This is a genomic window from Desulfotomaculum sp. OF05-3 (assembly GCF_003435535.1).
GTDB classification, from domain to species: Bacteria; Bacillota; Clostridia; order Lachnospirales; family Lachnospiraceae; genus Pilosibacter; species Pilosibacter fragilis.
Genome location: NZ_QWGO01000017.1, coordinates 23,014 through 75,954 on the forward strand (window position 1 = coordinate 23,014; position 52,941 = coordinate 75,954).

45 protein-coding genes, 5 tRNA genes and 1 pseudogene are annotated in these 52,941 nt (G+C 49.6%); 8 read left to right on the plus strand and 43 right to left on the minus strand.

Translation table 11 applies throughout. From position 1 onward, the window contains the following. Positions 1–11 precede the first annotated feature (11 nt). From DXA87_RS10305 to DXA87_RS10325, 5 genes are all read right to left on the minus strand, one after another. Complete coding sequence (locus DXA87_RS10305) at positions 12–1,787, minus strand: Na/Pi cotransporter family protein (protein ID WP_117483444.1); 1,776 nt, start codon at positions 1,785–1,787, stop codon at positions 12–14. Between the two features lie 513 nt (positions 1,788–2,300). Continuing rightward, on the minus strand, positions 2,301–3,194 hold the full coding sequence (locus tag DXA87_RS10310) for a S8 family peptidase (RefSeq protein WP_242998035.1): 894 nt from the start codon (positions 3,192–3,194) through the stop codon (positions 2,301–2,303). Between the two features lie 550 nt (positions 3,195–3,744). Further along, complete coding sequence (locus DXA87_RS10315; protein ID WP_117504257.1) at positions 3,745–5,019, minus strand: diaminopimelate decarboxylase; 1,275 nt, start codon at positions 5,017–5,019, stop codon at positions 3,745–3,747. Between the two features lie 27 nt (positions 5,020–5,046). Next, positions 5,047–6,483 (minus strand): pyruvate kinase, encoded by a 1,437-nt coding sequence (pyk, locus tag DXA87_RS10320; protein ID WP_117504259.1) that lies wholly within the window; start codon positions 6,481–6,483, stop codon positions 5,047–5,049. Between the two features lies 1 nt (position 6,484). Continuing rightward, positions 6,485–7,348, minus strand: coding sequence for a hypothetical protein (locus tag DXA87_RS10325; protein ID WP_117504261.1), 864 nt, complete (start codon positions 7,346–7,348; stop codon positions 6,485–6,487). A 397-nt stretch (positions 7,349–7,745) separates the two neighbouring features. On the opposite strand from DXA87_RS10325, the gene DXA87_RS10330 reads away from it, so the two are divergent. Continuing rightward, positions 7,746–12,068 carry a 2-hydroxyacyl-CoA dehydratase gene (locus tag DXA87_RS10330; protein ID WP_117504264.1) on the plus strand — a complete coding sequence of 1,441 codons (4,323 nt, stop codon included), beginning with the start codon at positions 7,746–7,748 and terminating at the stop codon, positions 12,066–12,068. A 168-nt stretch (positions 12,069–12,236) separates the two neighbouring features. Here DXA87_RS10330 and DXA87_RS10335 read toward each other — a convergent pair. The 3 genes and pseudogenes from DXA87_RS10335 to DXA87_RS18630 form a co-directional block, all read right to left on the minus strand. Beyond that, positions 12,237–12,449 (minus strand): annotated as a pseudogene (locus tag DXA87_RS10335) (N-acetylmuramoyl-L-alanine amidase family protein); the annotation flags it as partial. Positions 12,450–12,631: 182 nt separating this feature from the next. Next, positions 12,632–14,104 (minus strand): 4Fe-4S dicluster domain-containing protein, encoded by a 1,473-nt coding sequence (locus DXA87_RS10340; RefSeq protein ID WP_117504266.1) that lies wholly within the window; start codon positions 14,102–14,104, stop codon positions 12,632–12,634. A 268-nt stretch (positions 14,105–14,372) separates the two neighbouring features. Then, a complete protein-coding gene (locus DXA87_RS18630; RefSeq protein ID WP_015552358.1) occupies positions 14,373–14,495 on the minus strand; it encodes a hypothetical protein in 123 nt (40 codons plus the stop codon). 218 nt (positions 14,496–14,713) lie between these two features. Between DXA87_RS18630 and DXA87_RS10345 the strand changes: the two genes are divergently transcribed. The 3 genes from DXA87_RS10345 to DXA87_RS10355 all read left to right on the plus strand — a co-directional run bounded on the left by DXA87_RS10345 (position 14,714) and on the right by DXA87_RS10355 (position 17,631). Then, positions 14,714–15,793 (plus strand): ABC transporter substrate-binding protein, encoded by a 1,080-nt coding sequence (locus DXA87_RS10345; protein ID WP_117504268.1) that lies wholly within the window; start codon positions 14,714–14,716, stop codon positions 15,791–15,793. Between the two features lie 397 nt (positions 15,794–16,190). Then, the gene (locus DXA87_RS10350; protein WP_117504270.1) at positions 16,191–16,964 is read left to right on the plus strand and encodes an ABC transporter permease subunit; all 774 of its coding nucleotides are present in this window, start codon (positions 16,191–16,193) and stop codon (positions 16,962–16,964) included. Further along, on the plus strand, positions 16,948–17,631 hold the full coding sequence (locus tag DXA87_RS10355; protein ID WP_117504272.1) for an ATP-binding cassette domain-containing protein: 684 nt from the start codon (positions 16,948–16,950) through the stop codon (positions 17,629–17,631). Before DXA87_RS10350 ends, DXA87_RS10355 begins: the two co-directional genes overlap by 17 nt. A gap of 105 nt (positions 17,632–17,736) precedes the next feature. Here DXA87_RS10355 and DXA87_RS10360 read toward each other — a convergent pair whose 3' ends face one another. The 6 genes from DXA87_RS10360 to DXA87_RS10390 form a co-directional block, all read right to left on the minus strand. Further along, entirely contained in the window at positions 17,737–19,104 is a 1,368-nt protein-coding gene (locus tag DXA87_RS10360; RefSeq protein ID WP_348982219.1) for an MATE family efflux transporter, read from the minus strand. A gap of 313 nt (positions 19,105–19,417) precedes the next feature. Further along, positions 19,418–19,648, minus strand: coding sequence for an antibiotic biosynthesis monooxygenase family protein (locus DXA87_RS10370; protein WP_117483455.1), 231 nt, complete (start codon positions 19,646–19,648; stop codon positions 19,418–19,420). Positions 19,649–19,796: 148 nt separating this feature from the next. Then, positions 19,797–20,345, minus strand: coding sequence for a flavodoxin family protein (locus tag DXA87_RS10375; protein ID WP_117483456.1), 549 nt, complete (start codon positions 20,343–20,345; stop codon positions 19,797–19,799). Positions 20,346–20,365: 20 nt separating this feature from the next. Then, positions 20,366–20,911, minus strand: a complete 546-nt coding sequence (locus tag DXA87_RS10380; protein WP_117470855.1) for a flavodoxin family protein — start codon at positions 20,909–20,911, stop codon at positions 20,366–20,368. 284 nt (positions 20,912–21,195) lie between these two features. Beyond that, on the minus strand, positions 21,196–22,533 hold the full coding sequence (locus DXA87_RS10385) for an amino acid carrier protein (RefSeq protein WP_117504274.1): 1,338 nt from the start codon (positions 22,531–22,533) through the stop codon (positions 21,196–21,198). A 15-nt stretch (positions 22,534–22,548) separates the two neighbouring features. Next, entirely contained in the window at positions 22,549–23,295 is a 747-nt protein-coding gene (locus DXA87_RS10390; RefSeq protein WP_117483458.1) for a gamma-glutamyl-gamma-aminobutyrate hydrolase family protein, read from the minus strand. 198 nt (positions 23,296–23,493) lie between these two features. Between DXA87_RS10390 and DXA87_RS10395 the strand changes: the two genes are divergently transcribed. Then, positions 23,494–23,565 (plus strand) — tRNA-Gly (locus tag DXA87_RS10395). A 79-nt stretch (positions 23,566–23,644) separates the two neighbouring features. On the opposite strand, the gene DXA87_RS10400 is transcribed toward DXA87_RS10395, so the two are convergent. The 23 genes from DXA87_RS10400 to DXA87_RS10510 all read right to left on the minus strand — a co-directional run bounded on the left by DXA87_RS10400 (position 23,645) and on the right by DXA87_RS10510 (position 45,941). Next, complete coding sequence (locus tag DXA87_RS10400; protein ID WP_117483459.1) at positions 23,645–24,829, minus strand: pyridoxal phosphate-dependent aminotransferase; 1,185 nt, start codon at positions 24,827–24,829, stop codon at positions 23,645–23,647. Positions 24,830–24,948: 119 nt separating this feature from the next. Beyond that, entirely contained in the window at positions 24,949–25,743 is a 795-nt protein-coding gene (locus tag DXA87_RS10405; protein ID WP_117470859.1) for an SDR family oxidoreductase, read from the minus strand. Positions 25,744–25,868: 125 nt separating this feature from the next. Then, positions 25,869–26,792 (minus strand): fumarylacetoacetate hydrolase family protein, encoded by a 924-nt coding sequence (locus tag DXA87_RS10410; protein WP_117470860.1) that lies wholly within the window; start codon positions 26,790–26,792, stop codon positions 25,869–25,871. A gap of 284 nt (positions 26,793–27,076) precedes the next feature. Then, on the minus strand, positions 27,077–28,033 hold the full coding sequence (locus DXA87_RS10415; RefSeq protein WP_117504295.1) for a LysR family transcriptional regulator: 957 nt from the start codon (positions 28,031–28,033) through the stop codon (positions 27,077–27,079). 77 nt (positions 28,034–28,110) lie between these two features. Beyond that, the gene (locus DXA87_RS10420; RefSeq protein ID WP_117504276.1) at positions 28,111–29,901 is read right to left on the minus strand and encodes a VanW family protein; all 1,791 of its coding nucleotides are present in this window, start codon (positions 29,899–29,901) and stop codon (positions 28,111–28,113) included. A gap of 198 nt (positions 29,902–30,099) precedes the next feature. Beyond that, on the minus strand, positions 30,100–30,663 hold the full coding sequence (locus DXA87_RS10425; protein ID WP_117504278.1) for a manganese efflux pump MntP family protein: 564 nt from the start codon (positions 30,661–30,663) through the stop codon (positions 30,100–30,102). A 219-nt stretch (positions 30,664–30,882) separates the two neighbouring features. Further along, a tRNA-Leu gene (locus tag DXA87_RS10430) sits at positions 30,883–30,962 on the minus strand. 249 nt (positions 30,963–31,211) lie between these two features. Continuing rightward, positions 31,212–32,468, minus strand: coding sequence for an ATP-binding protein (locus DXA87_RS10435; RefSeq protein ID WP_117504280.1), 1,257 nt, complete (start codon positions 32,466–32,468; stop codon positions 31,212–31,214). Positions 32,469–32,631: 163 nt separating this feature from the next. Continuing rightward, complete coding sequence (locus tag DXA87_RS10440) at positions 32,632–34,404, minus strand: bifunctional homocysteine S-methyltransferase/methylenetetrahydrofolate reductase (RefSeq protein WP_117504282.1); 1,773 nt, start codon at positions 34,402–34,404, stop codon at positions 32,632–32,634. Between the two features lie 113 nt (positions 34,405–34,517). Continuing rightward, positions 34,518–34,588 (minus strand) — tRNA-Gly (locus DXA87_RS10445). 38 nt (positions 34,589–34,626) lie between these two features. Continuing rightward, positions 34,627–34,699 (minus strand) — tRNA-Phe (locus tag DXA87_RS10450). 225 nt (positions 34,700–34,924) lie between these two features. Further along, a tRNA-Tyr gene (locus DXA87_RS10455) sits at positions 34,925–35,006 on the minus strand. A 46-nt stretch (positions 35,007–35,052) separates the two neighbouring features. Beyond that, a complete protein-coding gene (locus tag DXA87_RS10460; RefSeq protein ID WP_199537922.1) occupies positions 35,053–37,134 on the minus strand; it encodes a glycoside hydrolase family 13 protein in 2,082 nt (693 codons plus the stop codon). Positions 37,135–37,720: 586 nt separating this feature from the next. Then, on the minus strand, positions 37,721–39,565 hold the full coding sequence (gene ftsH, locus DXA87_RS10465) for an ATP-dependent zinc metalloprotease FtsH (RefSeq protein WP_199537923.1): 1,845 nt from the start codon (positions 39,563–39,565) through the stop codon (positions 37,721–37,723). 14 nt (positions 39,566–39,579) lie between these two features. Next, on the minus strand, positions 39,580–40,107 hold the full coding sequence (gene hpt / locus DXA87_RS10470) for a hypoxanthine phosphoribosyltransferase (protein WP_015552347.1): 528 nt from the start codon (positions 40,105–40,107) through the stop codon (positions 39,580–39,582). Then, a complete protein-coding gene (gene tilS, locus DXA87_RS10475; RefSeq protein WP_117504286.1) occupies positions 40,100–41,725 on the minus strand; it encodes a tRNA lysidine(34) synthetase TilS in 1,626 nt (541 codons plus the stop codon). The genes hpt and tilS overlap by 8 nt, the downstream gene beginning before the upstream one ends. Positions 41,726–41,786: 61 nt before the next feature. Continuing rightward, positions 41,787–43,211: a SpoIIE family protein phosphatase gene (locus tag DXA87_RS10480; protein WP_117504289.1), complete on the minus strand. Its 1,425-nt coding sequence runs from the start codon at positions 43,209–43,211 to the stop codon at positions 41,787–41,789. 161 nt (positions 43,212–43,372) lie between these two features. Next, positions 43,373–43,702, minus strand: coding sequence for a septum formation initiator family protein (locus DXA87_RS10485; RefSeq protein ID WP_015552345.1), 330 nt, complete (start codon positions 43,700–43,702; stop codon positions 43,373–43,375). A 53-nt stretch (positions 43,703–43,755) separates the two neighbouring features. Then, positions 43,756–44,082, minus strand: coding sequence for a spore cortex biosynthesis protein YabQ (gene yabQ / locus DXA87_RS10490; RefSeq protein WP_242990631.1), 327 nt, complete (start codon positions 44,080–44,082; stop codon positions 43,756–43,758). Positions 44,083–44,207: 125 nt separating this feature from the next. Further along, entirely contained in the window at positions 44,208–44,486 is a 279-nt protein-coding gene (yabP, locus tag DXA87_RS10495) for a sporulation protein YabP (protein WP_021905775.1), read from the minus strand. Between the two features lie 235 nt (positions 44,487–44,721). Then, positions 44,722–44,961, minus strand: coding sequence for an RNA-binding S4 domain-containing protein (locus DXA87_RS10500; protein ID WP_015552343.1), 240 nt, complete (start codon positions 44,959–44,961; stop codon positions 44,722–44,724). A 159-nt stretch (positions 44,962–45,120) separates the two neighbouring features. Further along, complete coding sequence (locus tag DXA87_RS10505; RefSeq protein ID WP_015552342.1) at positions 45,121–45,396, minus strand: HU family DNA-binding protein; 276 nt, start codon at positions 45,394–45,396, stop codon at positions 45,121–45,123. A 149-nt stretch (positions 45,397–45,545) separates the two neighbouring features. Continuing rightward, positions 45,546–45,941: a MazG nucleotide pyrophosphohydrolase domain-containing protein gene (locus tag DXA87_RS10510; RefSeq protein WP_015552341.1), complete on the minus strand. Its 396-nt coding sequence runs from the start codon at positions 45,939–45,941 to the stop codon at positions 45,546–45,548. A gap of 384 nt (positions 45,942–46,325) precedes the next feature. On the opposite strand from DXA87_RS10510, the gene DXA87_RS10515 reads away from it, so the two are divergent. Further along, positions 46,326–47,195 (plus strand): DMT family transporter, encoded by an 870-nt coding sequence (locus DXA87_RS10515; protein ID WP_015552340.1) that lies wholly within the window; start codon positions 46,326–46,328, stop codon positions 47,193–47,195. Between the two features lie 491 nt (positions 47,196–47,686). Here DXA87_RS10515 and spoVT read toward each other — a convergent pair whose 3' ends face one another. From spoVT to DXA87_RS10530, 3 genes are all read right to left on the minus strand, one after another. Next, positions 47,687–48,235 carry a stage V sporulation protein T gene (gene spoVT, locus DXA87_RS10520; protein WP_015552339.1) on the minus strand — a complete coding sequence of 183 codons (549 nt, stop codon included), beginning with the start codon at positions 48,233–48,235 and terminating at the stop codon, positions 47,687–47,689. An 80-nt stretch (positions 48,236–48,315) separates the two neighbouring features. After that, the gene (locus DXA87_RS10525; RefSeq protein ID WP_015552338.1) at positions 48,316–48,747 is read right to left on the minus strand and encodes a peptidylprolyl isomerase; all 432 of its coding nucleotides are present in this window, start codon (positions 48,745–48,747) and stop codon (positions 48,316–48,318) included. A gap of 296 nt (positions 48,748–49,043) precedes the next feature. Next, positions 49,044–49,334, minus strand: a complete 291-nt coding sequence (locus DXA87_RS10530) for a helix-turn-helix transcriptional regulator (RefSeq protein WP_015552337.1) — start codon at positions 49,332–49,334, stop codon at positions 49,044–49,046. Positions 49,335–49,623: 289 nt separating this feature from the next. Here DXA87_RS10530 and DXA87_RS10535 point away from each other — a divergent pair, with 289 nt between their 5' ends. Next, positions 49,624–49,842 (plus strand): helix-turn-helix transcriptional regulator, encoded by a 219-nt coding sequence (locus DXA87_RS10535; protein WP_015552336.1) that lies wholly within the window; start codon positions 49,624–49,626, stop codon positions 49,840–49,842. Between the two features lie 45 nt (positions 49,843–49,887). Here DXA87_RS10535 and DXA87_RS10540 read toward each other — a convergent pair whose 3' ends face one another. The 3 genes from DXA87_RS10540 to DXA87_RS10555 form a co-directional block, all read right to left on the minus strand. Continuing rightward, complete coding sequence (locus DXA87_RS10540) at positions 49,888–50,115, minus strand: helix-turn-helix transcriptional regulator (RefSeq protein WP_117470870.1); 228 nt, start codon at positions 50,113–50,115, stop codon at positions 49,888–49,890. A gap of 485 nt (positions 50,116–50,600) precedes the next feature. Then, positions 50,601–51,023: a DUF6431 domain-containing protein gene (locus DXA87_RS10545; RefSeq protein ID WP_117483470.1), complete on the minus strand. Its 423-nt coding sequence runs from the start codon at positions 51,021–51,023 to the stop codon at positions 50,601–50,603. Positions 51,024–52,006: 983 nt separating this feature from the next. Continuing rightward, on the minus strand, positions 52,007–52,444 hold the full coding sequence (locus DXA87_RS10555; RefSeq protein WP_147326525.1) for a hypothetical protein: 438 nt from the start codon (positions 52,442–52,444) through the stop codon (positions 52,007–52,009). Positions 52,445–52,495: 51 nt separating this feature from the next. Between DXA87_RS10555 and DXA87_RS10560 the strand changes: the two genes are divergently transcribed. Beyond that, on the plus strand, positions 52,496–52,941 hold a 446-nt coding region (locus DXA87_RS10560; protein WP_147326526.1), incomplete at its 3' end, for a hypothetical protein.

The window sequence follows — 52,941 nt, forward strand, 5'->3', positions numbered from 1 at the left end:
TACATATCTGCCTATACCGGAAGCATATATTTGCCGCGGTACTGCTCTACCATCGCCGCGAAATGCGGATCTCCGTCACGCTTCAGGTTGTCAAGGTAACCGTGGGTATCAAAACCGTCACGGTCGATCTCAATGACGCTGACTGCGATGTTGGAGCAATGGTCGGAAACACGCTCCAGATTCATGGAAATATCAGAAAGCACAAATCCCTGCTCGATCGTACATTTTCCCTTCTGGAGTCTTCGGATATGGTTTGCCTTTACGACGGTATTAATATCGTCGATAACCTCCTCAAGGGGCTCCACTCTGGCTGCCTCATCCGTATTGTTCGTCTCAAAGGCATCGATGGACAGGTTCAGGATCTCCTTTACCGCGTCGAAGAATATGCCAAGTTCCTTCTCTGCCTTGCTGGAGAACTGCATTTCTTTTTCCTTCATCTCTTTTGCGGAATCTTTCAGGTTCATGCCGTGATCGGAAATACGCTCAAAATCTCCGATACAGTGTAAAAGCAGGGATACGGTATGGCTGTCTGATTTGGAAAGATTCTTTCCGCCAAGCTTTACCATGTAAGTTCCAAGCTCATCCTCATACCGGTCCACAAGGTTTTCCAGGGCCTCCACACGGGCTGCCTTTTCGTCATCATAGCCGTGAAGCAGATCCACCGCCGTGAAGAAGCATTCCCGTGCAAGCTTCGCCATCTGGATCGTCGTCTGACGGCACTGTTCAACCGCAAAAGCCGGCGTGTCGAGGAAACGCTGGTCGAGAAGACGGAACGCATCTTTTTCCTGATTCTGGACCGGAGCTTCCTTCTTCTCTTCCGGGATCGTGAGACATGCAAGTTTTACAAGGCCACTGCCGAACGGAAGAAGCATGATCGTTGCCGCTATATTAAAGCTGCTGTGGATCACGGCAATTCCCATAGCGCTTGCCGCTGTGTCCAGAAAGGAAAAATGAACGACCGCATTGATCGTATAAAAGACGATCATAAAAATAACGGTCCCAATAATATTAAAGTAAAGATGGACCAGTGCCGCGCGCTTTGCGTTCTTTGAGGCACCGATACCGGAGAGCATCGCTGTCACACAGGTTCCGATATTCTGTCCCATAATGATCGGGAGCGCAGTACTGAAATTTACCGCCCCTGTGGCGCATAACGCCTGAAGAATACCGACGGACGCGGAGGAGCTCTGGATGATCGCTGTGAGGACAGCGCCTGCGATCATTCCGAGGACCGGGTTTGAGAACATTGTCAGGATTCCGGTAAATTCCGGGACATTTGCCAGCGGTTTGACGGCACCGCTCATTGTCTCCATTCCGGTCATTAAAATCGCGAAACCGATCATGATGGTTCCGGCATCTTTTTTCTTCTCCTTCTTGGAGAACATGATAAAACAGACGCCGATGAGTGCCAGAACCGGTGAAAATGATGTCGGCTTTAACAGCTGTACAAAGAAATTTCCACTCTCAATTCCGGTAAGGCTTAAGAGCCAGGACGTCACCGTCGTTCCGATATTCGCGCCCATGATGATGCCGACCGCCTGGGTCAGCTTCATGATACCGGAGTTTACGAAACCTACGACCATGACGGTGGTTGCGGATGACGACTGGATGATCGCCGTAACTCCCGCTCCTAAAAGGACCGCCTTGATCGGATTTGATGTCAGTTTTTCAAGAATTCTTTCCAGTCTTCCACCGGAAAGCTTTTCGAGACCTTTTCCCATAGTCTCCATTCCGTAAAGGAACAGCGCGAGCCCGCCAAGCATCGTCAATACACCAAAAAAATCCATAAATTTCCCCTCTTCAAATTCATTAACATTTTGTTTATCTCTTTCTTACCATGTATCAGAATATCAGGGGAATGTAAAATGCTTTGTAGGCAGTATGTAAAATCTGTGTAAAATATCAAAGCCCAGAACGGCCTTAAATTTCTTTTAGAATTTGTTCTGTTTTATACTGGAGTCGATTGATGGAATATCTTAGATATGTTAGAATTTTGTGGAAAAGATACTGTAAATGCAAAAAAATAACCGCCCCGACCTAAGAAATCGAACGGTTATTTTTTTGATACCTATGGACCAGCCGTCTATCGGTGGCACTCTTTGTTTTTAATATAGCATACTTTATAAGGGATTTTAATATACTCCAGTTTATTATAATTTCGTAACTATTCAGTCCCTTCATAGTTACATGCAAAAATCCATTCCAGATCAGCTTCGCTGATGGGATTTTTGCCCTCCAGCCTATGTTTTCTTACGGTCAGCGCAGCAAGTGCGCAGACCTACTGAACAGTTACATGATTTCTACTTACTCACCAGTTTCTCCACATCCAGCAGCCCCCACCCCTGCTGATTTCTCGGAAGCCCGATATCCCTACAGCTTTCCCGAAGCTTCAGCTTCACATCCTTATTCGTCATATCCGGGTACCGTTCCAGAAGGAGCGCTGTGGCACCGGAGACGATGGGAGTGCTCATGGAGGTGCCGCTTTTGATGGTGTATTTATCCGCCCGGCCAGCACAGCTGACGACGCTGCAGCCTGGGGCCACGAGGTCGGGCTTACAGATACAGGCGGCTGTAGGACCGCGGCCGGAGTAGTCCACCATCCGGTTTCCGCCCACCAGGACCTCCCTGTCGTCATCTGAGCACCCCACCGTGATCACCTTTCTGCTGATCCCCGGTGTCGTGATGCTCATGTTCCTGGGACCATTGTTTCCCGCCGCCACCACAACAACAAGCCCGGCATCCCATGCCCGGTTCACGCCTTTCACCAGAGCGGAATTTTCGCTCGTCCCCCGCTTCGAGCAGGCACCCACCGATATATTTAAGATCCGGATGCCAAGCTTTTCCTTTCTCTCTAAGATCCAGGAGATTCCCGCCAGGACATCCGAAGAATATCCATTTCCTTTCCGGTCCAGGACCTTCACCATAACGAGGTCACAGCCCGGCGCGATCCCGCTGTACCGCCCGCCGGACATACGCCCACTGCCTCCGATGATCCCACAGATATGGGTCCCATGCCCGCAGTCATCGTAGGCGAAGGTCTTCCCGTTTACCATGTCTGCGAACCCGGTGACCCGGCTGTCAAAATCCCGGTGAAGAAAGATCCCGGTATCCAAAACCGCCACGCCGATGCCTTTTCCAGTGAGTCCCAGGCGGTAAGCCGCGCCGCAGCGGATCTGATCTTTAATATGGTTCACATGTAAGATTCCTCTATTCTATTCCTCTTACTTACAGGATATTCATAATCACTTCGTCTTGCGCTGCTGCCCAAAATATACATCTGTGCATATCCCCACCCACAATTTGCAGTATTTCCGACACTTTTCCACATTCTTCGAAAACAGCTTCCGAATCTTAAAGAAATCTTAATAATTCATTCAAAGAATATACAATCATTTTCCGGGGTGATGTGCTATACTTTAACCATAAGAAATGCACGAGATATTTTAAATCCTTTATCCTAAACCTTTTTGAAATTGAAATCCTAAATGATGAATCCCTGTACAATATGTACAGGGTTTTTTCATGCCATTTTTCCAGAAAGATCTCCCACTTCCCATGCTTAAACCTTGTTCCCGGCCACCATCGGCGCCTCGCGCGGTCACTTGCGGCAATCTGCATCTTCGCACGAGTGTGCATCTTTAGCACATAAAAAAGAGACGGCACTCAACTCGTTCCAGGGCTAAGTACCGTCTCTCTGTTTTTAACTGCTGTCCGCCACGCCGGTCCAGATCAGCCGTCTGTTTCTTACACGTTTCTGACATTCTTAAGAATATCGCAGAAATCAAATGTAGCAAAGTAATCCTTCGGAGTCTCTGCACGGCGGATCATCTGGACACTGCCGTCTTCCTTGAGAAGAAGCTCCGCGCTCTTTAACTTTCCGTTGTAGTTATATCCCATCGCAAATCCGTGTGCGCCTGCGTCATGGATGAAGAGCAGGTCGCCCTTATCGATCTTCGGAAGCATGCGGTCGATTGCAAACTTATCGTTGTTTTCGCAGAGGGAACCTGTCACATCGTACTTGTGGTCGCAGGGCTCGTTCTCTTTTCCCATAACCGTGATATGATGGTAAGCGCCGTACATAGCCGGACGCATCAGGTTTACCGCGCATGCGTCAACACCGATGTACTCCTTGTAGGTATGCTTCTCGTGGATCGCTCTTGTCACGAGAGCGCCGTACGGAGCCAGCATGAAGCGGCCAAGCTCTGTGAAGAGCGCCACATCGCCCATTCCTGCCGGAACAAGAACTTCCTCGTAAACCTTTCTTACGCCCTCGCCGATGACCTTGATGTCGTTCGGCTCCTGATCCGGTCTGTACGGGATACCGATTCCGCCGGAGAGGTTGATGAACTTGATATCAGCGCCGGTCTCCTTCTTTAACTTCACAGCAAGCTCAAAGAGGAGCTTCGCGAGAATCGGATAGTACTCGTTCGTTACTGTGTTGCTTGCCAGGAACGCGTGGATACCGAAGTTCTTCGCGCCCTTTGCCTTTAAGATCTTATAAGCCTCAGTGATCTGGGCCTCCGTCATGCCATACTTCGCGTCACCCGGGTTATCCATGATATCGGTCGCTACCTTAAATAATCCGCCCGGATTGAAGCGGCAACAAATCGTCTCCGGAATCGTTCCGATGGTCTTCTCGAGGCACTCGATGTGAGTGAAATCATCTAAGTTGATGATCGCGCCGAGATCATACGCAAGCTTGAACTCTTCCGGCGGTGTATCGTTTGAGGAGAACATGATGTCATGTCCGGAAAAACCGCAGGCGTCAGACATTAAAAGTTCTGTCTTAGAAGAGCAGTCTGTTCCGCATCCAAGCTCCTGAAGTGTTTTTAAAATGAACGGATTCGGTGTCGCTTTTACTGCAAAGTATTCCCTGAATCCCTTGTTCCAGGAAAATGCCTCTTTTAATTTCAGGGCATTCTCGCGGATCCCCTTCTCATCGTAAAGATAAAACGGAGTCGGGTATGTCTTCGCGATCTCCTCCAGCTGTTCCTTCGTTACAAACGGTTTCTTCTCCATGTACGTTCTCTCCTTCGTTAGTCAGTGTTAGTCGATATTTACAACACGCATGATGTTTGTAGAAGCAGCCGGCTCATGTCTTCTCGCATAATCCACAACTCCCGCAGTCACGACCGCGATATCGCCTGCTTTTACAATACCATTCTCTTTTAAAATGTCAATACTGTTCTCAATTAAAGTGTCAGTGGATTCCGCTCTCTTTGCCTGGAACGGAGTAACTCCCCAGTAGAGCATCATCTTGCGGACTGCGGAGATACTCGGGGACATTCCGACAAGTTTTGTGGACGGATGCCACTTGGAAAGCATTCTCGCTGTGTAGCCGCTGATACTCGGCGCGATGATGACAGCCGCATCAAGAGACTGTGCAGTCGCAACGGATGCGTAGCTCACTGCATTGGAAATATTGTGGCGGTTATCGTCGGATACGGTTCTCTTCTCATAGAAGTCACCGTTCATGTGGGACTCGGTCTCCTCAACGATATGAGCCATCATCTTTAATGCCTCGACCGGATACTTGCCGTTTGCAGTCTCACCGGATAACATAACGACATCTGTTCCGTCATATACAGCGTTCGCAACATCGGAAACCTCCGCGCGGGTCGGTCTCGGGTTGCGGATCATGGAATCCAGCATCTGGGTCGCTGTGATAACGACCTTACATGCAGCGCTGCACTTTTTGATCATCATTTTCTGAAGGTGCGGAAGCTTCTCCGGTGCGATCTCAACGCCCAGATCTCCGCGGGCTACCATGATTCCGTCGCTGGCCTCGATGATCTCGTCAAGGTTCTCAAGTCCCTCAGCGTTCTCGATCTTCGCGATGATTCCCATTGAGGAACCGCCCTCATCCAACATCTGGCGGATCTCACGGATCGCATCTGCGGAACGGATAAAAGAAGCCGCGATATAGTCGAACCCAAGCTCGATACCGAAACGGATATCTTCCTTATCTTTATCTGTTAATGCCGGAAGCTTGATCTTTACATTCGGGACGTTGACGCCCTTTCTCTCTCCAAGCTCGCCGCCGTTCATGATCCTGCAGTAGATCTCGGTTCCCTCGACACGTTCAACATGGAGCTCGATCAGACCGTCATCGATCAGGATCACGTTGCCCTCTGTTACATCCTCATTTAAACCGTTATAGTTGATGTGGACTCTCTTTGCGTCACCGACGATATCCTCTGTTGTAAGGATGATCTCCTCGCCTGCTGTCAGAGTTACCTTCTTTCCGTCCTTTAAAACACCGGTACGGATCTCCGGGCCCTTTGTATCAAGAAGAGCCGCTACCGGTTTTCCAACCTCTTCCGCAACCTCGCGAAGCTGTTTGTAGCGGGCTCTCTGCTCATCGTGTGTTCCGTGGGAGAAGTTGAAACGGGCAACATCCATTCCGTTTAAGAGCAGCTGTTTCATGACCTCTCTGTCATCGCTGTTCGGTCCCATGGTACAGATAATTTTTGTTTTTTTCATGTTATGCCTCCTGATTGCTGTTTGCCTGTCTTGGATCCATCCCACCTTTTGTTACATGCCTGTGGGTATACAGGTGATCCTGACAGTATTCATAGTCGCCTTCGCACTTGGAGCAGTAGCGGAATACAAGATTCGGGTCATCCTCCTCGGTACGTCCGCAGACAGCACAGCGATGGCGTCCGATCTTCGCTGCTGTTTTCTGCGCCTCGCGCATCTGTGAGTGAAAGACCTGCTTTCTTCTGATCTCTTTCGGATTCAGACGGCTCCCCCTGGACATGAAGAGGTATACGATAAAATTAAGTAAAGACATAACGACCGCAATTCTCTGCGACATGCCGCCGAAAAGGAATCCATAGACGAAGTAAAGTCCATCAAAAAGTGCCAGATACTTCGCCTTGATCGGAAGTACAAAAAACAGGTAAAACTGCATTTCCGGGAATGTGGCCGCAAATGCAAAAAACAGGGAAAAGTTCAGATAATCTGTGGTGAGAATATAGACCTGCCCTGTAATGATGTAGATCAGCAGCGCCGCAAGGACATGACCGATCACACCCATAAAAAAGTACACGTTAAACCGGAAGGTTCCCCAAACCCGCTCCAGAGTCATTCCCAGATTGTAGTAAAGGTAGATCGCTATCAGGTTAAAGAAAAGACTGCCGGACGGCGGCCAGATCATAAATGTAACGACTCGCCAGATCTGTCCGTGAAGGATCGCCCTCGCATCCAGCATCAGGTACTGGATGTAAAATGCCGGTGCCATCATCTGGACCAGCACGCCCACCGCATACAGGATCACGATATAATACATGAGATTCGGAATCGCGTACCGTCCGAATTTCCGCTCCATCTTGTTCATAAAATTCATTGAAGCTTTCCTTTCCTAATAGAAATATCTATTTCTCCTACGTCCCGTATTATAATTCCCAACCGTTTCTTTTGTCAAACGCTTTATGATATCGTTACTGGAATGTCTATCCATCCCCGCAACGCTTTCTTCTAAAATCTTTACACATTCTTTACAGAATTTTAACCGTTTTTAGCCTCAAGATGCCAGTTCCGTCAATTGTATTTCCTTTTTTAATGTGTTATACTATGTGCGGAATTTTGACATAACAGTTCAGCTATGTGCCGATTCCGGCAGAAAATTGTATGGCTGAACGGTTCGGCATGTTGATGCCTGCATTCCGGCTGGCTGCCTGCTTTTTGCGGACGGCTCGTTTTTTTCTGTTGAAAAGGAGGTATGGGGAGAACTCCCCGCTCGTATGAATCAATGCTATCGTCTTGGAATCGATATCGGTTCCACTACAGTAAAAGTTGCCGTGATCGACGACAACAACAAAATTTTATTCGCGGATTATGAGCGGCATTACGCCAATATCCAGGAAACCCTGGCCTCGCTTCTGAAAAAGTGTAAGGGAGAACTCGGTGAACTCTCTTTACGGCCCAATATTACAGGTTCCGGCGGACTCACTCTGTCGGGTTACTTACATATTCCATTTGTCCAGGAGGTTGTAGCGGTTGCGACCGCACTTCAGGACTACGCTCCGCGGACGGATGTCGCCATCGAGCTTGGCGGCGAGGACGCGAAAATCATCTACTTTACAGGCGGAATCGACCAGCGTATGAACGGGATCTGCGCCGGAGGTACCGGTTCCTTTATCGACCAGATGGCTTCCTTATTACAGACGGATGCTGCCGGTCTGAATGAATATGCAAAGAATTATAAGGCGATCTACCCGATCGCTGCCCGCTGCGGCGTATTCGCAAAGTCTGATATCCAGCCGCTGATCAACGACGGTGCGACCCGTGAGGATCTTGCAGCCTCTATTTTCCAGGCGGTTGTGAACCAGACCATCAGCGGTCTTGCCTGCGGAAAACCGATCCGCGGAAACGTAGCGTTCCTCGGCGGTCCGCTGCACTTTTTACCGGAGCTTCGAAACGCCTTTATCCGCACCTTAAATTTAACCGGTGATGCGATCATCGCCCCGGACCACTCCCATCTTTTCGCCGCCGTCGGCGCTGCCATGAATGCGAAGGAGCACGCGGAGATCTTCTCTCTTGATAAGCTGATCGCAGATCTTTCCGGCGGCATCAAGATGAAATTTGAAGTAAAGAGAATGCAGCCTTTATTTAAGGATGAGGCAGATTATAAGGAATTCACCGACCGCCATGACCAGTACAAGGTCCGCCGCGGCAACCTCGCCACCTATGAGGGAAATGTATTCTTAGGAATCGATGCCGGTTCCACCACAACGAAGGTGGCACTCGTCGGCGAGGATGGTTCCCTGCTCTACAGCTTTTACAGCAGCAACAACGGAAGCCCGTTGGCGACCGCGATCTCTTCCATAAAGGAGATTAAGTCCCTGCTTCCGGACAGCGCGAAGATCGCCTACTCCTGCTCCACCGGCTACGGCGAGGCCCTCTTAAAGGCGGCCTTCATGCTGGATGAGGGCGAGGTCGAGACGATCTCCCACTACTACGCGGCGGCATTCTTCGATCCGTCCGTAGACTGCATCCTCGATATCGGTGGTCAGGATATGAAATGTATCCGCATCAAGGACGGCACCGTGGACAGTGTCCAGCTCAACGAGGCATGTTCCTCCGGCTGCGGTTCCTTCATCGAGACCTTCGCAAAATCCTTAAACTACAGCGTTCAGGATTTCGCGAAGGCGGCACTTTTTGCCCAGAACCCGGTGGATCTCGGAACGAGATGTACCGTATTCATGAACTCCAACGTAAAACAGGCGCAGAAAGAAGGCGCTTCTGTTGCGGATATCTCCGCCGGCCTCGCTTACTCGGTGATCAAGAACGCCCTGTTTAAGGTCATCAAGATCACTTCCGCCGGCGACCTCGGAAAGAACGTCGTTGTACAGGGCGGAACCTTCTACAATGACGCAGTCCTACGAAGCTTCGAGCGGATCTCCGGCTGCAATGCCGTCCGCCCGGATATCGCAGGTATCATGGGTGCCTTCGGTGCGGCACTGATCGCCCGTGAGCGTTACATGCACCGTCCCCATGAGACGACGATGCTCTCTCTGGACGATATGATCAATTTGACCTACACGACAACCATGAGCCGCTGCCGCGGATGCGTAAACCACTGTGTCCTGACAATCAACCGGTTCGAGGGTGGACGTCAGTATATTTCCGGAAACCGCTGTGAGCGCGGTCTCGGCGTGGAAAAGGCAAAACGTGACATCCCGAACCTCTTTACATGGAAGTATCACAGACTCTTCGACTATGAGCCGTTGACAGCCGACAAGGCGACCCACGGCGTTGTGGGAATCCCGCGGGTCCTCAACATGTACGAGAACTTCCCGTACTGGGCAACCTTCTTTAAGGAGCTCGGCTTCCGCGTGATGCTGTCCCCACAGTCCAGCCACCAGATCTACGAGCTGGGCATCGAGACGATCCCGAGTGAGTCTGAATGTTACCCGGCAAAGCTTGCCCACGGACACATTTCCTGGCTCATCAAACGCGATGTGCCGTTTATCTTCTATCCGTGTATTCCTTACGAGCGGAAAGAGGTTCCGGGAGCCGGAAACCACTACAACTGCCCGATGGTCACCTCCTACTCGGAGAACATCAAGAACAACATGGAGGAATTAAAGGAAAAGAACGTGAAGTTCTTAAATCCGTTCATGGCGTTCACAAGCGAGGCGGTCCTTTCAAAGCAGCTTCAGGAAGTCTTTAAGAAGGAATTCGATATTCCGGAATCCGAGACGAAGAAGGCTGCTAAAAAGGCCTGGGATGAACTCGCCCAGGCGAGAACCGATGTGGAGAAGAAAGGCGAGGAAGTCTTACAGTACTTAAAAGACACCGGAAAACACGGCATCGTCCTTGCGGGACGTCCGTACCACATCGATCCGGAGATCAACCACGGCATCGCCGATATGATCACCTCCTACGGTTTCGCTGTCCTCACGGAGGACTCCGTATCCCATTTAGGAAAGGTGGAGCGCCCGCTCGTCGTTACCGACCAGTGGATGTACCACTCCCGCCTCTATGCGGCGGCGGCCTTTGTAAAGACACAGGATAACCTGGATCTCGTCCAGTTAAACTCCTTCGGCTGCGGTCTCGACGCCGTGACCACCGATCAGGTCAGTGATATTCTCACCCGATCCGGGAAGATCTATACGGTCTTAAAGATCGATGAGGTCAACAACCTCGGAGCCGCAAGGATCCGTATCCGTTCTTTGATCTCCGCTCTCCGCGTCCGCGAGGAGCGCCGCTACACGAGAACCATCGTGTCCAGCGCCTACAACCGTGTGATGTTCACGAAGGACATGAAGAAAAACTACACGCTGCTCTGCCCGCAGATGTCCCCGATCCACTTCGAGCTCATCGAGCCGGCGATCCGCAGCTTCGGCTACAACCTCGTCGTTCTCCAGAACGATGACAAGACAGCCGTCGATACGGGATTAAAATATGTAAACAACGACGCCTGCTATCCGTCCCTGATCGTTATCGGACAGATCATGGATGCCCTGCTGTCCGGAAAGTATGATCTCGACCACACGGCTGTCCTTATGAGCCAGACCGGAGGCGGCTGCCGTGCGTCAAACTATATCGGATTTATCCGCCGTGCCCTTGAAAAGGCCGGAATGGCGCAGATCCCGGTCATCTCCATCAACGCAAATGGCATGGAGACAAACCCAGGATTCAAGTATACACCGGCTATGCTTGTGAAGGCTCTTCAGGCTGTTGTATACGGTGATGTATTTATGCGTGTTCTCTACGCTACAAGACCTTATGAGGCCGTTCCAGGCTCCGCAAATGCGCTCCACGAGAAATGGAAGAAGATCTGTATCAAAGCACTCTCCACAAAGAGCGCCGGAATGATGACCTTTGTGAAGAATATCCGCGGCATCATCCATGACTTCGATAACTTAGAGCGCACGAATGTCCACAAGCCGAAGGTCGGCATCGTCGGAGAGATCCTCGTCAAATTCTCCCCGACCGCCAACAACCACATCGTGGAGCTCCTGGAGTCGGAAGGTGCGGAAGCTGTTATGCCGGATCTCATGGATTTCCTGCTTTACTGCTTCTACAACAGCAACTTCAAGGCAGATAATCTGGGAATGAAGCGCTCCACGGCGCATCTCTGCAACATGGCGATCTCCCTTTTAGAGTACATGAGAAAGGCCGCAAGGATCGCTCTCGAAAAGAGCACCCACTTCACTCCGCCGTCAAGGATCAAGGATCTGGCAGTGATGGCAAACGGCTTTGTCTCCCTCGGAAACCAGACCGGTGAAGGCTGGTTCCTGACCGGTGAGATGCTGGAGCTCATCAAGAGCGGTGTCAACAACATCGTCTGCGTTCAGCCTTTCGGCTGCCTGCCGAACCATATCGTCGGAAAAGGTGTCATCAAGGAGCTTCGCTACGCGAACCCCAAGGCAAACATCATCGCCGTCGACTATGATCCGGGGGCCAGTGAGGTAAACCAGTTAAACCGTATCAAGCTGATGCTTTCCACAGCTCAGAAAAACCTTGAAAAAGAGGAATATGTGGATCCGAATCTGGCGAAGACGTTAAAAAAGGTGGAAGAGCTTTCTTCCAAGCGTGTCAATAAGTGTCGGTTGTAATCTACATACCATAAGCTTCTAAATACAAATTCGTCTCAGTCGAAAACTGACTTCCACTGAGACAAATTTGCTGTTACTACCACCTGAAAAAGGTGGGATTCTTATCGAACCTGGATAAAGCACATAAAAACAGCGGCAGATATCATTTTCGATACCTGCCGCTGTCTGTTATCTTCCGATCAGCGCCCCGGATACTCCGACATGATAGCCATCCGGCGTCACAGCACTTACGTACATTGCGCCCTCCGGTATCGGATTTCCACCCGGATCAAGGACTCCTGCCATCGGATTCAGGTAATACCAGACTCCGTTCACAAGGATCCAGCCGATCGCCATATCTCCGTCCGCGTTCAGATAGTACCATCTTCCGTTCACCCAGACATGAGCACTTGCTGCAGGTCACATTTTTCCGCTGTTAAGCCGACACCCCCCGAATCCATGACATCAAAACAGCATATACCTTCCAGAAATTCTCCAGAAAATATATGCTGTTCTTTTGTTCACAGGTGTCCGCCAGCCCCAGCCGGACACCCTGCCATATTCATATGTTATGTAAACCTACATTAAGCCTCCGGCTTCTCGTAGCTGCGATGCATAGAGAAGGAATCCATATCGTAATTCTTTAAGTTCTCCCATACTCCGCGGCCGTCTGCCTTCGCAATCACAGCGTCGCGGTCTTTCTTGAATGCCATCTCCTGTTTCATGTTGCTCGGTCCGCCTACGCAACCGCCCTGGCACATCATACCCTCAATGAAGTCTTCCGGAAGTCTGCCGACCTTGAGAAGAAGAAGGGCTTTCTTAACCTCAGCCGCACCGCTGCAGCGCGCAACCTTAACATCTGCGCTCTCGCCTCTTTCCTTGAAGCACTCGATCACTGCGTTTGTCACGCCGCCGCCATTGCCAAAGCGTTTTCCGAAGACACTGCCTTCCTGCTTTGTCTCCTCAGCCGGCTCAAGCTCAACTTCTTTTCCGCGCAGCATTTCGATGGCCTCACCGAAGGTCAGAACATAATCCGCATTGTTCTCGATGGACTTGTCAGCCGCCTCAGACTTCTTTGCCATACACGGTCCGATAAATACGGTAACTGTCTCCGGATCGATCGCTTTTAACATTCTGGATACCGCGCACATCGGGGATACCGTTGTGGACATATTATCGATCAGAGTCGGGTAGTGTTTCTTGATCATATTTACAAATGCCGGACAGCAGGAGGTCGTCATCTTCTTGCCTTCCTTAAATGCCTCTGCCCATTCCATTGCCTCGTAAGCTGCTGTCATATCAGCACCGGCAGCAACCTCTACCATATCGGCAAAGCCAACCTTCTTTAATGCAGTACGCCAGCTCTCCATTGTGATATCCTGGCCGAACTCACCTTCAGCAGCCGGAGCAACCATGGCAACGACCTTCTTGCCAGCCTTGATCGCCTCGATCACCTGTACAACATATACCTTGGAGGAAATTGCACCGAACGGGCAGCTTCTTACGCAGGCACCGCACTGGATACATTTCTTTTCATCGATCTGACAGATTCCGGTCTCCGGATCCATTGTGATCGCATCTACCGGACATGCACGGCGGCACGGACGGATCAGCTCAGCGATCGCATTGTACGGACATGCCTGAGCACAGCGTCCGCACTCTTTACAGACACTCGGATCGATATGGGCACGGTCGCGGCCGATCGAGATCGCACCAAAGTTACATGCGTTCTGACAGGCTTTACCCATACATTTCTGACAGTTATCGGTTACAACGAATCTTGTGATCGGACACTCCTCACATGCAGAAGAGATGACCTGAATGATATTGTCGCTCTGTTTGTCACTCGGACATTTTCCCTCCACGAGACGGATTCTCTGACGGATGATCTCTCTCTCCTTGTATACACAGCAGCGGAACTGTGCCTTTGGACCCGGGATCAGTTTGAACGGGATATTGTCTCTCTCTTCCTCGAGTCTGCCCTCAAAAGCCAGCCTGGAAACTGTGCGCAGCACGTTATACTTGATCTTAAGCAGTGCCTCATCGTTGGTTTTCATACCATTTCCTCCTAAATTTGAATCCTCTATCTTACCTTAATTTTTAATGTTTTCGCATCATATTATCGCATATCCCCCTTTGCAAAGCAAGTCGGAAATTGTATATAATCCAACGCATTCCGGGGAAAAACCTTATTTTCTTAAATTGTATACAATAAAGTACAGGCAGCGAAATTTCTTGTATTTTCCTGGGTTTTTCTGTCTTTCTGTGTCGGATATTTGTTCGCAGTATGCGGCTGTCCAGCACCACTTTCTTTGTCTCTTTTTTTCACAAAGTCAGGTTCCGGTTCCGCCTCTTTCCCGCCACTCCGTTTCCGATTATTTTCGGTTTGGCATATGCAGCCTTCGCCTTTAAAACATGTTTTTCCCCAGTCTCATGTTGGATTGACATTCCTAACTCTCCATGATATATTCTATTTAGTTCGGTCGTGCTAACCCCAAAGGTCAACTGTCCTGAGGGAAAAGACGAAAAGAATCTGATACGGGAATATCTGTCATATTCAGGATCCCCGGTATGCTCTTTTCGTGTGCATACCGGGGATTTATCATTCACGCAGACAGTGGGACAAGACCCGTGTCTGTCAGATTTTTTTCAGGAGGAACTAAGTTATGAGAAAAATGTTATCCGTCATGATGGCTGCCGCGATCGCGGGATCTCTCCTTGCAGGCTGCTCATCATCCAAAACCGAAACAACTACTGCCGCTTCTTCCGCGGAGGAAACAACGACTGCCGCTGAGGAAACCACAACGGAAGCTGCTTCCGAGTCCGCCGCTGAAAACACCGGTGATGGGACCGTTGTCCGTGTCGGCGGTTTAAAGGGACCGACAACCATGGGACTTGTAAAGCTTATGGACGAGGCCGCAAACGGGGAGTCCGAGAACAGCTATGAATTCACTATGGTCACCGCAGCTGATGAGATGACCGCCATGGTCGCAGGCGGAAAAGTCGATATCGCCCTGCTTCCGGCGAACGTCGCAAGCGTTCTCTACAATAAGACAAACAAAAATATCTCCGTGATCGATATCAACACTCTCGGCGTTCTCTACTTCGTATCTGCCGACAGCTCCGTGACTACGATCGATCAGCTAAAGGGAAAGACCGTATATCTTCCGGGAAAGGGAACTACTCCGGAATACGCACTCCGCTATGTGCTCTCCGCCGCAGGACTCGGAGAGGATGATGTAACTCTTGAATTCAAGTCCGAGGCATCTGAGGTGGCTTCCGTCCTCGCTGAGGATCCGAACGCCATCGGTCTTCTTCCGCAGCCATTCGTAACTGCCGCTCTCGCCCAGAACGAAAAGCTCTCCATCATCATGGACCTCACAAAAGAGTGGGATAATGTCCAGAGCGAAGGTTCCGGAAGCCGTCTTGTAACAGGTGTTACCATTGTAAACAATGATTTCTTAAAGGAGCACGAGGATCTCGTTGATACGTTCTTACAGGAACATGAGGCATCCATCGCCTTCACCGCGGAGGATCCGGATGCCGCAGCCGAGCTCATCGCAAAGGCTGAGATCGTCGCAAAGGCTCCGGTCGCGAAAAAAGCACTTCCGTACTGCAACATCACCTTTATCTCCGGTGATGAGATGAAAACAGCACTTTCCGGTTACCTTCAGGCTCTGTATGACCAGAACCCGGCCTCCGTCGGCGGTGAACTGCCGGATGACGGCTTCTACTATGTAAAGTAATTGTGACTGCGAAAGTTCTCAACAGTTACAAGCATTCATGCCGACTGTGAAAAACGAGGTATGGCTGGCAAAACAGTCATACCTCATTTCTATATCTCCGTTTATTCTCACGGAATTTAGTTTACATAAGTCAGTTTAATAGCTTGAGCCATGAGAAATATCTGTTATAATTTGTAACTGTTCAGTAGGTCTGCGCACTTGCTGCGCTGACCGTAAGAAAACATAGGCTGGAAGGCAAAAATCCCATCAGCGAAGCTGATCTGGAATGGATTTTTGCACGTAACTATGAAGGCACTGAATAGTTACTATAATTTTATTATTACGATTACATGTAGAAATTCAACCGCTGGAAAACAGCATTGATTTTTATTACACTTTATGGAAGGAGACAGCCGCCATGGATCATCGTTTTTCCGGATTTCTCCGCAGGCTCTCGATCATCCTTTTCTGGATCGTTCTCTGGCAGACCGCTGCCTCCCTGATCCGGAATCATATTTTCCTTGTGGGGCCTGCCGATACGCTGCGGGCGCTCTGTGAGCAGATCCTCATCCCGGATTTCTGGTCCGCCATCGCGTTTTCTTTCTGGCGGATCAGCATCGGATTCTTTCTGGCGTTTTTTCTGGGACTTTTCACCGGATCTCTGGCGTACCATTTTCCCATCGTGGACGAATTCTTAGAACCGCCGGTGCAGCTCATGAAGACGGTTCCCGTCGCGTCCTTCGTGATCCTGGCGCTGATCTGGACCGGCTCTAAAAACCTCTCCGTCTTTATCTCGTTCCTCGTGGTCTATCCCATGATCCATGTGAACACGAAAGCCGGGCTGATATCTGCGGACCGGGAGCTTTTAGAGATGGCGGAAGTCTTCCACATCCCGTTTATCCGCCGGGCGCTCTATATCTACCGTACAGCACTCTACCCGTACTTAAAAAGCGCCTGCCGCACCGCTCTCGGCATGGGATTTAAGTCCGGGATCGCCGCCGAAGTCATCGGTGTACCGGACGGTTCCATCGGCGAGGGACTGTATCTCGCGAAGATCTATCTGAGCACCGCGGAGCTCTTCGCGTGGACGGTTGTCATCATTCTTGTGAGCAGTCTGTTTGAGAAAGGTTTTCTGTGGATTCTGAAGAAATGTGCCGGAAAGGGGGCTGATGTGAATGAGTCCGATAAATAAAAAAAATGACACTGCTCTCGCGCTCCGCTCCGTCACCAAATCCTACGACGGACAGCCGGTTCTCTCCGATCTCTCCCTGGAATTTTCCGCCGGGACTTTCTACTGTCTGATGGCACCATCCGGAAACGGAAAGACTACAATGTTCCGTCTGATCCTCGGACTTGAAAAGCCGGATTCCGGTGTGATCCTGTTCGGCACACCGACAGAGAATCCCGGCAATAACGATATAAAAGCATCTTCCGGCACGGTATCAAAATCTGATCCTTGCAGGATCCGTGGGATGCGTCCCCTGATCTCCGCAGTTTTTCAGGAAAACCGTCTTCTGGAAGGCTATACCGCCATTGAAAACCTCCGCTTCGCTCTTGGAAAGCGATATTCCAACGAAGCTCTGACCGCATACCTGCTCCGTCTTCTTCCGGAAGATGCCCTGAATAAGCCCGTCTGTGAATTCTCCGGCGGCATGAAGAGGCGTGTCGCGATCCTGCGCGCGATCCTCGCACCGACCGATATCATTCTCATGGATGAGCCGTTTACCGGACTGGACGCCGATACAAGGCAGCTCACGATCGACATGGTCAAAGAGCTCTGCGCCGGAAAGCTCCTGATCGCCGCTACCCATTCGGAGGACGACGCAGAACTTCTGGGGGCGAAGATCATTCACTTATAAGTCAGGAAAAGCGTTCTCCTGTCCGGTCGTCTCATAAACGGATATCCCTCGGGAAAACGCTTTTTATTATTTACGCAAGGTGAAGACAGTAACAGATTTTTCTCTCTATCTTGTCGCAAACCGCTTATCCAGCTTCCTCATATGGAAGAAGTAGACCACAAACATCAGACCTCCCGTAAACAGCCAGGACGCCACATACACGTTCATCAACATATCAAAGGTTGTCACCATCCGGAATATTGTTGTGAGCCAGATCAGACGGAACACCACCGTTCCGAGGATCGTGATCACAGAGGGCTCCAGAGATTTTCCGGTTCCCCGCAGACAGGAGCTTGTAACCTCATATGTCGCGGTCAGTCCCTCTAACGAGCACACACGATCCATCCGGATGATCCCGTACGCCGCCACTGCCGCACTCGTCGTGTAAATGCTGACAAAGAAATCCTTTCCAACGATAAAAATCACGCTGAGGATCTCCGTGAATCCAAATCCGAAAAGCAGACAGAGCCAGAAGATCTTTCTGCACCGCTTCATATTGCCCGCGCCGAAGTTCTGACTTGTAAATGTCACCGCCGCCTGGGCAAAAGCATTGGCAATGTCGTATGTAAAATACTCAAAGTTCAGCGCAAGAGATGAACCCGCGATAGCCGCCTCTCCGAACATGTTGATCCCACTCTGGATAAACACGTTGGAGACAGAGAAGATCGCACCCTGAATCCCCGCCGGAATTCCGATCATAAGGACTCTTTTCAGTTCATTTTTATCAATCCGTATGCGATGGGGCCGGAAGCAGAACTCGTCATCCCTGTTGTACAGATGGGAAAGGATCAGGAATGCGCTGACCATATTGGAAATCAGCGTGGCGATCGCGACTCCCTCAACTCCCATATGGAACCCGATGACAAGCATTAGGTTTAAAATCACATTCAGGACTCCGGAAACAATCAGATAATACATTGGTCTTCTGGTATCCCCGTAGCTTCTCACAATGGCAGCACCAAAGTTGTACGCGACCATAAACGGGATTCCCACAAAGTAGATCCTGATATATAAGAGTGCCTGATCTAACACCGTCTCCGGCGTTCCGGATGCCACAAGGATCCGTCTTGCCACCAGCATTCCGATCACGAGAAGCGCAATTCCGAGAACCGCGCCGAAGGTCAGGATCGTGTGGACCATGCTGTTGATCTTTCCGCGGTTTTTCTGTCCGATCAGGTTCGCAAGCGCCGCGTTCGGTCCCACCGCGAGTCCCACGATCAGGTTTACAAAAATTCCAACGAGCGCCACACAGCTCCCGACCGCCGCCAGCGCCTGGTCCCCGGCGAACCGCCCGACGACCGCCACATCCGCGGAATTAAATAACTGCTGTAAAATACTGCTGAATGCCAGCGGAATTGAAAACAGGATCAGTTTTCCCGCGAGTCCGCCGTTTAACATATCCATTTCTTTTGACTTTTTTCCTGTCTGCTCCACTTTCTGTTGTCCTTTCCGATCTTTTCACTTCTGTATCATTTTGAATATTTTCATATTGTCCGGGTGTATTATATACCATATTTTCTATTTTGTGTAAAAATAATGGAGCTTTACCAGAAGAGATCACTCTCCCGTGCTCTTTATGACCAGAAATTTTCCAAAATAAAACTCCCGCATGATCCAGTTACAGTTGAGAATTTCCCTTCCGCACAAAAACGGATGGACCCATCTCTGATCCATCCGTTTTCCTCTCTTATTATTTTTCGTAAAGATTCGACTTTTCTGAAAGTACATACTGATCATACAATTCTGTTCATGTCTTCTTCACGATCTCAGAACTGCAATGCGCATCAAAATCTGCCTTTGTCTCCCAAAGATCGGAAACGATCACGACATCCGGATCATCCACCGATTTACTGATAAAATAATGGACATTTCCATGCTGTTCCCGGAACTGTTCTACCAGATTCGCATGTTTCAGCTCTCCGATATATTCTTCCCGTTTCCCGTCTTTTATCGTCAGGGCTGCAATATAGTGGGTCACAGATCACTCTTCCTTTCGATTATCATTTCGTTACTGGTGAAGTTCCCGTATTTTAGGAGTTCGCCCAGCACTGGTCCTTGTTTCGATTCCTTTGATTTTCCTGCCTTCAGACATTTTTAGGAATCGCAAAACACATTCTCATTGTCTGTCAGATCGACTTTCCAAGCTCATAAGCCTGTTCCAGTTCCGGCTTTCCGGTGATGTCTCCGACATCCCCATTGCCTCCCGCAAGAACATGCCCGATATTTTTCCATCTCAGATGTTTCATCAGGTGATCATAATAAGTCAGGACATCCTCAAATCCATTTCCTTCTGCCGCCATTAAAAGTGCGCTTGCCCGTCCATGTCCCCGGAGCAGGTTTCCATCGCCTTCCTCAAGTGCAAACAGTCTGTCGATCGCTGTTCTGATCTGTCCGCTCATATTCCAGTAATACAAAGGAGTCGCAAGAATGATCACATCACATTCTTTTACGGCCGGATAGATCTGTGACATATCGTCTTTCTGGACACATGGGCATTCGCGGCTGCTGTGACCGCCAAAACAGCCTTTACAACCATGGATTTCCATGTGATCAAGAAAGAATTCCGTAACCACATTCCCTGCACTCTCTGCGCCTTCCGTAAACTTTCGGACCAGAGCGGAAGTGTTCCCATTTTTTCTGGGACTTCCATTCAGTATTACAATCTTCTTTCCCATACCTGCACTCACCTTTTCTCTCAGATCTTCTCTGCCAGTTCAGCCGCCTGTCTGCATCCGTCTGTTTTTTCGATCTCTCCTGCGTTTAAAACACCCGGGACCAGCACTTCGCCGATCATATTCCACTTCAGCAGAGCAGCCGTACGCTCGATCGGGATCCGGACACCGTCCATGACAGACAGGTCATTTTCCTCACAGCAGGTGATCACGGCACATTCCTTGCCTGCGATCTCTTTCCCTGCCACACAGAAGGAATACATTTTGTCGATAACCCCTTTGATCTGGGCCGGGATCGAATACCAGTAAACCGGTGTGCTGAACACAACTGCATCTGCTTCCAGGATTGCCGGCGCGATCATATTAAAATCATCGTCAAAGGAACAAGCCTTTCCAGTCTTAAAACATGTCTCGCATGCATGACATCCGCCAACCTGTTTCATCGCTGCATCAAAGCGGGTAACGGTATGCCCTTTATCCTCAGCTGCTTTGATAAATGCCTCTGTCATTGCAAAACTGTTGCCGTTTTTTCTTGGGCTTCCTGTGATAACTACGATTTTTTTGCTCATAAAATTTTCCTCCGCTTCTATTGGATCAGCTTTTTTTGTTGCTTATATCGGAATTATATCAAGAATGATTTCAAATACAAGTACGCACATTTAAGTGCAATACTAACATTATAGTTTAATACTTACCTATACGATAGTATTGATCAGATCAGTGACTCCGTGTAAAGTAACTATTTTCTCCTTCGTTTTTTCATCCTGACACTGAGCTTTTATTTAAATCTCTTTTTAAAAACGGGTATACCGATTCTGGTATACCCGCCGCAAAAATTATGTCCGCTCTCTGCTTACTCCCGGATTTCTCCCTTCTTCAGACGGTCAAAGAAATCAAGTGTGAGCTCCCGCATCTTCGGAACCCAGAACATGATGCCGATGACATGAACCAGGATCGCCCACATGTTGCCAAAATCTACCCACGGGAGTGCCGCATCAACACCGATCGTGCCTCCGATGAAACAGCAAACCACAACCAGGATCTGCATGATCCGCTTTGCTGCTTTTCCCAGCAGGCTTTCCGCAAGGATCCCTGCCGATGTTGACATGGACAACGCTGAAGATGCTGCGAAAAGGATCAGGCTGATGGATGCCAGGAGTCTTCCCGGAAGACCGATCGTTCCAAATGCATTGATCGCCAGAACAGAACCAGGATCTCCAGTCTCCCATGTTCCTGTGACAAGAATGACCATTGCGCTGAACGTACAGATGATCATCGTGCACATAAATACCTCGAAAATACCAAACATTCCCTGCTTGACCGGCTCATTTGTGTCCGCCTGGGCATGCAGGATGCTGGCGCTTCCGTTTCCTCCGTCATTCGAGTACACACCTCTGGAACAACCGTTTTTGATCGTTGCCGCCAGCGCAGCCCCTGCAAATCCGCCGGTTGCCGCTGTCCCTGTAAATGCATTTGTAAAGACGGAGATCAGAGCCGGAATCAGATTCTGAATATTCAGAATGATCAGAAGTGTTCCAGCTGCCATATAGATGATCGCCATTGCCGGTACCAGTTTGTCAGTGACCTTTACAAGTGCGCCAAGACCGCCAAGAATAACCAGAACGATGATCACACAGCAAACTACGGTTGTGATCAGGGACGGCACTCCGAATGTATGTACAGAGGAGCTGATCGCTCCGGTGTGAACGCCGCATCCGATCGCCATTCCAAAGCAGCAGGTGATCGCCCAGATCCATCCAAGTGGTTTCCAGATCTTTGCCAGATAAATATTCGCTCCGCCGCGCCACTGTCCGTTTGCATCCTTTTCTCTTGTATACACGCCAAGCAATGCCTCAGAATATTTTAATGCCATCGCGACAAAACCGATCACCCACATCCAGAAAACCGCTCCGGGACCTCCTAACGCGATCGCACTTCCGACACCGATGATGTTGCCGGTTCCGATCGTATTTGCAAGTGTCGCTACCATCGCCGACCAGCTTGAAATTCCTTCTTCACTCTTACTGTGCGCTGCATCACCGAATGTTGCCTTCAGCATGTAGCCAAAATGTTTGATCTGGACAAAATCGCATGCCACGGTGATTACAAGCCCGCCGCCGATCAGCAGGGCAAGGATCGGGAATGTCCACATCCAGTTCGTAAATGCCATGATTGCATTGTAAATTGCCATATGATCTTCCCCCTGTTATTTCAGTAATGACGCAAAGTACATAAAGATACGGTCCTGATCCAATGTTCCCTTGATCGGATCTCTGTGCATCAGCTCCGGATGCCACTGTACCATAATGATCGGCAGCTCCTTATGTATCATTCCTTCTATAATACAGGTTCTCTTGCACTCTATCTCCAGGTTCTCATCATTTTCGATCTTTTCCAGCCATTCTTTTTTCTGCTCCGGGCTAAGCTTTCCCGAAAGCCATACCTGACCGATCTTAAATCCTTTTCCCAGTTTTTTTACAGCCTGATGATGAGCAGAATTGACGATTCCGGTATCACCGTAGATGATCGCGAATGGAGTTCCTGAAATGCAGACCGTATCATGCAGCTTATTCTCGTTCGGAACATATTTATGCATAGTTCCATTCTCCAGATCCTGGATCAATGTTCCCCCAAAATAAACATTAACCAACTGCATTCCTCTGCAGATCGCCAGGATCGGCTTCTTTGCTTTTACCGCAGCGTCGATCATTGCCATCTGCTCATCATCCAGCGTTCTGTCGAGGTTCATGCTGCCCTGATTCTCTTCCCCATAAAGCTCAGGATCAACATCCGGCAGACCTCCCGGAAATATCACTCCGTCGCAGTCTTCAATGTCCTTCGGATCAAGCGTGATGGACAACTCCACGTTCAGATCCTTCATGGCATCCTGAGTTCCTTCATACAAACCGTATTCATCAATACCACGCTCAACATACAACACCTTTTTCTTCACATCTTTACCTCCTGTTTATCTGATTCTGCCTGAGTCCGTATCCCATGACTACGGTCAAAAGATACGAATCTTCGCCAGATCATTGTACTATTTCCATTTTGCTGCTGTGCAAAATCATGTAAAACATTACGTTTTCATCATTGACAGGTAAAAAAACTATAGGTATAATAGAAACATCTCTTAAAGCAATTTCATTTCGCACGAGTGGCTCAGTGGTGGAGTATCGCCTTGCCAAGGCGAGGGTCGCGGGTTCGAATCCCGTCTCGTGCTCTCGTTATGTACCCCGGAATCTTATAACAGGTTCCGGGGTTTTTAGATATAAAAGAAGTAATCTTCCGATATGAAATGCTTATTTGTTCCTGCGAAGCTTCTCAACAAACTCTTTCAATCTCTTACATCCCTCAACGACATTCTCATAGCTATTCGCGAAGGACATCCGGACATAATGATCACCTTCCGTCCCGAATACATCGCCCGGAACAAGGGCAACTTTTGCGTTCTCAAGGAGCAGCGGTGCGAATTCCTGCCCGGTCATGCCGAGTTTTTCAATGTTGATGAAGATATAGAATGCACCTTTCGGACAGCGGCAGCTTAAGCCGTCGATCTCATTGATGGCTTTGACTGCGTAGTCGCGGCGTCTCTGATACTCTTTGACCATGTCGGTGACTTCGTTTTTCTCTTCTTTGAGGGCAACGACGCCTGCTTTCTGTACGAAGGAAGTTGCGCATGTGACCACATGCTGATGAAGCTTGTTGACGGTCTTAACAATCTCCTCATTGCATGCAGCATATCCGAGTCTCCATCCGGTCATGGAATACGCCTTTGAGAAGCCATTCAATGTGATGGTACGCTCTTTCATTCCCGGAAGGGAAGCGATGCTGATGTGCTTTGCATCATCATATAGCAGTCTCTCGTAAACCTCATCGGAGATGACCATGATGTCGTTCTTCACTGCGATTTCCGCCAGTTCCTTTAAGACATTCTCAGCGAGAACACCTCCGGTCGGGTTGCTCGGTGTGATGAGGACCATGGCTTTTGTTCTCGGAGTTACCTTTGCGCGGATCTCATCGAGATCGATCTGGTAATCATTCTCTTCCTTTAATGTATAGGTGATCGGTGTTGCGCCGAGAAGCTTCGGTACATTTAAGTAGTTTAACCAGCCTGGATTCGGAACGAGAATTTCATCGCCCTCATCGAGAATCGCTGTCATTACATCGAAGACAGCCTCGGAAAGACCAACGCTGACGATGATCTCGGACGGCTTGTAGTCGACATTATTCTGAGTCTTTAATTTCCAAGCGATCGCCTCGCGGAGCTCCATGGTACCGAAGTTGGAGGTGTAGAAAACGTCACCTTTCTCGATATCGGCGATGCAGGCTTTTTTGATATATTCCGGTGTGTCAAAATCCGGACGACCAAGTTCAAAGTGGATCACGGTCTCACCGGCACGCTCCATTGCAAGCGCTTTTTCGTTTACTTTTCTAATTCCGGACGGAGCGAGCTCGTCCATTCTTTTTGCAAATAATTTATCCATCACTAAAGTTCCTTTCTGCTTTACGCTTCCCAGTCCAGAAGGAGCGACCTGATATTGGCTGTTTCAATCCGTATTGCCCCGCTGTTTTCACACGCAGCGGGACAATACATGTTTTCTGATTAATATGCGGTCGTCATAGCGCCGTCTAAGAGGATCGTCTGGCCAGATACATATGTGTTTGCCTCAGAGCAGAGCCATGTTGCGAGACGACCGTACTCGTCGATAGTGCCGTAGCGCGCCATCGGGAATTTCTTAAGGTCCTCTTTTTCATAGTCGGATACGCTGATTCCAGCTTTGTCCGCGCGCATCTTATTTAAGCTCTCGATTCTTGCCGTGCCGATACGACCAGGTCCGATGACATTGATCAGGATGTTGTCCTTGCCGACTTCTCTTGCAAGTGTCTTGCTCATGCCGACAACGCCCATTCTCATGGTGTTGGAAAGGATCAGGTTGTCGAGGCAGTCCTTAACAGAAGAGGATGTAGAGTTTACGATACGGCCACCGCCGAGACGTTTCATGGACGGGAGTACCGCACGGATGGTTCTTACATAGGAAAGGAGACACATATTGAAAGCGCCTGTCCATGCTGCGTCATCAAAGTTCTCGAACGGTCCCGGCTTCGGACCCGGGCACATATTTACTAAAGCGTAGATGTCGCCGAGAGTATCGACCGTATGTTTTACAAGTGCGTCAATGTCTTCCGGTTTATTCACATCGCAGAGGAATGTTTCCGGTCTATTTCCGGTCTCTTTCTCGATCTCAGCCTGCGCCTCGAGGAGCTGATCCTTAAACGGTTCAGCGGTGCAGATCATAACCTTTGCGCCCTCACGCGCCATCTCTGTTGCGATTCCTTTTCCAAGTCCTGCTGCAGATGCCATGCAAAGAACAACTTTATCTTTTAAACCTAAATCCATGATAGATACCTCCAATTTAAATGTTTTGAAACTGGTAACTGTTTATCTCTTCACAGCTATCCGGGATCAAATTATTGTTTTAATTATTTGAATTGTTTGATTAAAATACAGTAATTGAATAAGTTCTATTTCTCCGGATGCTTTTTCAAGTCAACGACCGGGTTCACAAGCGGTGCCATCTCAAATCCGTCCGGTCCCTGGATGCGGCATTCCGCTATGTCGCCGTCCTGAATGTGGAATGCTCTCGGTGTTCCGGTGGAAAGGATGTCTCCTGCGTACCAGCCCTGAATACTGCTGTGCAGGGACACGAGGCGTGCCGGGCGGTGTGTCATATTCGCAACTACGTTTTCCGCGTGAACCTCGCCATTGTGGATACTCTGTACATTTAATTTCAGCACATCCGGAACCTCATCCGGTGTTACGAGCTGCGGTCCAAAGGAGAAGAAGGTCGGGAAGTTCTTGACGATGCAGAGGTATCTCGGATTTCCTGTCACATAATCATTTCCCTTTAAGATGGACTCCTCTGTCATGTCGAGGATCGTTGTGTATCCGACGATGGCATCCTGCCAGTTCTCCTCGGAAACGTCTCTGCAATCCTTTCCCATGATGATTCCAAGCTCTGCCTCAGCGGTCGTCTTCTGCGCTTCTTTTAACTTCGGAAGCAGGATCTCGTCCCCAGGTCCGATCAGGGTATCTGCCATCTTGAAGAAGCTTCCCGGGAATCCCTTCGGCGCTGCGGATCCGATGTCTCCCGCATGATCCACATAGTTAAGACCGATTCCAAAGATACGTTTCGGGTTGCGGTAAAGCGGACCATATACAACATCTGCGTTCGGGACAAGACCTGCAATGTTCTCAAGCTCTTCCTTTCCGCCCTCGTTATACCATTTTGTTAAGCCCGGGATCTGCTGTTTCTGGATCAGGCTCATCATGTCTTCCGCCCATGCAGTTCCCTTTGCGGCGTTCAGCGCCTTGATCGGAAGAATACCGCGATTTAATACGATACCGGCTTTTTCTGTTCCGTTTACCTTGATAGTTGCTAATCTCATGCTGAATCCTCCTTATACTGTGACTTCTTTGTGGTTCCCGCTTCATGCGGAGCTTCTGTTCTGACGCATCCGACCTCTGTGCGGTAACTCTTTATGTACCTTGCTTGTTTCTGACATTACTGTAACATCTATGAGAAAAGATTTCCAACTCGCTTTCAGATATGGATGTATAAGCAAATGCTTATAGGGGATAAACGAAAAGCGCCCGGAACAGAATTCTGTTCCAGACGCTTTTCGCCTGATACTATATATTTTGACAGATACGCAGTCGGTATCCATCCACGTTATTTCTTCGCAAGCATTAGATATTTAATAAAGTCATCCACCGTCGGTCCAACGCCGGGATAGCGCTTCATTGTCAGCAGAATTGCCCTCTTCGCCAGAGGATCCCCGAGCTTATAATAACACAGCTTTTCGGTATTCTCCGTGTATTTTAAAAGCCCATCCCGGAAGAAAATAATACCGGTCTGTCCACTTCTCGCCACGTTATAGGCTGTCTGAAGCTGATCGAAGGACATCACGACGTTTGGCTCAAATCCCGAATGCGCACAGATATCCATACTCCTGCGATAGGCATCGTGATGTTTTTTGAGCATCAAAAACGGTTCCTTCGCGACAAGGGAAAGATCAACAGCCGGTACCGAATCATCCAGAAAACTTCTGTTTAAGATCGCCTCTCTCGAGATCTGATATTGTTTCATTCTGTCATTGACCTCAAAGGAGGCCGGAACAGCCATTACCATATACTCATATCCCAGTGTCACACTCTCAAACATTTCCGGATCCAGCACCTCGACATCGATCGTGATATTGAACTGTCCGGAACGGAGACCTGCGTCCATGCCGGAGGCATCCGTCTCCGTCACATTGATCCTGCATTTCGGATTGAGCCGGTAGTAGCCACGGATGATATCCGGGAGAAGATAGGCGCAGAAATATCCGGAAGTTCCAATATTGATGATTCCCGTCCGGATTCCGGCAAGATCCGCAAAGTGCTGTTCGACCTCGTTCCTCAGCTCATAGATCTTTCTCGCCTGCTCAAGGTAATACTGCCCTGCCGGTGTCAATGCCACCGGCGTGACGGCACGGTCAAAAAGCAGGATCCCGTAAAGATCCTTTTCCAGCTTTTTGATTGCGCCGCTGAGCGCCGGCTGGGACACATAAAGCCTCTGGGCTGCCTTCGAAAAGCTACCCTCTTTGGCGATCTCCATCACATATTCATATTCGCGCCTGCTGAACATGTCGCATTCACCCCTTGTTTCTATCTGGTGGTTTCCTGTATCTGCCAGTGCCATTGCCAATGCGCACAAAGATTTCCCTAGTTCCCATCTCCCGGAAATCCTGCAATATTTCCAATGGCTTCCGTCGGCGCAGCCGCGGTTGTTTCCTCACCCGGGCCCTTTGGCGCGGCCGCCGTCGTTGCTTCTGTCACCAGTGCAGCCGTCGTCGCTGCCTCAGTCGCTGCCGCTGTCGTCGATGCAGCCGTTGTCTCACTGTGTGTGCCCTTTGTCTCAGATCCACCGGTGGACGCCGCTGTTGTCGATGCGCCGGAAGAACCGGCTGCGGTTGTCGCGGCAGCAGAGCTCTCCGGCGCGACGCTCTCTCCCGGAACGTATCCGTCCGGCATTCCGTCTACAGCTGCCGCGGACGTGGACTCAACGGCCGTCGTCTCATCCGGTGAAACCTTCACGGTTCCCGTATTTCTGCGGATCACAGCTGCGTGTCCCTTGTAGGTCTTCGCGTGATCTTCTGTCTTCTCGACAACAGTTCCGTTCTTTGAAACGATCTTATAGGTAACCCAGCGGCTGCCGTTCGTCGCCGCCTTCTGTGTCACCTCAGTACCCGGATCCAGTGTCGGATCCTCCACATAAGTCGGCTCCGGCGGCGGAAGCTCATCCGTCTTCTCAGACTCCAGACTCCAGGTGATTCCATCTTCCAGAACCGGTACTCCGTAGAAGGAGACTGTCATCTTCCGGTTGCTGTAGTTCGCGCGGATACCGATCGCCGCCTTTGATGTATTGATAAACCGGAAATCCGGAATATCCCAGCTGATCGCCGCATCCTGTCCCGGAGTTACGTAGTTCGGCTCAAAGGTATGGGATCTTCGGAATGTGATCTGCATTCCGGACTGGAATGCCACACGGTACATCGTCGAAGATACCTGGCATACACCACCGCCCGGTTCCTGTACGACCTCGCCTCCACTGTAAGCAGCCGCTTCCTGATATCCCTTTTCCGCCGTGCGCTGTCCCACGACCTTATTAAAGGAAAATTCCTCACCCGGCTGCACGATGGTTCCGTTGATAGCCCTGGCCGCGAGCTTTACGTTCGTATTTCTCTTCTCGTTGGCGGTAGTCTCCGTCGTAAACGTGGAAAGAGTCTTATACTGCTCCTTCGCGTTCGCTGCAGAAAGCTCCGGCTGGCTCTCATTGACCTCAGCCTGGATCACGGCGTCATAGTTTCCGCTTGTCGCAGCCTCCACGAGGTCCTTTATAAGCTTCTCCTGGTTCACCGCCTTGCCCGGAGCTCCGTCCGCAAACAGGAACTTATCCGTCGCAGCGTCATACTCTGAGATAGAGCCGTTCTTTGCCTTCACATCCCACTTCGCCGCCGCGTCCGCCGCTGCCTCTGCCGCAGCGGACTGCAGATCCTCGGAGTCTTCAACCGCGAAGGTGTACTCTCCCTCTGCCTTTCCCGTGCAGATTCCATCTAAAAACGCGTCAAGATCAGTGTCGATCAGGTTCTCCGCGTCGATACTCTCCCCGTTGTAGGTGATCGTCACCTTCCACGGATATTCTTTTTCAATAGCGGCCTTCGCCTCACTTCTCGTCATTCCCTTTAAGGAAATTCCATTTACACTGATATCGGAGGCCTGGAATGTGGATTCCTCGATGGCACTGGCCTCCGTCTCTTTTCCGTGGCTCTTTCCGCCGGAAAAGATCCGGATCACGCCCGCGATCAGCACGACGCAGATCACCGCACTGCCGATCATGATCCGCCGTCTCATAATGCGCTTTCTCTTCCTGCGCTGTGCCCGGATCCACGCCGGGGAATGCTGGCGGTACTCGTCCCGATGTTCTCTCTGTCTGTTTGTGTTTCTCTTTTCCATATTTCTTCAACTTTCCGGAAAATTAGAATCGTTTTCCATGCTTATGTCAACATAGTTACAGGGTCCGCATCAAATGACGCTGAACCCTGATGTATACAATGTTCGTCGTACACTGCTGTACGCTTCTCAGATACTCACTCATTATATCGGTCTGCCAAACCATTGTCAAGAATCCAGGAGGTCTATTTGTATCTCATATCAGCCTAAAAATCCCAGATGCTCCAGCAGGATCTTAACTCCCATGAGTATCAGGATCACGCCGCCGGCCAGCTCCGCCCTCGACTTATATTTCATCCCAAATACATTACCGGCCTTTACCCCGATTGCCGACAAAACAAAGGTCGTACAGCCGATAAAGGTCACCGCCCAGACGATATTTACATGGAGAAATGCGAAGGTGACTCCCACGGCGAGGGCATCGATACTCGTCGCAACCGCCAGCGCCAGCATGGTTTTCACATCAAAGCTCGCGCTGACCTCTTCCTCTTCATCCTCTCTGGATTCTTTGATCATGCTTGATCCAATGATCCCGAGAAGCACAAAGGCGATCCAGTGGTCGATCTGTGTGATCATGGACTCAAACTGGCTTCCGAGAAGGTAGCCGATCGTCGGCATCAGAGCCTGGAATCCGCCAAAATATGCACCGCAGATCAGCGCGTGCTTCGGTTCCATCTTTTTTACCGACAAGCCCTTACAGACAGACACCGCGAAGGCGTCCATCGACAGCCCTACTGCCAGAATAAACAATTCCAGAAGTCCCATAGATCATTTCCTCCAAATTTTATTTCTTGTTGATTTTCCCACCAGTGAGAGGCTCGCAAATGCATAAAAAAAGAGACCCTCTCTGTCTTTTCCCGACAGATAAGTCTCATCATTTAAAGTAAAACCAGGATCATTTCCAGTATGTTGGCCTTACTGCGCCAGCGGCGCCGACTACTCCCTTATTCTGGTAGTTATTCGATTCGTGATCCTAAAGAAGAATGCGGATGAAGGGATTTGAACCCCCACGGTTGCCCGCCAGCTCCTAAGGCTGGTGCGTCTGCCAGTTCCGCCACATCCGCATGATCTCCGATAGAATCTCATTATAGCGTGTTTAAAAAGAATTGTCAATTACGCTTTTGTTTTATTTTCCGCACAGGATTCCCACAGAGTTACAGTACACGGGCACTGTAACAGGATTTTGCCGATGCTTCGCATTCCGAACCGGCAAAATCCGCGGTCATAACGGTATCATACGGAATTTTCAGTTCAGAAAATTCCTACCCATGAAAAGTAACTTTCCACCGACTGACGCCCTAAAATATCCTTATCTACCGCGGCATTTTCTTCTCTTCCTCATCGTAGTCATCCAGGAAATTATACGTCCAGTCTCCCTTGTGATAGCCGATGACCGTTTTTAAATTAATATTGTGGACACTGTTGAAAATGTTCATGTCGATGGTATCGCAGCGCTTCCTGAGCTCCGCGATCAGCTCCTTCATCTCGTCGCGCTTCGATCCCTTTTCGCCGCCGCATGTCGCGCAGCGCTCGGTGAAGCGGCAGGCGCACTGAATAAAGTGAAGGTTGTTGTAATCCCTCCAGGCCTTGATGTCCGCCTCGCGGACCATGTACATCGGGCGGATCAGCTCCATGCCCTCGAAGTTCTTGCTGTGGAGCTTCGGCATCATCGTCTCGACTTTTCCGCTGTACAGCATGCCCATGAGCGTCGTCTCGATCACGTCATCGAAATGATGCCCCAATGCGATCTTATTGCAGCCAAGCTCCTTCGCGTGGGAGTAAAGGTAACCGCGGCGCATTCTCGCACAGAGATAGCACGGACTCTTATCCACGTCAGCGACAATATTGAAGATATCGCTCTCAAACACATTGATCGGGATGCCGAGAAGCTTCGCGTTGTTTAAGATGATATTCCAGTTGTCCTCGTTGTAGCCCGGATTCATCACAAGGAATACGAGGTCGAATTTTACCTTGCCGTGAAGCTGCAGCTCCTGTAAAAGCTTCGCCATCAGCATCGAGTCTTTTCCGCCGGAAATGCAGACCGCGATCTTATCGCCTTCCTTAATTAACTCGTAGTCATGGACTCCCTTTGTGAACCGTCTCCAGATGGACTTGCGGTATTTCGTGATGATGCTGCGCTCGATGGCTTTCGTCCGCTCCGTGACCTCTTCCTCGTTCATGACCATCATGGATAAGGACAGGCGCAGGAAGGAACGGTATCCGCCCTCCACGCTTCCGGCATCAAAGCCCGCATCGCTCATAAGCTCTGCAACGTAAAGACTCTTATTTCCGGTGTGACAGAGTACCCATACCGGCTTGTCCTTCGGGATCGCCGCGAGAAGCTTTCCCACATTCACGCCCTCTTCCCAGGCTTTTCCATCGCCGATGGTGCCGGATTCCAGATCCGCCTCTTCCGGATTCTCCAGATATTCCACCAGCTTGTCCTCCGGGATATTTAAGGCGGCGTCCATGGACCCCTTTTTGTATTCCTCCGCCGGACGGATGTCAATGATCGTCCGGTCAAAGGTTCTTCCATTGATCAGCTCTGCGGCTGTAATCGTTTTAATCATTCTTTTTCTATTCTCCGTTTACGGCCGTCTCCGGGTGCCGGGGTGCCGTCACTGTTTCTATAGGAAGAAAATCCCTGTATTTTCAAGGAGTTTCCGATTTTATACAACGGTTGACATGATAACATAAGGAAAAAAAGCTGTCAATCTGTATCTTTGCAGTTCTTTATTTTCCCATGATGTCCTGCAGCATATAGACTCTATTGAACGGGAATGAGAAGTAATATCCGTCCGCAAAATCTTCCACCATCTTCATGACTTCCTTCGCGAGCTGGATTCCCGCTGCCTCGCCTTCCTTGCGGTTCGCTTTCTCCGGGTATCTGGCAACGATCTCGTCCGTCACGTTGACGCCTGCGATCTCATTTTTCATGAACATGGCATTTTTTCTGCTGATCAGCGGCATGATCCCGCAGAGGATTGTCGCGCCCGTCTCCTCCTTGATCCGGCGCAGTCTCGCCGCGTCCTCCTTCGTGAATACCGGCTGGGTCAGGAAGAACTCCGCGCCCTCTTCCATCTTTTTCTTCACACGTCCAATCTCCACATCCAAGTTCTTTCTTCCCTGGTTGATGGCACCGCCGTAGCAGAGCGGGTTCTTCGCGAAGACATCCTCGTTCATCTCCTTTGCGATCTTCATGAGACCGGTGGAGTCGGAGTTGAACACCGCCTTTACGGTCTGTCTCGCTGTGGACAGGATCGGATCTCCTGTAATAATTAAGAAGTTATGGATGTCATTGATGGCCGCTCCCAAAAACAGGGACCGCATAGCGATGGCATTCCGGTCACGGCAGCAGATATGCGGCATCACATTAAGGCCTGTAGCCTGACGGACCTTGCTCGCCATGAGGACGGAATCGACTCTTGTCCGCCCGGACGGGGAATCCGGGAATGTGAGGACATCCACGCCCGCATTCTTTAAAAGATGGGCCGACTCCAAAAGCTTCTCATCATCCGCATCAAAGGGCGGGGCAAGTTCTACCGCGATGAGCTTTTTCTGTTTCCTCTCTCCGTTTTCATCGTAAAGGAATCCATGTCTCTGGACATGTCCCGTCTGCTCCCCATTATCCGTCTCTGTATCCAGGACAATCTTGTTTAAGATTCCGTCCCATAAAGACATTTCTCCGATAAATTCCGGGGTCGTTCCACAACATCCGCCGAGAATATCTGCGCCGAGCGCCTGAAGTTCCTTCATCTTCTCCGCAAAGTATGCCGGTGTGTTGCCAAACTGGAGCTTATTTCTTGTCAGTGTCGGATATCCCGCATTCGGGATCGCAAGCAGGAACTTATCCCCAGGACGTCCTGCCTTTTCCAGGATCTGGCGCATATGGGCTGGACCTACGCCGCAGTTTAAGCCCACCGCATCGATCTCCGGAACAGCCGCCGCATCCGCTAACAGGCGCTTCGCGCTGAGTCCCGCCGCGCTGTAGCCGAACTGGTTTACAGAGAAGGAGACCATGATAAACATCTCATATTCCGCGCAGATCTTTTTGATCGCCGGGAGAATTCCGTCGAGGTCCGCGAATGTCTCAAAATCCAGAACTGTGACACCGCGCTCCGCAAAGGTCTTCGCAATCTGATAATACTCGTCCGCCGCTGCCGCCGCGTCCTCCGCTCCATTCACCGGAATCGGGCCGATATCTCCCGCAATCCAGGCATCTCTCCCGTTTACCGCGTCTCTCGCGATCTCAACCGCCGCCTGAATGTTTTTCTCAACTTCCGCAAAATCCTCCTGCAGTGTTTCTTTGTTTGACGCAAACGTATTTGTCCTGATAAATTTCGCTCCGGCATTCAGGTATTCCTCGTGGATCTTCTTTACTTTCTCCGTCGCAGTAATATTTGCCAGCTCCGGGATATCCTGAGTCTGGTATTTTGCGGCAAAATAGATTCCGAAGGCGCCGTCGGTGATGAGGTTGGTGGTTTTCAGATATTCGCGTAAATTCATGTTCGTCCTCCTGTGGGGTATCAGCTTTTATGGGGTAGTCTGACATTCTGACACAATTATTATATAGAAAAACCGGACCTCTGAAATTCAGAGATCCGGCAATTCATAAGAAGAGCGGGTGATGGGAATCGAACCCACGTATCCAGCTTGGAAGGCTGGTGTTCTACCATTGAACTACACCCGCGTATAAGTAATGAGAGGCAACTTTGCCATTACCTCTAGTGCCCAAAGCTGGAATCGAACCAGCGACACGAGGATTTTCAGTCCTCTGCTCTACCAACTGAGCTATCTGGGCGCATAAATTTGGAAGCACAGAGGAAAGGTAATAAATTTACGAAGAAAATTCCGTTGAGAGCTTGCTCACATAAGGAATTTTATTTGGAAATTTATTCGTTGATTTGTATTTACAAATCAACGTACATCTCGGGGACGCAGTTCCCGAGATGGGCTTTCCGCAGCTCGCCAAGAACTGCTCATTCCAATCTGGGACTTTTCATTCCCTAACTCCCTGGATCAATAATGGGCGGAGGTGGATTCGAACCACCGAAGCAAGTTGCAGCAGATTTACAGTCTGTCCCCTTTGGCCACTCGGGAATCCGCCCATATCATTCTGACAATTCAAAATGATACCATACATTAATTCAAAAATCAAGCAGTTTTTTCATCATCCTGCCCAGAACTCCGCGCGATAAAGATCATCGCTCCATTTCCCGGAAGCTCCACTTCCATCACACCATCCACCACCGGGTATTTCAGGCTTCCTACATTGTAGCGCTTCGCGTCCGTGAGCATCACACGGACCATGGCATCTGCGGTCACCTCCGCTTCCCATACCGGGATCCGGACTCTCTGTGCATAGTCCTCGCTGTTCACCACGACGACTCCCTGCTCGTCTGCGTCGAACCTTCCGTAAGCGATCATGCCGTTCTCCGCCAACAGTGACTTAAACGCGCCCCGCCTGAACGCAGGAGTCCTGTTCCGAATCCCCGTCAGATACCGGTGGAATTCCGTGAGCTCCAGATCTTCCTTTCCCCACGGGAACGTTCTCCGGTTGTCCGGATCTGTCCAGCCGCAGACACCGGCCTCATCCCCGTAATAGATCGTCGGAGCCCCCGGCCATGTCATCTGGATCAGGGCGCCGGAGCGGAATGTTCCGTAATTGATGCCTTTTTCTGCGTTCTCAGCGTCCTCCGGCTTATAAAGCCGTCCCACCATGCGGTTCGTTCTCGTAAGGAATCTCGAGTGATCGTGGTTCGAAAGCTCATTCATCGCCGCGTATAGCGATCCCGTCTGCATCCGGCTCATATTGGAAAGCATGGAGCACATAAACGCCTGGCTGTTGTGGAGCAGGTGCTCATCCTTCCGCTCGCTGTGCTTCTCAAGGCCTGTGAGGAACCAGGAGATCGGCTCCATGAACGCATCGTAATTCATCACCGTGTCCCACTGATCCCCGGAAAGCCAGTCTGAAGCGTCCCCATAATGTTCCGCCAGGATCAGCGCGTCCGGGTTCACCTCCTTCACCGTCTTCCGGAAATCTCTCCAGAACCGGTGGTTCATCTCCGGTGAATGCCCGAGATCCGCCGCCACGTCAAGTCTCCAGCCATCGATGGAGTATGGCGGGGAGAGCCAGCGTTTCGCGATGTCCAGCACATACTGGTACAGCTTCTTGGATCCCTCGTAATTTAACTTCGGCAGCGTATTATGTCCCCACCAGCCTTCGTAGGAATCATTGTCCGGCCATCCGTCCTGATCTCCGAACAGGAAGAAATCCCGGTACGGACTGTCCGCTGTCAGGTAAGCCCCCGGCTCATACCCGCCGTCCTTCTCATAGATCTTCTCCCGGTCCATCCATTTATTGAAGGAACCGCAGTGGTTGAACACGCCGTCCAGGATAATCCGCATCCCCCTCTTATGGACCTCCTGCACAAAGCGGACAAAAAACTCATCGCTGGCCTCCAGATTTTCCCGGTCAGAGGTGCGCACGGAATACCGCTTCGCATTCCCGTTGTCTGACGCGTCTCCCGTCACAAGCCCGCCCTCATCCTTTACGATCACGCCGTAATGCGGATCGATATGCTCGTAATCCTGACAGTCGTACTTATGGTTCGACGGAGACACGAACACCGGACTCAGATAGAGGACCTCCACCTTCAGACTCTGAAGATAGTCTAACTTATCCCAGATCCCCTGAATATCACCGCCGTAAAACCGATCCACATCGAGAACCGAAAGCCGCTCATCCCATTTTTCCACCTTCGTCACCGGGAATCCGATGTAGACATACTCGTCCCCCAGAACATCGTTCGTCGGATCGCCGTTGTTAAACCGGTCCACGAAGATCTGGTACATCAGGGCACCCTTCGCCCATTCCGGTACATGGAATCCCGGTGTGATCACGAAAGGCGCATCCATGCCGCCGGCCTCCAGAACGCCGAGACGATTGTAATGGCAGACCTCGCTCCCCTTTACCGCTTCAAAATCATATCGCAGCGGGGTCTCCCCCACTAAAATCTCTGTCTCATAGAAATCAAATCTTCCGATGGATTCCTTTTTCTTAAGCTCCAGCCGCCTGCCCTCTTCCCGGCTTACGGCATCCCGGACCACCGCATACACATGATCCACATCCCCGGCTCCGGTCCGGAACCTGATCGTTACCTGCTCCCCGCACTCCGGTTCTTCCGGAATGCGGTACTCTTTTGTCCCATCACTGAAAAGTGCCGCCTTCAACATATTTTGAATGGCCTCCCTTACTGATCTGAAACGGCTGCCCGGTCAGCACGCAGCCGTATGACTGATATCTGTTTTCATTTACTTCACTCACAAGTGTTATTATACAGGATTGCACACCTGTTTGCACGTTTTTTTCTGAAAATAGATAGACCCGAAAATAGAAAGACCTGAAACCAGCCGCTCTGAACTGCGGCAAAAATTCCAGGTCTTTTGTCTAAAAATGGACAGAAAGAAAGCCAGCGGGGGGAACCACTGGCCTTCTTCCGGAAAAGGTATTATGTCTCTTATGGGGTATAGCAAAAACTATATAATGTATTGGGGGGTTACGTGTAGTAATATAGCATAGGAATCCGGATAAGTGTGCACAAACATTTAAAAACATGAAAAATTTTTTTGTTCATTCTGCCACTGGCCCATTTTTCTTTATGCATTTTTATCATTTCAAGCAAAAAATCGACGTTTGGCTGTATTTCTCTTGCACAAACGTCGATTTATTTAAGTTTCTAAAGTTTTACTCAAAATGACCCGTCAAAGCATTTCTAAGTCTTTCTTTTTCTGCTGCCCAGGGAACCACCGACGCAGAAATTTATTCTGTTGCTGCAGACTTTTCCTCAGCACCTGTAAATAAACGGTCAAACTCCGCCTGACCGATCTTCTCTTTCTCGATCAGCAGCGCAGAACACTTATGGAGAATATCCTCATGCTCCAGAATGATCTGTTTCGCCTTCGCATAGCACTCGTCGATGATCCGCTTTACCTCGCTGTCGATATCGGAGGCAACACGCTCGCCGTAGGATCTCGTATGCGCAAGATCTCTTCCGATGAACACCTCGTCATCATCACTGCCATAGTTGATCATTCCAAGCTTCTCAGACATACCGTACTGGGTCACCATCGCCCGGGCGATCGCGGATGCCTGCTTGATGTCCTGGGAGGCACCGGTGGTCACATCGCCGAAGATGATCTCCTCAGCGATCCGTCCGCCAAGGGAAACCATGATGGTCTCTAACATCTTACTCTTCGTGTTGAACATCTCATCCTTCTCCGGAAGCGGCATCGTGTATCCAGCCGCGCCCATGCCGGTCGGGATGATGGAGATCGTGTGGACCGGACCAACATCCGGGAGTTCATGGAACAGGATCGCGTGGCCCGTCTCATGGTAAGCCGTGATCTTCTTCTCCTTCTCGGAGATCACCTTGCTCTTCTTCTCCGCACCGATTCCGACCTTCACGAATGCCTGATCGATATCAGCCTGGAGAATATAGCGGCGGGACTGCTTTGCAGCGAGAATTGCCGCCTCATTTAAGAGGTTTTCCAGATCCGCACCGGTAAATCCGGCTGTGGTCTGTGCCACTCTTGTCAAATCTACATCGTCGCCCAGCGGCTTTTCTTTGGAGTGGACCTTTAAGATCTCCTCGCGTCCGCGGATATCCGGTTTTCCGACTCCGACCTTCCGGTCAAAACGGCCCGGTCTCAAGATCGCCGGATCCAGGATATCTACACGGTTTGTTGCCGCCATAACGATAATTCCCTCATTGACGCCGAAACCGTCCATCTCAACGAGGAGCTGGTTTAAGGTCTGCTCGCGCTCGTCATGTCCGCCGCCCATACCGGTACCGCGGCGTCTCGCAACGGCATCGATCTCATCAATAAAGACGATACACGGCGCGTTCTTCTTTGCGTCCTCGAAAAGGTCACGGACACGGGATGCGCCGACACCGACGAACATCTCTACGAAGTCCGATCCGGAAATGGAGAAGAACGGGACACCGGCCTCACCGGCAACCGCCTTCGCGAGAAGTGTCTTACCGGTTCCCGGAGGGCCCACAAGGATCACTCCCTTCGGGATCCTCGCGCCCACATCCGTATATTTCTTCGGATTCTTCAAGAAATCAACGATCTCTTCGAGTTCTTCCTTCTCCTCCTCAAGACCTGCGACCTTTGAGAAGTTCACGGAATTTGTCCGGCTCATCTTCGCGCGGCTCTTTCCAAAATTCATCATCTTGGAGTTTCCGCCGCCGCCACCGCCGAGTCTCGCGTTCATGAACATAAACATGAACATGATGACCACAGCGCTCAATGCTACCGGGATGATAACGGACATCAGGTAATTCTCCTGTGGAACATTCTCGACAATATAGTCGATAGAGTTTTCCCGGAGAAGTTTTTCTGCTTCTTTTACATCGGACACTGCGACAACTGCCCGGTCTCCGCTTTTCAGCAATATATCCAGGATTCCGGTCGGCGGCTGCTGGTTCTGATTGATGTCTACGGATTCGATGGTCTTATTCTCCACGGCCACCATGAATTCCTGGTGGGTCATCTCCTGGCTGAATAAGCTCCCCTGGCTCGTCAAGCTTGACGCGAATGTGATAAGCGCGATCACAAGCAGGACGAGACCGATTCCGCGGAACTGCTGGTTCTGTTTCAACTTGGGGTGCCTCCTTACTGCTGCTCCACAACGCCGATGAACGGAAGGTTGCGGTATTTCTGGTCATAATCGAGGCCATAGCCTACAACGAACTCATCCGGGATCGTAAAGCAGGTGTAATCAACTTTTACCTGTTTCTTTACGCGGCGCTCCGGCTTGTCAAGCAGAGTGCATAAGTGGATGGAGTTCGGATTTCTCTTGTGTAAAATATCGATAAGGTACGCAAGTGTGCGTCCGGAATCGATAATATCCTCCACGATCAGGACATTCTTTCCCTCAAGCGGCTGGTCCAGATCTTTGATGATCTTTACAACGCCGGAGGACTCTGTGCCGCTGCCGTAGCTGGACACGGACATAAAGTCCAGTGTAACCGGGACAGTCAGGCGCTTTGCAAGCTCACAGGTAAAGAATACACCGCCCTTTAAGATACAGATCAGATGAACCGCTTTTCCCTCATAGTCCTTGTTGATCTGCTCCGCGATCTCTTTGATCCGCCTGTCAACTTCTTCTTCATTTAATAATACACGAATTTTATCAGCCATGGTCTTCTCCTTTGCAATTCCAGATGCCTGCCTGTCTGCTGCCTTCCGGCTCTCCCCCACCAGGCAGGATCACCTCCGCCTCCAGGATGTGCTCAGTCTCATCTGTTATTTTATAATAATCACTGATTCGGTATCCGACTACCCATAATACATGGTCTCCATCTGCAAGGACCGGGATCCGGTCCCGCTCGTTTTCCGGGATCTTTTCATCGATCATATACCGGCGGAGCTTCTTTTTTCCACCCCCGGAAAGTGTGAGATAATCCCCATTTTTCCTGTATCTTATGGATAATCCAACGTTTATTTTATCATAGTCAAACCATTTCGTATACTGGTTTTTCGGAATTTCCAGCTCTTTTTCCCGGTGGACGGCATGGAGGCGGATGTGTGTTCCGCCCAGGTCCAGAATCTCATCCATATCTGTTTCCAGATTGATTTTATTTTCAAAAACTGGTTTTCTCTCCTGCTTCTGATCTGACTCAGACATTTGCGATGGATTTTTGTTCTGTACGATCCCTAATGTCTCATATCCACGCACCGCTTTGAGACCATATGGCAGGTCTACAGTATGCCCACCACCCGGACCGGAGAGATCCATTACGGAGCGGATATGGCGTTCCGTGATATCCTTCGCTTTCCCTGCGGCGTTTAGGATCATGCGGCGGACGATGTAGGTTTTCAGGATCTCGGGCTGTGGATCGAAAATGTCTGTGTTTATTTTTGTACACATTTTCATCTCATTTTCTGCCACTTTCGAGCTCTGACCTGTCCCAGGCTCTTTTCCATCTGCTTCCCCCGCATTTTTGGAATTTGGCTGTTTCCCCTCTTCTCTTCTTTTTGAACAGCTTTCTTCCAGAATTCTCTCTGCTTCCATCTCAAAATATGCGTCTGCCTGCGCCGCAAACTCCGACACCGCCAGAATATGTTCTGCTGCCCGGCTGTTTATATTCTCTGTCACCCAGGGCAGAAGTTCGTTTCGGATCTTGTTCCGAGTGTAGTCATTTTCCTTATTTGTGGAGTCTTCGCACCAGGAAAGCTCCTGCTCATTTAAGTATTCCTCAATTTCTTTCCGTGAAACACATAATAACGGCCGGATAATATTCTCCCGCACCGGCCGGATCCCGGAAAGTCCGGCAAGTCCGCTTCCCCGGAACAGATTCAAAAGCACCGTCTCCGCATCATCATCTTCATGATGTGCGACAGCGATCTTCGCGCATTGATACTTTTCCGCAGTCTCTCCCAAATGATGATATCTCAGGATCCGCCCTGCTTCTTCGCCCGATAAACCACGTTCCGCTGCATATTCTTCCACTTTCTCATGCGCCACGGTGAGCGGAATATTTAACCGCTCACAGAGTTCCATCACAAACCGCTCATCCCGGTCAGCCTCCGCTCCGCGGATCCCATGGTTCATATGAAATGCAAAGACTTTAATTCCAAGCTCCGCCGCCATCTCACGCAAAAGCAAAAGCAGGCAGACCGAGTCCGCGCCCCCCGACACTGCCGCCAGGACGCTGTCTCCCCGGTCTGTCATATGATTTTTCTTCATAAAGCTAAGAACTTTCTGCCGAAATCTGCCCGCTTTTACATCTGTTTTCACTGCTGTTTTTCCTGCCATTTTCTTCTCCGCTGTTTTTCCTGTAATGATATCTAAAATCTTTGTGCGTTTGTGATTACCTTTACCCGTATATTCCGCCCACCAGCACCGTCATATCATCCCGCGGCTCTCCCTCAAACGACAATGCAAACGTCAAGATCATCTCCGCCGTCTCCTGCACCCCCGTGTCGGGCAGACCATCCAGAAATTCCCGGAACGCTTTCTCCTTCTCCACTCCCGGCATAGCATCCAGGACTCCGTCACTGACCATAATGATCTTATCTCCGTCCCACAGCTTCCTCGATATCATCACCGGTTCCACGGGATTCAGCACTCCCGCCGGGACTGTTTCTGACTCCAGGACCTCTGCCTCGCCGCCGCCCCGCCGGTCCGGCAGTAAAAACGATGCCGCCGCCCCGAGCTTCATCATCTCCAGCACCCCCGTATAGAGGTTCACAAGTCCCAGATCCATCGTCGCCGGCCGGTCACCCATGCCATTCAGCAGGAGCACCGTGTTGATGAGCTTTAACGTAGACCGCGCCGAAAATCCCGTATCCAGAAGCTGCTCCGCCAGCTCCATGACCTGCTCGCTGTCAGCCCCAGCCGCCGGTCCGCTCCCCGTTCCGTCGGAGAGACTCAACGCCACCTGCCCCGGCAGCGTGTTCCGGAACATATAATTATCACCGGAGACTTCTTCCCCCTCTTTCGGGGTCTTCGCGCATCCAAACAGGATCCGGTAGCTTCCCTTTTCGATGAGACGCACCATGGACGATTTTCTCGTGACCAGCGTCTTCCCATTCCTCGCCGGGATAAATTCCGCCCCCACAGCCTGTCCAAACAACGCCGCCATGTCCTTCACGGTCACACACCGTCCGTTTCCTGTCCGTGCCGTGAGGAATGCCTCCCGGCGTCCATCCCCATATTTCAAAACGAGCATGTCCTCCAGGGCGATCCGCCGTTTCCGAAATGCCGCCCGCACCGCCGGAACCAGCGCCTCCGTCACATCCGCCGCCTGCTCCATCTGCCCGGAGAACTCCCCCAGGATCCCCGCCATCTCCTCAAACTGCAGCATGACCGCGTCCCTGCTCTCCAGAAACCGGTTCTTCCAGGCGAGATTCATCGTGGACCGCCCAAGACTTCTATTTAATTCCCGCAGATAATCCGTTTTCTTCCGGCACCGGTCCAGGAACTCCCTGGGCATGTCCGGATATTCCAGAGCGCCCTTTTTCTCGAAAGAGCGAAGCAGATAATAGAGGAAATAGTTCTCCCCGTCCTGATCCTCCAGGCATTCCTGTTTCATGCCACAGCGGTCGCAGCTCCCGCAGACCATGGACGCCGCCGATTCCAGTGCCGCGATCCCGTCCTCCCTGGAAAGTCCGGGATCTTCGCCGGAATTTTTCATAACCTTCGCAAGCTGTCCTAATGACTCAGATATCTCCGCAAGCCGCCCCGCCGCATAGCCCCCGGTCCCGGACAGCTTTCTATGTACCTCACGATTTCCAAACACAAAAATCCCTCCTAACCTGCGTACCCTGTCACAAAGACCGTTCCGATCTCCATGACCAGCTTTAACGGCGCAGAATACGCCATTTTATTATATGCAGGCAGGCGGGAAATATTTGTCGGATTCCCGTATTTAATTTTTAAAAGTTAGTGACATGATTCGCCCTAGCTTGATTCATCGGCCTTAAACAGAATTTCATCCTTATTTACAAGCCCCAGTTTCTCTTTCGCGACCTTCTCAATATACTGCTTCGTCTGAACATACACGCGGTACTCCTCGAGTTCCGCGGCTCTCGCCTCTTCCTTCGCGAGGGACTTCTCAAGCGCCTGTTCCCGCGCCTGATATTCCAGATCGCGTTCTCTCAGGGAAGCGCCGCCGATATGGACTACCACAGCAAGACTCGCTACGACCACCGTGATTCCAATTAACGCCATCCGGTTGCTCAGACTGTTTTTCGATTTTCTTTTATTTCGTCTGTTCCGGTTTTCTCCCATGATTTCTCGCTTCCTTCTGGATTTTCCCTCCCGTTCTAACCAACAAAACGATTCTATCTTTTAATCTTATACCATTTTTTCAGCTTTTTCAATAGCTGAAACACATTCCGGCTAATGATTTTATCATAAAAAATCATGCCGAAAAACACACACGCAATGATGTACGCCCGAACAATACCGCTGTTCTCGTAAAACAGCAGAAGAAACGTCATGACAGCCGCATAGATCCAGTAAAAAAAATCCTCGATCCCCGTCCACAGCCGCCCATGGGGAACAAAAAAGCGGAATAGCCGCAAAAAGTCATAACTCGCCATCAAAATAAAGCCGAGCACCGTACTCATGCCAACCAGGCGGACTTCCAGAGTAAGATAAGGACTCACAAGGCACCTCCGAGTTTAAATTTCCTGCTTATTTTCTCTTTCATGGTCTCATTTTTCGTCACATGATCTATTTTCTGCGGTTACCTGAATTTTTCCTCATGAACTCTTTCATCACTGCTTTTCCACTACTTAAATAATTTTGCAAAAAATGATTCCCCGCTCTTCGCGCCGCCGCCCGCCGAATACACAAGGCTGTCCGTCCTGCCCTCAATATCGATCTCACCTTTTTCCAGACTCAGCCGGTTTACATGGAGGTCTTTTCCCTTGATGGTCAGAAGTCCCATGTCCGTGTCCAGCACGATGGAGTTCTCGTCAAAGGAGATCACATCCAGGATCCCCGTGAGATTTCCCTGATTCCGATTATTCAAAACGATCTTATGCGCCATTCCCGGATTCTCTTCCATAAAAACCTCCTGTATATGTAAATATGTTTTAAATATATGAAGTAAAAAAATTTTTATGCTGTAATTCACAAGCGAAAACCCCAGAGAGGCCATTCTCTGGGGTTTTCATTTGGGCTAATTGCCACTGTCGTTTCCGTCTAACCGCTTGCAAATGTAGTATGCGATCACACTTGCCATAACGGAAACTCGCGCCTTACATAAAAAACCTCATCAGTTTTTTACTGTGAGGTTTTTCCTAAATATATTCAAACATTTCCTTCGTATCTTCCTTGCGGATCGTCTCCTGCACGCTCGTCACACGGACCTTGACGGCTTTTGTTCCAAATGCCACCTCAATCACATCTCCGACCTTAACTTCCGCGCTGGCTCTCGCAATCTTATCATTCAGCATCACACGGCCGCTGTCGCACGCCTCGTTTGCCACGGTTCTGCGCTTGATGATACGGGATACCTTCAGATATTTGTCTAAACGCATAACTTGCTCCTTTTCTGCGGCACCATCGCCGCCGGACTTCCTGCTGCCCGCCTGTCCAGGCGAACCCCGGAAACAATTTCCCCCTCCGCAATACGCATATCACGGAGGGGATCCAAACACGTGCTGCCTACACAGCCACTTTTATCATTCTAAACAGAATTAAGCGTTAACCATATCCTTTAAAGCCTTACCAGCTTTGAATTTCGGGTTCTTGGAAGCTGCGATCGTGATCTTCTCGCCTGTAAGCGGGTTTCTTCCCTCTCTAGCCTCTCTCTCGGATACCTCGAATGTACCGAAGCCAACTAACTGTACCTTCTCACCTTTAACTAACTCTGCTGCAATAACATCCGTGAAAGCCTTCAGTGCCTTCTCAGCATCTTTCTTGGAGAGTTCTGCCTGCTCAGCAACTGCTGCGATTAATTCTGTCTTGTTCATTTGTTTTATTTCCTCCTAAAATTCATTTCAAACCTGCGGACAAAGCCTGCCCGAAGGACCTTTGCATTGCACTCTTACATTTATATATGTTTCTGCATTCTTTGTCAAGGATTTTTGCCCGTTTTTGCCGTGTTTTTGCGCACTTTTCGTCAGTGTGCGGCGGCCCGTTTTTTCTTTTCCTCCCGCTCCTGTTTCTTGATCGCTTCCCAGAGGTCCTTCTCGTTCTCCACCTCCGGAATCTCGCCTCCGAAGACCCGTGGATGGCGGCGGATCATCTTCTCGCAGATGCCGTTCACCACATCATCCACGGTAAAATTTCCCTGCTCCGCCTCGATCTCACTGTGGAACATGACCTGGAACAGGACATCCCCCAGCTCCTCGCAGAGATTTTCCGTGTCATGAGCATCGATCGCCTCCAGCACCTCCGCGCATTCCTCCACGAGATGCTTTTTCAACGTGTCATGATCCTGCGCCCGGTCCCATGGACAGCCATCCTCCGCACGCAGTGTCTTCATGATCTGCTTTAAGTCCTCGAATGTATACATAGTATTTCCTCACCTTATCCGTTTTCATTCATTTTTCTGCTGTTTCGAGCCTCTGACGATCGCCCGGTCCTCTCCCCGTCGGTTCCGCCTACGCTCTCCGCCAACAGTTTTAAATACTATTTTCTACTATCATTGTAACTGGATTCTATTTCTCTGGCAATATGCATTCTGTTTTTTAACTGCAATCCATCACCGTCCATTTGTTCCAATTTAATCCGCACCAAACATACTCCACTTGTCCTCCTGAAATCTTTTATTTTTTCTACATATTTGCACCAATTGACGATTCCATGAAAAAAAGTTATACTCTTAATTGTCGTGTCTTTTGACATATCATCACTCTAATTGAGCTATTCCTCGATTACAATTTCACAGGAGGACATCATGAATATCACACAAAAACAAAAGGGCATCCTCTTTATGATCCTGTCCGCGCTTTCTTTCGCCTCCATGCAGGTCGTTGTCCGTATGAGCCGCGAAATTCCAACGATGGAGCAGATCTGTGTCCGCAATCTCTTCATCCTGATCGTTTCCTTTTTCATCATCCGTAAAAAACGTGGTTCCTACTACGGCCCGAAAAAATACCAGCCGTACCTGTTCGGCCGCTCTTTCTTCGGATTTCTGGGCCTGATCACGCTGTTCTACGCCTCCAGCCATGCTGCACAGGGAGATGTCACCGTATTAAATAAGCTCTCCCCGATCTTTGTCACACTGCTGGCTGCTGTGTTTATGAAGGAGAAGCTTTCCCCGATCCAGATCCCGGCGCTGGCACTGTCCGTTATCGGCGCATTCATCGTATTCCGTCCGAGCTTCCAGTCCGACCCATTTCCGCTGGTAGTCGCGCTGCTCTCCGCCATCACATCCGGCGTTGCGTACACGTTTCTCGGCTACTTTAAGGGAAAAGTCGACGGAATCACCGTTATCATGCACTTTTCAACCTTCAGCGTGTTCGGTTCCCTGCCGTTCGTCATCAGCAATTTCGTTATGCCAGACCCGCATCAGTTTATGCTGCTCATGCTGATCAGCCTCTTCGGCTCCCTGGGCCAGGTATTCATCACCTACGCTTACCGCTTCGCCCCGGCATCCGAGATCAGTATCTACAACTACTCCGGAATCCTGTTCAGCATCGTTCTCGGCGCAGCGATCCTCGGCGAGCCTGTAAAATCCACCTCAATCCTCGGCGGCGCATTGGTTGCGATTGCTTCGATCATGGTGTATATCTATGGGAATTCGAAGAAGCAGGCTGGGAAATAAAGTTCTTTCAGCCCAAACTAGCGTAGACCGAATAATTACGTGTATAAAGAATGTCAGAATCCGAAAAGTCTACCCGCATGAACATAGTCTGGATACACTGTTCACCTGCGGAACCGCCACCGGCAGCTTCTTCCGGATGCATGGCAATTAGAAATGTGCATTTGCATAATGCCTTTTATTTAGATCGTTTGTAACTATTCAGTACCTTCATAGTTACACGCAAAAATCCATTCCAGATCAGCTTCGCTGATGGGATTTTTGCCCTCCAGCCTATGTTTTCTTACGGTCAGCGCAGCAAGTGCGCAGACCTACTGAACAGTTACGATCGTTTTTTGATTCGGTGTAAATAAAAGTCAAAGTCCACATGATAATATTTATTGAAGTGATCTCTTCTAAAATATCATCATGTGGACTTTTTTCGTTTTTTATCTTACCAGGCATATTTTCTCAACATTTTTACTGCTGTTTCAAATCTCGCCCAGCCTCAATTCTCAGCTCTCCATCTGCCGTCCCAGAAATCCCGCCGCCGTCGCCGCCAAACGCACCTCCGCATCCGCGAACTTCGCCCTCGGCTCCCTGCTCATCACAATGACCGACCCGATCGCGTCACCTTCACAGATGATCGGAGTGATCACCTGCGCAGTGATTCCCTCGCTGTCATCGTCCGTCACAGGCGTGAACGCCCGCTCATCCTTTCCCGCCTGCACCGTCATCCGCTCCTGGATCACATGCTCCAGCGCCCGGCTGATAGGCTTCTGGAAAAAGTCTTTTTTCGCCCCGCCGGCCGCCGCGACCACCTGGTCCCGGTCCGTGATGCAGACCATAAGCCCTGTCGACTGCGCCATCGCGTCTGCATACTGCCCTGCAAACGCATTCAGTTCCATCATCGGCGAGTACTTCTTCAGAATGATCTCCCCCTCACGGTCCGTGAAGATCTCTAACGGCGTTCCTTCGCGCAAACGAAGTGTCCGCCTGATCTCCTTCGGAACCACCACACGTCCGAGGTCATCAATTCTTCTTACAATTCCCGTAGCTTTCATAACGTCTATTCCTCCTGCATACCACTACTTCCATATCGTGTGACTTATGGGTAGTATGTGGAAAAATGTCGGGATTATTCCTATTTTACTTCAACCAGTTCAATCTTGAAGTTCAGCTCTTTCCCCGCCATCTCATGGTTCGCGTCAAGAGTGATCATCTTCTCGTCCTTCGCGGTAACCTTCACCGGGAACGGCTGGCCGCTCTGGTTTGTGAGGTATACCTGCTGTCCAACCTCAAGGTCCTCGGAACCCGGGAGATTTGCGATCTCGAGTGTGAGGATCATATTCGGATTCGGCATTCCGTAAGCTTCCTCCGGCATCAGGTGGATCTCCTTGATCTCACCGACCTCCATATCCGCAACAGCCGCGTCAAATCCCTTGATCATCTGTCCAGCGCCACATACAAACTCTAACGGCTCGCCGCGGTCGTAGGAAGAGTCAAACTGTGTACCATCGTTAAAAGTACCTCTGTAATGTGTGCGGCATGTCTTTCCAACATTGCGTCCTGTCATCTTTAAGTTCCTCCGATATTCTCTATTATTTCCTGCACGCCTGCGTTCTATCATGGTCAGCGCGGCAAATGTGCAGACCTCATCCGCAAAACCTGCCGATAACAGGTTTTTCACGAATGTTCTATAACGAAATCATGCATTCCTATCCAGTATACCTGTTAAAAAGAATATTGGCAACTTATTTCAGGTACCGCCGCACTTCATTTTTCTGTTTCACAGCCGGATTCTGCTCACGATATCGCAAACAGCTGCATTTCCGCAATCTGTTATGCACCAAATTTTGCCACACAGGATCTTTACTGTCCCTGCCTCTTCTTTTTCTTCTCCAGCTCCTCCTGCTTCTGCCGCTCCTCTTCCAGTCCCGGAGACCATAAAAGCTCGTCGCTCTCATCGAACACGATCTCCATCACATCCTCCACGCGGCAGTCCAGAATTCTGCATAAAGTCTCCACGGTATGCGTCGAAATATATAAATTCTTCCGCAGCCTGTTCAACTGACCATTGCTGATTCCATATGTCTTGATCAGGCGATACTGGCTGATGCCTTTTCTCTGCATTGTCTCCCATAACCTTGTATATTTAACCATACCGTTTTCTCCTTTGTCTCATCTCTCGCCGTTATTTCCAGGACATTCCAGGCTGACCCGTTCAATCCATAGACTCGTAATCCGGCAGAAACCGCCTAAATTCTTCTCTTTCGGTTTCCACGCCTGCTCACCAGCGATACATTTTCTATTTTCTCATTTGTATTTCCTGCCAACATCCGCAAGATTCGACCTGTTTTTCCTTATATTTCCACAAATTCCCCTAAATATCTTTTATTCTTTACTATGGCAGAACTTCTGCCGCATTATATAAGGAAAGGAGGCGTTTCTCATGATCGATTACAGCCCGCTCTGGAACACCTTAAAGTCAAAAGGCATCAACCAGTACCGCCTGATCCGCAGCTATCATTTCAGCTCCGGCCAGCTCCATCGGATCCGTAAAAATGAACATGTATCCACACATACTCTGGAAACTCTGTGCCGGATCTTAAACTGCAGCGTTGCGGACATCGTCCGCATCTCATTTGACCGCGTGGAAAAAGAATCGTAAAAATATCTGGTCTTTATCGGAACTCTTTTCCGGTAAAGATCAGTGTCAATTCGCCTTATTTTCCTTCTCCTCGTCCTCGAAAGAAACCTCCATCACATCCTCGATCCGGCAGTCCAGGATCCGGCAGAGCGTCTCCAACGTATGCGTCGAAACATATGTATTCTTCTTCAGACGGCTCATCTGGCCGGAGCTTAAGCCAAACTCCTTGATCAACCGATATTGACTGATCTTTCTCTTCTCCATGGTCTCCCACAAGCGATTGTAACTTATCATTTTATCCTCCGTGCATATCAGCCCAACACACTTTTCAGCCCGCAAAATATCCGCAAATCTGACAAACAGTTACTCTGATGTCTTCTATATAACATACATTGACACTATTTGTATATTGCCCATATTCGGACTATATATGTTCCACGTTCGGTCACGGTCAGGTATACGACGCGCGAATGGCCAATTTTTCAGCTTATGCACGGATTCTGTGCTCTGTTTCAATCATTGTTTTCTATGAACTGACAGAATCTTCTTCTGACATTTTTTCGGATACATGGCAATCAAAAACGCCAGTCAGCCATTTCTGACTGACCGGCCATCATAATCACTGATCACACAAATTACAGGCATCCGCCTGCCGCTTTTTCATTTTCCCCTTTACAGGCAGTTCACCTGCCGCTTTTTCATTTCCCCTTTTCGGATATTTCACCTGCCGCTTTTTCATTTCCCCTTTTGCAGGTATTTCACCTGCCGCTTTTTCATATTTAATTTCCTGCGCACCTGCAGTTATTATCGCCGTCAGTCCGCTTTGCTTCCGGACTCTTATCTTCCACCTGAACCAGCAGACGTTCAAGCTGCATCTTCTCCCGGTTCCAGCGGTAAATCGTCGACTGCTCCGCGGAACAGTTTCTCTCACCATTTATCGTATCGATGATCGCCGACCTCGAATAATGCTTATGAGGAACCATGATGTCCGGGAGTTCCAGATGAACACGCCCACACACCGTACACTTGTATCGCCGCAAAACAAATGTATCCACCGTACCATCCGCAAAAATCACCTTCCGCCTCTTGCTGTCACGGATCTTCATCTCTCCACCGCACTGCGGGCATCCCGGAACGCTTGACGGAACAATATAATACATTCCATTCTGCTCTTTGATTTTGTAATTCTTTAACACGACCATATTCATTCCTCCTCCATTCGTCATATTCGTAGGACCACATCCGCCTATCGGTTCAAATAAACCTGTATTCCGGTTCTTTAGGGTTTTAACCAGAATTTCACCAAAGTTCTGCCGCCGTTTTCCGCTCATTTCTCTGGCAAACGACCACGTTTTTTCGGAAAAATTCCGGTCTGATCAACATGTTCTACTAATATAAACGTAATAAAATTGGATTTGTGACGAAAAAATGGAAAAAAATTGAAGTTTTTTACTTTCTTTTGTTACCATTTCGCCTCCCGAATCTCCATAAACTCATTTTTATCCTTCCCTATCCTTCTCCACTCTTCAACTGCCGGAACATGTTCCACCATTTTTTGAAGTTCTGCTGCCAGTGCACAAGTTTTCGCACGCATAAGAATTTTTTCTCTCGCTATGCTCTCAGTGTCATCACTGCAAGGCACTGTTGTTTTTACAAGCTACATTAACTTTATATTCAGCAGAGGCAGCACACTCTCCGATAAGTAATTTTTCTTCGCAAGGCACAAGAAGAAGTCGATTAAATTCATTTCCTTTCCCGCAGTTACATCCATAAGCCGACAGGAAAATACTTTCTCAATTTTTCTAATGCACGAAAGCATATACAGATCCGCTTTCAGCTCTTCCTTACTATTATTATTCATAGACTCATCCTCACTTCTGCTCTTCGATTATTTATTTTTATACTTAGTATCTGTTTCCTCGCTCTTCTTCAAACGCTTTCTAAAATCATTATATAATTTGTCCCTGGAGTGTGCAACAATGTCCGCCCCTCACCTCACCATCCTAGCCCCAAAATTTTAGGCCCACATTTTATTTGTAAACGCTTACGCTTGATCTTTACTACAAAAAGTCCCACAAGCAATAAAAAATTTGAGAGTTAATCAACTTTCAAAAACACTTTCAAGCATACTGCAAATAGCTTAAAACAAGTATATTCCGGAATGAACGTTAATATTTTAGAAAGTTCACATTGAATACACGGGGATTATGAGGATCTGAACGCGCTTCACAGTGCGCTCAGCGATTACCTTCGTTTCTACTTTGCACATCAGGATGATGTCGAATCCTCTTCCTGTTACGAAAATATTCTCGGGCTCTGCTACGATATCCGCCATGCCTATCAGGGAGATCGAAATATTGAATCCGTCGATAATAACTACGAAAATATAGGGCAGCTGGCATCCTGCATCTTTTCCGTTGACAGTCAGTCCCTTCAGAAAGAACGCAATAAATATAAGTCCGGAAACCTCTATTTTAATGTTGAAGTCCTCTATCCCTGGGCTATCTTTTATCTGTACACTCTGCAGGCAATCGTCGAAGACCATTATTATGCCTCCTGGTTTGACGATGAAGATTTTTATAATGAGTATCTGGCCGAGAAAGATCTGGCACTGATCACTCATTTTGTCCAGCTTCTTTGGGATAAATTGAGAAATCATCTCCCCGAGGAGGTTATGAAGGTAGTCTGGACCTACACCAGAACCTACAACCATATCGAATACTATTTCTTCTATCCTGATCTGTATATGGAATGGCTTTGTACATACTGGATCAATGGCGTAAAAACACGATCAGAACGGCAGGAACTGCTTTGTCTGGAGCTTTCCTCTCTCCTCGATGAAGACCCGGATGAAGCACAGGAGGCCGTCCAAAAAGCAGCTCTGATAAAAGAAAAAGCCCCCGGCAGAGCCAAGGGCATACAATCCTCTGGGAAAACAGATTTCAACACTTCGGAAGCTGCGGACAAAGCAGCAGACTTAGAAAGAAATATCCTGACATTCCAGGCGGATATCGCCAATACGATCCTCACCGGGCTGGAGCAATATGATACGTATGCCGAAATTTTCTACAATCGTCCCGTCCCCTGTGAACCTCACATGACTAAAGTCACATGCTTCTC

Bases quoted from the DNA above. Each gene is read 5' to 3' on its own strand.
- DXA87_RS10305 (WP_117483444.1), bottom strand. From the start codon at position 1,787: ATGGATTTTTTTGGTGTATTGACGATGCTTGGCGGGCTCGCGCTGTTC.
- DXA87_RS10315 (WP_117504257.1), bottom strand. From the start codon at position 5,019: ATGGAGAAGAAACCGTTTGTAACGAAGGAACAGCTGGAGGAGATCGCG.
- pyk (WP_117504259.1), bottom strand. From the start codon at position 6,483: ATGAAAAAAACAAAAATTATCTGTACCATGGGACCGAACAGCGATGAC.
- DXA87_RS10325 (WP_117504261.1), bottom strand. From the start codon at position 7,348: ATGAATTTTATGAACAAGATGGAGCGGAAATTCGGACGGTACGCGATT.
- DXA87_RS10330 (WP_117504264.1), top strand. From the start codon at position 7,746: ATGAATCAATGCTATCGTCTTGGAATCGATATCGGTTCCACTACAGTA.
- DXA87_RS10340 (WP_117504266.1), bottom strand. From the start codon at position 14,104: ATGAAAACCAACGATGAGGCACTGCTTAAGATCAAGTATAACGTGCTG.
- DXA87_RS18630 (WP_015552358.1), bottom strand. From the start codon at position 14,495: ATGTCAATCCAACATGAGACTGGGGAAAAACATGTTTTAAAGGCGAAG.
- DXA87_RS10345 (WP_117504268.1), top strand. From the start codon at position 14,714: ATGAGAAAAATGTTATCCGTCATGATGGCTGCCGCGATCGCGGGATCT.
- DXA87_RS10350 (WP_117504270.1), top strand. From the start codon at position 16,191: ATGGATCATCGTTTTTCCGGATTTCTCCGCAGGCTCTCGATCATCCTT.
- DXA87_RS10355 (WP_117504272.1), top strand. From the start codon at position 16,948: ATGAGTCCGATAAATAAAAAAAATGACACTGCTCTCGCGCTCCGCTCC.
- DXA87_RS10375 (WP_117483456.1), bottom strand. From the start codon at position 20,345: ATGGGAAAGAAGATTGTAATACTGAATGGAAGTCCCAGAAAAAATGGG.
- DXA87_RS10380 (WP_117470855.1), bottom strand. From the start codon at position 20,911: ATGAGCAAAAAAATCGTAGTTATCACAGGAAGCCCAAGAAAAAACGGC.
- DXA87_RS10385 (WP_117504274.1), bottom strand. From the start codon at position 22,533: ATGGCAATTTACAATGCAATCATGGCATTTACGAACTGGATGTGGACA.
- DXA87_RS10400 (WP_117483459.1), bottom strand. From the start codon at position 24,829: ATGGATAAATTATTTGCAAAAAGAATGGACGAGCTCGCTCCGTCCGGA.
- DXA87_RS10405 (WP_117470859.1), bottom strand. From the start codon at position 25,743: ATGGATTTAGGTTTAAAAGATAAAGTTGTTCTTTGCATGGCATCTGCA.
- DXA87_RS10410 (WP_117470860.1), bottom strand. From the start codon at position 26,792: ATGAGATTAGCAACTATCAAGGTAAACGGAACAGAAAAAGCCGGTATC.
- DXA87_RS10415 (WP_117504295.1), bottom strand. From the start codon at position 28,033: ATGTTCAGCAGGCGCGAATATGAATATGTGATGGAGATCGCCAAAGAG.
- DXA87_RS10420 (WP_117504276.1), bottom strand. From the start codon at position 29,901: ATGGAAAAGAGAAACACAAACAGACAGAGAGAACATCGGGACGAGTAC.
- DXA87_RS10425 (WP_117504278.1), bottom strand. From the start codon at position 30,663: ATGGGACTTCTGGAATTGTTTATTCTGGCAGTAGGGCTGTCGATGGAC.
- DXA87_RS10435 (WP_117504280.1), bottom strand. From the start codon at position 32,468: ATGATTAAAACGATTACAGCCGCAGAGCTGATCAATGGAAGAACCTTT.
- DXA87_RS10440 (WP_117504282.1), bottom strand. From the start codon at position 34,404: ATGAATTTACGCGAATATCTGAAAACCACCAACCTCATCACCGACGGC.
- DXA87_RS10460 (WP_199537922.1), bottom strand. From the start codon at position 37,134: ATGTTGAAGGCGGCACTTTTCAGTGATGGGACAAAAGAGTACCGCATT.
- hpt (WP_015552347.1), bottom strand. From the start codon at position 40,107: ATGGCTGATAAAATTCGTGTATTATTAAATGAAGAAGAAGTTGACAGG.
- tilS (WP_117504286.1), bottom strand. From the start codon at position 41,725: ATGGCAGGAAAAACAGCAGTGAAAACAGATGTAAAAGCGGGCAGATTT.
- DXA87_RS10485 (WP_015552345.1), bottom strand. From the start codon at position 43,702: ATGGGAGAAAACCGGAACAGACGAAATAAAAGAAAATCGAAAAACAGT.
- yabP (WP_021905775.1), bottom strand. From the start codon at position 44,486: ATGGAAGAGAATCCGGGAATGGCGCATAAGATCGTTTTGAATAATCGG.
- DXA87_RS10500 (WP_015552343.1), bottom strand. From the start codon at position 44,961: ATGCGTTTAGACAAATATCTGAAGGTATCCCGTATCATCAAGCGCAGA.
- DXA87_RS10505 (WP_015552342.1), bottom strand. From the start codon at position 45,396: ATGAACAAGACAGAATTAATCGCAGCAGTTGCTGAGCAGGCAGAACTC.
- DXA87_RS10510 (WP_015552341.1), bottom strand. From the start codon at position 45,941: ATGTATACATTCGAGGACTTAAAGCAGATCATGAAGACACTGCGTGCG.
- DXA87_RS10515 (WP_015552340.1), top strand. From the start codon at position 46,326: ATGAATATCACACAAAAACAAAAGGGCATCCTCTTTATGATCCTGTCC.
- spoVT (WP_015552339.1), bottom strand. From the start codon at position 48,235: ATGAAAGCTACGGGAATTGTAAGAAGAATTGATGACCTCGGACGTGTG.
- DXA87_RS10525 (WP_015552338.1), bottom strand. From the start codon at position 48,747: ATGACAGGACGCAATGTTGGAAAGACATGCCGCACACATTACAGAGGT.
- DXA87_RS10530 (WP_015552337.1), bottom strand. From the start codon at position 49,334: ATGGTTAAATATACAAGGTTATGGGAGACAATGCAGAGAAAAGGCATC.
- DXA87_RS10535 (WP_015552336.1), top strand. From the start codon at position 49,624: ATGATCGATTACAGCCCGCTCTGGAACACCTTAAAGTCAAAAGGCATC.
- DXA87_RS10540 (WP_117470870.1), bottom strand. From the start codon at position 50,115: ATGATAAGTTACAATCGCTTGTGGGAGACCATGGAGAAGAGAAAGATC.
- DXA87_RS10545 (WP_117483470.1), bottom strand. From the start codon at position 51,023: ATGGTCGTGTTAAAGAATTACAAAATCAAAGAGCAGAATGGAATGTAT.
- DXA87_RS10555 (WP_147326525.1), bottom strand. From the start codon at position 52,444: ATGAGTGATCAGTGCCAGATCTTTCTCGGCCAGATACTCATTATAAAA.